This window comes from Spirosoma radiotolerans, from assembly GCF_000974425.1.
In the GTDB taxonomy this organism is placed as follows: Bacteria; Bacteroidota; Bacteroidia; order Cytophagales; family Spirosomataceae; genus Spirosoma; species Spirosoma radiotolerans.
In genome coordinates this window covers 4,560,514-4,618,184 of record NZ_CP010429.1, presented here as the reverse complement: position 1 = coordinate 4,618,184, position 57,671 = coordinate 4,560,514, and the positions used below count along the sequence as shown (strand labels likewise).

Below are 57,671 nucleotides of genomic sequence, written 5' to 3'. Positions count from 1 at the left end.
AAAGTTTGTTTACTCGTACGTTAAACGTTTCGGGGGCAGATGCGTCTAATCGTCAACGTGTTTCAGTACGCGGCAGAAAACGACCAATCGTCATGAGTATCCTGAAAACAATTAACCTGCTTGGCTTGATAGCGGTACTCGCTTTTGAACCATTTTTGCCCCAGCAAGCTACGGCTCAACCGGGGATCAGCGTTCCCGTTCAAACGTTTTATAATGAACTGGCCCCTTATGGACAGTGGGTGCCGAGCCCAGCCTATGGTTCTGTCTGGATACCCAATGTCGGGCAGGATTTTCAGCCTTATGCGACCGACGGACACTGGATTGTAACTGAATTTGGCAATACCTGGGTGTCCGACTACCCCTGGGGATGGGCGCCCTTTCACTATGGTCGCTGGTATTTCGACAATCAGTATGGCTGGGCGTGGGTGCCAGGCAGCGACTGGGGGCCTGCCTGGGTATCATGGCGGTCGGGTGGTGGGTATTATGGTTGGGCGCCATTGGGACCTGGCTTTGATATTAATGTCAACATAAACATTCCCGCTCCCTATTGGACGTTTGTTCCGCAGGTATACATCACCAGCCCTTATCTATATAGCTACCGGGTGGCCCGACCGAACGTGGTAAACATCTACCAGAATACGACCATCATCAATAATATATATCGGTCGAACAACCGGGCTTATGTGTACGGACCGAACCGGGGAGAAATTGAGCGAATAACCCGACGCAGTGTACCCGTATACCGCATTGACCCACTGGATCGTCCCGGGCGTTCGGTAGTTGGTAACGGATCGGTAGGGTTCTATCGGCCGGGCGGTCAGCCGTCGGGATATGGACAAAACTATGGTCGCAATGATCGGTATGACCGTAACGATCGGTTTGACAATTCGCCCCGTCCGAATTACAACAATAACAATGGTTCCAGCCGGGGAACGTATGGAGGCAACAACTCCTACAACGGTAATAACACTACTTCTGGTCGGGATTACAATGGAAACAATGCACCTAGTCGCCCCGATTATGGCAACAACAATGGTAATAACAGCGCACCCAGCCGGGATTACAATGGGGGCTCTAGTCGGGGAAGCTACAACAACAGCGCCCCGGCAGACCGAAGTGGAAGCCTAAGCAGTCCTGTTCCAACTGTAGCCAGCCCAAACCCAACGCCCTCAAACCGCTTTGAGCCTAGCCGTGGTATGCCCTCGTCCGGCAACTTTCAGCCCGGTGGTAATTCGAGAGGTGAAGCGCAGCCTGGTGGGTTTCAACAGCAGCCCAACCGGACGTTCGATCGGGCTGATCGGCCGGGTTCAATAGGCAACTCAGGTTCGCCCAGTATGCCAAGCGCTCCATCGGCTCCTGCTGGCCGTAGTGATGGCGGGAATTTCCAACGGATGCAGGAAAATCGGGGTGGACAAAACCAGTTTCAGCCTCATGGTCAGGAGCAGCCACAACGAGGCAACGGCGGGGGCGAACGCCAGCGCGGGCCCCGCTAAAAGAAAAAGGGCAGGATGAATGCCCGACAGCCCTAAAGAAGCCTGTGCTTCTTTAGGGCTGTCGGGCGTTTGAGCGCATAGAAGGCGAGGGGCCAAGGAACTTCGCGTGTCGGTTATCAGTAACTGGCATTATATTAGCTGGCTGTGCGCTTTGCCAATTCAGTATCCGATCGAAGCGTATTAAGCGGTACTTTTGCCTGATATGCGTTATTTTATTGAATTGTCGTATCGGGGAACGGCTTACCACGGCTGGCAAACACAGGCAAATGGCGTTAGTGTGCAGACCACCCTTGAGTCGGCCCTGACTCAACGACTTGGCAAGCCGATTTACGTGATGGGGAGCGGTCGTACGGATGCGGGCGTTCATGCAAAAGAACAATTTGCTCACTTCGACGTCGATGAGCCGCTTGATTTGACCGAAGCCTTTATTTATTCGATCAATTGCATGCTTCCCGAAGACATTGCCATTCACACCATTTTTCCGGTTCGACCGAAAGATCATGCCCGGTTTTCGGCTAAGTCACGTTATTACCAATACCATGTTACGCGCCAGAAAGATGCTTTTCACAGTAACCTGACGTATCATTTCCGGCCGAAACTGGATATTGACCGGATGAATAAGGCCTGTGAGCTACTTTTGCAACACACAAATTTTCAAAGTTTCAGTAAAGCCCGCGCTAATGTGAATCACTTTCATTGCAAACTCGATTTTGCTTATTGGAAACATACAAATGAGGATTGCCTTACGTTTCATATTAAAGCCGACCGGTTTTTATGGGGTATGGTGCGAACCATTGTGGGTACGATGCTCGAAATAGGGCAGGAGCGCATGAGCCTCGACCAGTTTGAGCAGATCATTCTGGCGCGAGATCGGACCGTGGCGGGCCGGGCAGCCCCCGCCAATGGACTATATTTGGTCGAAGTTGGTTATCCGGTAGCCGTATTGGAAAATAGAACCTGAGAAGCGGTTTCGAGCGTGACTATTTCCGGCTCGGCGCTGATTTTCGGCCTGTTATGCTAAATTTTGTTAAATTCGACCTTTCCCCGGCCGAATCCGTTACTTTTGTCTCCATAACACGAACCCACTAAATGGCTCGTAACAAGAAAACAGTAGGTGCGTATCCCAGCGGCATGATTTTATTTAGTCTGACGCTGGCTTTATTTTTAATTGGTTTCTGCGGTCTGCTGGCTATCCAGTCAAAGAAACTAGTAACATACATTCGTGAAAATTACGAAGTGCGGGCTTTTTTAGATAAAGACCTTAGTCCAAAGAAGAGTACAGCGCTTTATCAGACAATTGCTGAACAGCCTTATATTCTGAAAGTCAATGGTGTACCACAAATTAATCTGGTTACCAAAGACGAAGCGGCCAAAGAATTTATTGCAGAGACGAAAGAAGATTTTTCGAAATTTTTAGGCGAAAACCCACTGCATGACAGCTACCGGATTAAACTCAACGAGGGTTATTTTGAGGAAGCTAAATTGCAGGAAGTAAAACAAAATCTGGAGGAAATCGACGGCGTATTTGAGGTGGTTTATCAGGAAAATCTGGTGGATAACATCAACCGGAACATCACGAAGATTTATGCGGTGATGTCGGCCTTCGCCTTGATTCTGCTGATAATTATTGTTGTGTTGATGAACAATACGATCCGGCTGGCGCTGCACTCACAACGACTGTTGATTCGGAGTATGCAGTTGGTTGGGGCAACGAACGGATTTATAACACGGCCATTTTTAGGGCGAGGAATCTGGCAGGGATTTCTGGCGGGTGTCATTGCCGTAGTCCTGTTGTTAGCTGGCCTACAGATTGCCATTCACAATCTGCCCGAGTTGGGAACGTTGCAGGACACCGAGAAAATGATCGTTCTGATGGCCGGGATTGTGGGACTAGGGATGCTGATCGGTTTTCTGAGTACATTTCAGGCCGTTAACCGGTATCTGGGCCTCACGCTGGATGAGCTGTATTGATTGAATGGCGGCTAAATCCTGTACACTTTAGCCGCAGGAATTGATATAACAAACCTACAAGGCGATTTTAAGGTTACACAAAAAGCATAACTGACGAACGAACATGGCAAAAGATAAACAAGCTGGCGTACCAATCTTGACGCGCGATCAACCAGCCCCCAAAATAGCAGCCACAACAACGTTGCCCCCCAAAGCGGCTCCAACCCGGTCGTCGGTTGTGGAGCCCGTTCGGCGGGATACGGCTGCAGCACTGCCCTTTGGTCGGCAGAATTATACCCTGATGCTCGCGGGTATCGGTATTATTCTGGCTGGGTTCTTTATCATGAGCCTTGATAAAGAGGAATTCGGCTTCGGTTTTCTGGGATTAACCCTTGGCCCCTTAGTGGTGATGGGCGGGTTCGTGCTCGAATTTTTCGCGATCCTCGCCCGTCCCAAGGCGTAAAGTTTGTGGTTTGTGGTTTGTCGTTTCGTGCCACTTGCTATAAGTTTGTCTGTCGTTGATAGACTATCACGACAAACCACAAACTACAACCAGGATTAATGGAGCTGATTCATGCCATTGCGCTGGCCATTATTGAAGGATTGACCGAGTTTCTGCCGGTATCCTCAACGGGCCACATGATTATTTACTCTTCGCTGGCGGGCATTGCCGGGAATGAATTTACCAAGTTATACACCGTCGACGTCCAGTTTGGCTGTATTCTGTCGGTACTGGTACTCTATCACCGTCGCTTTATGACGGATACCCGCACAGGTACTTTTGTGGTACCCAGTTACCTTAAATCGCTGCCGCCCCGTTTGCAGCCTATGGCAGATTTCTACAGCAAAATTCTCATTGCCTTTCTGCCTGCCGCCGTCATTGGCTTCTTACTGAATGATTTTATTGATTCGCTGCTGGAAAGCATTACAACCGTAGCTATTTCGCTCCTGGTAGGTGGTATTGTGCTTGTGTTTATTGACCGCATCATTAATCGGCAACCGAAAGATGGTGATGTAACCGTACCCGATGCCATTCGCATTGGCTTCTTTCAATGCATCGCTATGATTCCGGGTGTATCCCGGTCGGCGGCTACCATTATTGGCGGCATGTTTCAGGGGCTTAGCCGTACCCAAGCCGCTGAATTTTCGTTCTTCCTGGCTGTCCCAACCATGGCTGCCGCATCAGGATACAAGCTGCTTAAAACGTATAAACTTCTTCAGCCTGCTGACTACCAGACGCTGCTGATCGGCAATGTGATTGCCTTTGTGGTTGGTTTGCTGGCCATTCGTGCGTTTGTCGGGTTTCTCAACCGCTATGGTTTTAAAGTGTTTGGCTACTACCGAATTGCCCTCGGGTTATTGCTGCTGGGCCTGATGGCAGCTGGTGTTAAACTGGACGTGCTATAAGTGTGTAGGGTATTCGATTTACGGCGATTCATCACTGTGTAGGCATACACGTTACGTTGTTAATCCACAGAGTCGACCAGTAAATTCCGGCGGGGAACCGCGTGAACCACAAACCGTTAACCTTTAAGTTGAACAAAGAACATACTCCTGACCCCGGTCAGGTTATCTTAATTGATAAGCCGCTTACCTGGACATCGTTCGATGTAGCGAACAAGCTAAAATACGCCTGTAAGTTCAAGAAAATTGGTCATGCCGGCACCCTGGACCCACTGGCAACGGGTTTGCTCATTCTTTGTACAGGTAAAATGACCAAACAAATCGATCAGTATCAGGCGCAGGAAAAAGAATATACGGGTACACTTATTCTGGGTAAAACAACCCCTTCTGTGGATCTCGAAACAGAAATTGATGCTGAGTACGATACGAGTGGAATTACCTCCGAACAGATACAGCAGGCGGCTCAACAGTTAACGGGCGATATTCTGCAAGTTCCGCCCATTTATTCTGCCATTCGGGTAAATGGGGAACGGTTGTACGAAAAGGCACGGCGTGGGGAAACCGCCGACCGGGTTGATGGTGGCATTAAGGCACGTATGGTTACCGTATCGGTTTTTGACGTGAACACAGATCACTTTCCCGAGGTTAATTTTCGTATCGTGTGTTCAAAAGGAACTTATATTCGCAGTCTGGTACGCGATTTGGGCTTATCGCTCAATAATGGTGCTTACATGAGCGGGCTGCGCCGAACGCGCATTGGTAACTTCCGGGTGGAGGATGCCGCCACTATTGAGCAATTCATTGCCACGCATCGTGCTTCGCTACCTGACCCACTTCCAACAAACGAATGATTATTTATAGAGGACTCGATGATATCCAACCTTTGCCGAATGCCGTTGTGACTAGCGGTACATTTGATGGGGTTCACCGTGGACATCAGACCATTTTGGCTCGACTGACAGAAGTAGCCAAGGCCAGTGGGGGAGAGTCTGTTCTGATCACGTATTGGCCCCATCCCCGTACGGTCGTCTCCAACGATAGTCAAAACCTGAAACTGTTGACAACGCTGGACGAGAAAATCGAACTGCTCGATCAGGCGGGTGTCGGCTATCTGGTCGTGATTCCCTTTACACGCTCTTTCTCCGAATTGACTTCTGAAGAGTACATTCGCCAAATTCTGATCGATAAAATCGGTACTAAAAAACTGGTAATTGGATATGATCACCGCTTTGGGCGAGACCGTGAAGGTGGGTTCGATTACATTCAGGCGCACCAGAGTGAATACGGATTCGGGGTGGAAGAGATTCCCCGGCAGGATATAGAGGCAGTAGGGATCAGTTCGTCAAAAATTCGGACGGCCCTCAACGAAGGCAATGTACATACCGCAAACCGGTTTCTGGGTCGACTTTATAGCCTCACCGGAACGGTCGTGAAAGGACGCCAGCTTGGCCGTACGATTGGCTTCCCAACCGCCAACCTGCAGGTCGACGATCCGTCCAAACTTATTCCTGCCAACGGCGTATATGCGGTCGACGTGGACTATGCCGGACAAACCCTGGGCGGTATGCTGAATATTGGCTTTCGCCCTACCGTTGCTGGCACGAATCAGACCATCGAAACCTATATTTTTGACTTTGACAAGGATATATACGGCGAACACATTACGTTGAAATTCAGGGAGTTTTTACGTCCTGAGCAAAAGTTTGATGGATTGCCTGCTTTAGTGGCGCAGTTAAAACGAGACGAAGAATCGGCCCGGTCGATCCTGAATCAATAGCTCAACGGCCAATAGCCAGTCCTGCTACGTAGCCCGTTGTCCAGGCGCTCTGAAAATTAAAGCCACCCGTAATGCCGTCTACGTCCAGCACCTCACCGGCAAAGAACAAGCCAGGCTGGGCTTTGCTTTCGAGCGTTTGTGGATGTAGTCCGTCAAAGGAAATCCCTCCGCAGGTCACAAACTCGTCTTTAAACGTACTTTTCCCCATGACCTTAAACTGGCTGTTGGTGAGCCGTTCCGAGAGTCGATTGAGGGGTTTGGCGGGTAGGTCGGCCCAACGTTGCGTTTCTAAAATGCCCGACTCCTGTATCAATGCCTGCCAAAGACGGGAGGGAAGCCCAAACGGATTTTGAGAAACGACTTGTTTGCGGCCGTTCTGCTGCCTGAAATCCTGGAGCGCCGTTCGTAGCTCGTTTTCATTCAGGGTGGGGATCCAGTTTACGCGTAGCGTGAATTGATAAGTTGCGTCGGCAAGATCGCGGGCGGCCCAGGCTGACAAGCGCAGGATGGCAGGACCACTGAATCCCCAGTGCGTAATCAGCAAAGGACCGCGCTGTTCCTGTTTGGTGCCCACCACCGAAACTTTGGCATCCGGCACCGCCACACCAGCCAATGACAGAAAGGGGCTGTCGGGAACGTTGAACGTAAATAAGGAGGGAACCGGTGCCAGTAGTGGTTCACTTTGTTCGGGTAGCCAGTCGTACCCTTCTACCTTGGGAAAGCCTCCCGTAGCGATCAAAACACGGTCTGCCACCAGAATTTCGTCGGTAAGCAGGTGCAATTGCCACCGCCCCTTTTCGTCGCGCATCATTGAACTTACCCCACAACTGGTACGGATGCCAATGCCCAATCGGCGAGCGGTCTGGAGCAGGCACGTCACGATGGTTTCAGACGTGTTCGTGCTTGGAAACATCCGCCCGTCGGCTTCTGTCTTCAGGGTTACGCCCCGCTTTTCGAACCAGGCAACCGTTGCGGCTGCATCGAACTGATTCATCAATGAGCGCAACGGCTTCTCGCCACGTGGATAATGCTTGACAAACACCCGATTCTCGAAACAGGCGTGGGTAACATTACAGCGTCCTCCGCCCGAAATACGGACTTTATTCAGAACGGTACGGGTTTTCTCAAGAATGGTAATGGTGGCGTCTGGATAAGTTTCAGCGGCTGTTATGGCTCCGAAAAAGCCAGAGGCTCCGCCCCCAATAACCATAATATTCAACGATGACATGAGTTTTTAACAGCAGTTTCAGGCGAACGGTTCATCCGTTTCGCCTTCCTAACGGAGTTCGTCTGATCAACGTATTACCTTAAGATGTTTCTGATCTGGCTGGACGGTTTCATCAGCAAGACAAAAACAACGTAACTTTACTTTCATGTTCTTCAAACCTCGCTTTTCAACCAAAAAATATAGTCGACGGGGCTTTCGCCTACGCGGTAATACGCTTGTGTTACTGTTTATCTTCTTTCTGATCGGCCTGTTTCTGCATTATGGTGGTCGCACCCAGCCTGTGGTGGCTTTCTGGAACGATTTTCGGCAGATGATTGGGCTGGGTCGTTCGAAATCACACCCCGAAGCGGATAACCCATATAAAGCTCCCGAACCAAACGACCCAGATGTTGCAACGAGCAAACGACGCAGGCATAGACCAAATTCCGATGAAAGTGAAGCCAGCGATACAAGGCCTAATGCGCCAACCGGCGGCTCATCGGGAAATCAACGGTTTGATTTTGAAAAGGAGGTTGACTTCATTTTGCCCCTGGTTAAATCCGGTGATGATATTGTCCGGCACGAAGGGTATACGCTTCGGTATCGGGACCAGTACAAAGACGCTGACTGGGTCGCTTATCCATTACTAAACTACGAAACAACGGGTGACGCGGACCGAAAATATGAGCAGTTTAAACCCGATCCGAGCGTAGAGAACGGTACCGCGCTGCCATCCGATTACACGCGTTCGGGCTACGACCGAGGACATCTGGCTCCGGCTGGCGACTTCAAATTTTCGCAGCGAATCATGCGTGAAACGTTCTTTATGAGCAACATTACGCCCCAGGCGCCTGATTTTAACCGGGGCATCTGGAAAGAACTCGAAGAGCAGGTTCGGTCTTGGGCGATTCGGGATAAAGGAATCTATGTGGTAACAGGTGCCGTTCTGAAGCCTGGTTTGCCCACCATTGGCAAAGCCGTTGAAGTGAGTGTTCCGGAAAAGTTTTATAAGGTGATCCTGTACTGCAATAAGCCTAACATTCGCATGATTGGCTTTCTGCTGAATAACGAAGCATCGAATAGCCCCCTGAGCCAATTTGTGGTGCCGGTTGATCGCATCGAACAACTGACAGGCATTGATTTCTTTCCTAAAATCCCCGACGATCTGGAACGTAGACTGGAGAGCAAATCTCAGGAAGAAATGGTGTCGGAGTGGTTTGATAATTGATTTTGTCGGCGACTTTCTCGGTCTGTGTCCTCACAGACCGTTCTGTCCAAGACCATCTGGGTAAGCGGTCTGTGAGGACACAGCCCTTATTGATTCGGTGAAATCAGCATCGGTGTTTTTCCGTCTGTGACAATAATTTTGGTATTGGGGGAAGTGGATAGCTGCCTGAACGCTTCGATTGTTTTGTATTCGATAATTTGTTTGTTCAGGCCTTCGGAAATAATCTTCTGAGAGTCGGCTATGCCTTTGGCCTCAATTACCTTTTGGTCGGCTTCTTTGCGCTCTTTCATCAACACAAACTCCATTTGCTGAGCCTGCTGCTCAGCTTCAAGCTTTTGTTCGATGGATTGTGCCAATCCTTTAGGCAACTGAATACTCTTCATGAGTACACTCTCCACTACAATGCCCCGTTTTTCCAAGACGGTATGCATTTCGGCGGCAATCTCCTTTTCGATTTCTTCCCGCTGACCGGTGTACATATCCTTGGCAAAATACCGGGCGCAGACATCAGCCGCTGCCGACCGAAAGACACTTACAATGACGACGTTCTCGTAGCGATCACCGATGGTCGACAATACTTCGGGTGCTTTTTCGGGCAAAACACGATACAGAACAGCCATTTCTGCTGTTATGTTCAGGCCTTCTTTGGATGGAATATTTTCGAGGGCCAGTGGGAGATTGATCGTACGGGTTGGCACCTTGATGATCGTTGTCGTAAACGGGTTATACGTATGAACGCCCGATCCGCGCACTATAGGATCTAACTTGCCTAACCGACGTTTAACCCCAACCTCGCCTTGGCGGATGGTTGTGCAACTGCTTACTAATAAAAGGAGTATCAGGTACGGATAATAGATGCTATTTGTCATGGTAGTAAGCGAAAACTAAATTGTTCGACTAACTACCAGATTTGCTATTAAAGCCTGATTGAAAATGAGTTAAGTTGTCGTTAAAGTTATGTGAGCGGTCAAAAAAACGACCATTTGCAACTCGGTGCTCTATCCTACATTCTGCTACCCTTAGGTCTTCTGCTTTTTCTTTTTTGCAGCGGGAAAGAGAATATTGTTGAGAATCAGCCGATAACCGGCGGAGTTAGGATGCAAGTTCAAATCGGTTGGCTCTTCGCCGATTTCATGCCGGTAGTCTTCAGGGTCGTGTCCACCGTAGAATGTGAAGAAACCCCGACCATAGGGCGCATGAATGTAACGAGCCTCGCCAGCGGCCCTGTTTTCGGCCATAATGACCACCTCCGGCTTGATGTAATTTTTCTTGAACGCCGTTGTCTGCCCCATAAATCCTTTAATGACGTTGGCGTGATTCTGCGTCAGCATTGTCGGAATAGGATCGTATTTCGCCGAGAATTGAAACAGCGTAAAATAGTCGTTATGTTCGCTCAGGCCGCGCTCCTCAGGTTGGTTATCGATGTTCGAAAACTCGATCAGGTATGGGTTCGTGTATACCTGGAAATTTCGGAAGGCCAGTGTCTGGCTGAAATCCAGCTTGTTGTTGGCATTGGGATCAGCAGGATCGCCGTCGTAGAAGGCGTCAACAATGTCGGTGTTGTGCGACGCCAGGGCAATGTCGTAGGTATCCGTGGCGTTGCACATAGCGAACAGATAACCTCCGCCCAGCACGAAGTCACGAATCTTCTGCGACACGGCCAGCTTCAACTGGGGCACTTTGGTAAAACCGAACTTACGGGTAATGTTTTCGGCTTCCTGTTTTTGAGCAATGTACCACGGCTGATCCTTGAAGTGGAAAAACTTGCCGTATTGCCCCGTAAAATCTTCGTGGTGCAGGTGCAGCCAGTCGTATTCGGGCAATTTCCCATTCATCACTTCTTCATCGAAAACAACGTCGTAGGGAATCTCCGCGTACGTCATGACCATCGTCACGGCATCATCCCAAGGCTGTTTCGTTTTGGGGGAATAGACGGCTACCTTCGGCGGCTTTTGCAGCTTCACCGCATCCATATTGGCATCGGCTGCCGACACTTCTGAGAGTATCTGAGCCGACTGGGCATCCGAAATAACCTCATAGCTGACGCCCCGAATCACCATTTCGTTGATAAACGCCTGACTTTGGGGCATCATAAAGGAGCCTCCCCGGTAGTTCAGCAGCCAGTCGATTTCTGTATCGTGGGTTTTCAGCACCCAATATGCAATACCATAGGCTTTTAGGTGATTCTTCTGGCTATCGTCCATCGGAATCAGTATTTTAGACGCCCACACCTGACCCGTCAGCGTGAGAAATAGGATAAGCGGTAACAGCAGGCGTTTCATTGGCTTCCCCGATAAAAATGCTTGTGGTAGTTTTGTCATAACGAAAGATAGGCAAATATTGTGCGAGAAATTATAGGCGAAATAGCGAAAGAGTTAGAGAGCACAAAAACCACGTCCGTGAATTTACGCATTCCGTGAATAAGTGTCTTAGTTTTCACTCTTTCACCTTGACTAGATGAACTTACTCGAAAATATCCGCGAAGGTCTGCGCTCGATTGCCAGTAACCGGTTGCGTACCATCCTGACTTCTCTCATTATTGCGATCGGGATCACCTCGCTGGTGGGTATCCTGACAGCTATTGAGGGGATACAAAGTTCAGTCGACAGCAGCTTTGCGGGGCTGGGTGCCAATACGTTCAGTATTGTGGCTCGCCAGGATGCCTTCCGGCGGGGTGGACGCGTGCAAAAACAGGATGAACCCATTGATTACTTCGATGCCGTCAACTTCAAACGTCGGTTTCCATATGGGGCAACCATTGCCGTATCAACTGTGGTGTCTGGCGCTGCACAGGCAAAATTTGGCTCTAAAAAAACGAATCCCAACGTACAGCTTATTGGGGGCGATGATGCTTATCTGAACGTAAAAGGGTTTACGATTCAGAGCGGTCGCAATTTTACGCAAAATGATTTGACCCATGCGCTAAACGTAGCCATCATCGGTATTGAAGTGGCGAATACGTTATTTGAAAAGAAGCTTAACCCGCTCAATCAGGTCATTCGGGTGTCGGGGACTCAATACAAGATTATAGGCGTTCTGGATAAAAAAGGCGGTTTCTCGGGTGGTGGCGATGATCGAATGATTCTGATTCCGCTCGATAACGCCCGGGCGCTGGCCGGAACCCAAAAGCTTTCGTTCGATATTACGACCTCCGTGCCAACGGTATCGGACCAGGACGAAGCCGTCGATGAAGCGCGGGGCGTTATGCGGTTGGTTCGGCATGATCAACTTGGCCAGCTGGATTCGTTTGAAATTGAACGGGCCGACGATCTGGCCAAAGAAACGGCCAACATCACGGGTTATTTACGTATCGGAGGCTTCGGCATAGGTTTCATTACCTTATTGGGCGCGTCCATTGCGTTGCTGAATATCATGCTTGTGTCGGTCACCGAACGAACCCGCGAAATAGGCATTCGTAAATCACTTGGCGCAACGCCCAAACGGATTCGGGAGCAGTTTTTAATCGAAGCCATTGTCATCTGCATTCTTGGCGGAATAGGAGGAATACTGCTGGGGCTGGGCGTCGGTAATTTGATTGCGGGCGTGATCAGCCAAGGGAAAGGCAGCTTCATTGTCCCCTGGGGCTGGATGGGTCTGGGCATTGTTGTCTGTGTTACGGTTGGTTTGTTTGCGGGTATTTATCCGGCTGTTAGAGCCTCTAAACTGGATCCTATCGACGCCTTGCGATACGAGTAAACCAGAAGAAGCGCTTCCTAACTTCAGAAAACAGTTTAATTTATCTTTCTTTTGTTTGCATAAGCCGTATCGAAAACCTACTTTTGCAGCCACGTTTGACAAACGCATCACGCTCAGGCGTGACGATTCTGTCGCCGGGATGGCGGAATCGGTAGACGCGATGGTCTCAAACACCATTGTCTGCAAGGACATGCCGGTTCGAGTCCGGCTCCCGGTACCATTTAAATGCTTAACTAACTAGTTTGTAGTTGGTTAAGCATTTTTCTTTTATGTCGTGTACGGAATAACTTGAAAAATGTCTTTTGACGTCGAATGGTATAATTTCTACCCTGAACGTTTATTCGACTATGTAGTGCTTGTAGCTCATTCTTTGTTTCAATATGCATGAACAGGGACGTGTAGCTACTTCGTCCACTACAATCGCCACAGTAATAGTAAGGTGGCAATTAGCCATCGGAGTCTCATTCCTGCTACTCAGCGAATTATTCAATAATAAAAAAATAGCTACCTACTCATGATATTTTGAAATAAAGGCCATTTTTCTGTACGGCGACCCGACAAGAGAGAATGATATGATAACTTGACAAGTTATAAACGCTCATCAGGAACAGTCAATCTATCAATTATGCTAGAGCAACTTAAGGCGGTAATCGTTTCTAGTTTCCCCCAATTGGGCGAGGCTTCGTTTACCCTACTGACCCAGGGATGGGATTCTATCGCTGTGGACGTAGATGACAGGCTGATTTTTAAATTTCCTCGTGACCAAGAAAGTGTTGATGCCTTACGTCGAGAAGCCACTATGCTTGCCGTTGTTCATCAACAGTTGACATTGCCTGTCCCTGATCTGGTGTTTTTTGATACCGCTCAGCCATTTTCAAAACACACGAAGCTTAAAGGTGATCATCTGGTAACGGCGCAATATGAATTGCTGGGTAATCAGGCAAAGCAACGATTAGCTAAAGAGCTAGCGCGATTTTACGGGGAGCTTCACGCCATCCAGCCTTCCTTACTGCAGGCGGCTGGGGCACTGCCCCTCGATCCATGGCCAACGCCTGAGGTTATCCTAGCGGGAATTCAACCGCATTTATCCAATACGCTTCTTATCAAAGCAAAAAAGATACTTGATCAATGGGCCCACCTGCCTGATGATCCGTACGGCATCATCTATGGATTTTTTGATGGTCACGGTTGGAACATGGCCTTTCATCATGACCGTCAACAACTGGTTGGCTTATATGACTTTGGCGATGCTGGCTTTGGAGAATTGCACCAGGAATTCATCTATACCAACTTTATTTCGCCCGACCTAACCGGGCGGGTGATGACTGAATATGAACAGCTCACTGGACGTCAACTTGATCGGGAACGCGTTTCAATCCTGACCAGCGTGCTACTGTTGGTCGAACTGGCTGATATGGGTACCGATTCCGACCATGCCACTCTTGTGTTAGACAATGCAATGAGCTGGCTGGCTGAACACTAAATTATACCTTTGTCAGGTTAGGGAGGTATATCGTTGGAATAGCTCTTTTTCTGTTGGTTATAATCCGTCACTTATGAGCTAGTGTAAGTCTGTTTAAACAGAAAAAGCCCCTATGGGGCTTTTTCTTACAGTACTAAATAAACAAAGATCGCTTTGTTACACGCTTAATCCAGTATCAGTTCGGCGAAAGCCTCCTTACTAAAACCTTTCAGCTCACTGGTTCGGCCTGTTTTTATTTTGGTTACCCAATTGGGATCAGCCAGGATCGGCCTGCCCACAGCTACCAGGTCAAAATCTCCCCGGTCCATTCGTCTATTTAGCTCGTCCAGAGAGGCTGGTTGTGAGCTTTCGCCCGCAAAAGCTCCGAAGAACTCACCTGTAAGGCCCACCGAACCTACCGTGATGGTGGTTTTGCCGGTCAGCTTTTTGGCCCAACCGGCAAAGTTAAGATCTGACCCATCGAATTCAGGTTCCCAGAAACGACGTTGTGAGCAGTGAAGCACATCGACGCCAGCATCCACCAACGGCTCAAGCCAGGCTGCCATTTCCTGCGGTGTTTTAGCCAGCTTATGGGTGTACTCAGCGGGTTTAAACTGTGACAGTCGGATAATAACGGCAAAATCTTCGCCTACCTGTTTTCTAACTTCTCTAATCACATCCGTGGCAAAACGCGTACGCTCAGCCAGGGTTTTACCACCATAGGCGTCAGTACGCAGATTGGTAGCTTCCCAAAAGAACTGGTCGATCAGATAGCCATGTGCCCCATGAAGTTCGATACAGTCAAACCCTGCTTTTTGGGCATCGGCTGCGGCTTTGCCAAAGGCTAGGATCGTGTCGTCAATGTCTTTCTGGGTCATGGTCGAGCCATTCGTGAAGCCTGGCCGGTTGAGCCCCGACGGTCCTTCAAAGGGCACAGGGGGGACCCATCCAGAAGGGTGGTTATCCATAATGCCCATGTGCCATATTTGCGGCCCCATTTGCCCACCAGCAGCATGCACCTGATCAATAACCCGTTGCCAGCCTGCCAGCGCCTGCTGCCCATAGAAATGGGGTATATTGGCATCGTTGGAGGATGAGGGGCGGTCAATGACGGTGCCTTCCGACAAAATCAGCCCTACCTCGCCCTCCGCTCTTTTCTGATAATAAGCGGCTACCTTTTCGGTAGGAATGCCATTGGGTGAAAACGAGCGCGTCATCGGCGCCATCACAATACGGTTTCTTAACTTCAGTGTTTTCAACTGAAACGGCCTGAACAAATTTTGGGTACTCATCTTTTTATGGTTGTATTACAGCGTTGTCAAAATAAGTTTACTTAAGCGCTCAAAGGCCGCTTCGTCACGTTTGTAGTAGGTCCATTGCCCTTTGCGGGTGGCTTTGACAAACCCGGCACGCTGCAGGATTGAGAGGTACTCGGAAACAGTTGACTGGGTGAGGCTGGCCTTCGCCTGGAGCTGGCCAACACATACACCCTGGTCATATCCATATTCTTTCTGGCCCGGAAAATTAATTTCTGGTTCTTTAAGCCATTCCAGCATTTGCAGTCGCGTCTTATTGGACAGCGCTTTGAACACATCAACCTGTTCCATGCGACAAATATATCGACTTTTCCCGATATGTAGAAATGAGCTCAATTATTATAAAAAATGAGATCATGATATTTGCAGGCTGTCATGATCTCAATTAATGGGGCGCTTAAGTAAGAGCGATAGAGTAGGCGTGAATAATAGAATCAGTCCTGCTAGCTGGAGTTTGGTCTTGACGTTTCTACTGCAGTATGGGGTGTGTTGCTAAGCCGGAACAACTCAGTCGATCACAGGCGAAAATAGGCAACCTATAGCAGGCAAAGACGCACTTCTGCCCATTCCCAGGGCGTTAACAGACAAAGGTAAACCGGTTTGCAAACGAACTCAGAACGCATCGTACTGAATTGTCATTGCACGAACCCGACTACTCCCCTGGTCTTTGCCACTCAGGCCGATACCTATACGGGGTGCCCGGTCCCAACGAGGCAGAAAAGCGCCATCTAGCGGAGCATCCGTTATCCGGTTATACGGACCGGATTCAATACGCCAGCCGAACTCATAAAACGAGTCTGCCTTACTCCGTACTTGTAGCGTAACCAACGGGGTACCTTCCGGTATTGGCTGCGACTTTATAAGTTGACGTTTTCCCGCTTTAATCTGCCAGAGTTCAAGTGATCCCGGCCGAATGCCGATGCCCAATTGGTTTTGGGCATCTCCATACAGACACAAACTTTGCAGCAGATCGGCTTGGGGAATAATGTCGGACGACATAGTATAGGTTCCTTTTTTGATAACTAGCCCCAGAAAGGTACCCATCTGGCTTGACCCCTGATTGATGAGCTGCAATTGACCCTGATGAACGCTATAAGCTGGCTTGCGAAGGCTTACATCCCAAACCCAGGGAACATTATTACGGGCCTGGCTAAAATCAACGGTTAGGTTCGGCAGCTGTTTCTGAGTAGCCTGAAGCGGTGAGTCAGCCTGCCTAGGCGTTGAGCGTCCATACCGAAAAGCGGGCCATTGACTTTTGTCATCCCAAATTAACTCACTCAACACGCCCTGGCGGCCGGTCAACGTAAAATCGACGCCGTTGTAAGCATGGTGTAAATAAAAATACCGTTGATCAGGTGTTACTACTATGGTTCCGTGTCCCGGACATTTCCAGGTTTTATCGCTGATTAACAGAGGATTGTTAGGGTATTTTTCCCAGGGCCCTTGTAGGGTCTGGGCCCGGGCTAAACCAACCTGGTAGTTACACTGCGCTCCGCAACAGGTGTTGCCCGAATAGAGCATGTAATAATAGCGACCTCGTTTGAAAATCGTTTGTCCTTCAATTCCTCCCTTTTCCCAATTGGCAGGTTCAGCCTTGATGAGCGGAAACGCTTGCCCCGACACCTTGAGTCCGTCGGCCGACAGTTCAGCTCCCAGAATTTCGATTGGTCTGCCCCGATCCAGGCCATAGGCTTTCCAGGTAATGAATAATTTGCCCTGATCATCAATAACAAAGGGGTCAATCGCTTCTGTCGTCCATTCGAGTAACAAACCATGGTCGGTGAATCCCTTTGTCAGATCGCGCGTGGTAGCCACGCCAATAAACGAGCGCTGGTCTGTTTTCCGCCGAGCGGTATAATACAGATAGTAAGTGCCCTTCCGATAAAAAAGCTCTGGAGCCCAGAAACTGCCCATCGTCCATGGGGGCATTTCGTTGAACACGGGCCCCATGTAGGTCCAATTTACCAGGTCTTTTGAGGTGTAAATAGGAAAGACAGGCCCCCATTCCGAGGATGTACCAACGGCGAAGTAAGTATCGCCAAGCCGAATAATGGAAGGGTCGGCAAAGTCCCCGGCGATAACTGGGTTCGTGTAGGTGATCCCAGGGTTAGGTGAATGAGTTGATTGGGCAAATGCCTGTAAGGCAACAACCAGGGTACTAATAATTGTAAGAAAAAGTTTTCTCATCATAAATTGGACAATTTTAATCGTATAACCGTTGGCCAGACCGATAGTAAAATAATGGTAAAATGGGATGTAATAACCTTCGGCAACTATAATTGGCAAGTGCTTGCTATTGAAGATAACCGCAAGGCGCTGATTATTACCCAAGATATACTAGAACTACGCTGGTATCACAACAAGTTTGCAGACATAACTTGGGCAGATTGCGCTTTAAGACAATACCTTAACCATGAAGTCTACAATACATTCAGCCAAGACGAGAAGGCAAGGATCATTAAGGTTATAAACAAGAATTTTGATAATCCGTGGTTCAACACAACAGGTGGTCAAGACACCACTGACCACCTGTTTTTACTAAGCCTACAGGAGGTTTGCCTGTATTTCGGCGACAGCAGCGCAAAACTGGGAAATAAAAGCGGACAAACCTGGTTTATTGATGACGAAAACAACGGTTCCCGACAAGCCAAATACGCTACTGATTTCCACTGGTGGCGGCTTCGGTCGCCGGGCTATTACGGCCGCACGGTCGCGAGTATAAACAAAAACGGTCATGTTTATGTCCGGGGCAACGGCGTCTTCGGCAAGCCCCGAGATGCTGGCGGTGTTCGTCCCGCTTTATGGTTGTGGCTCGACGATCAATGTTCACCAGGAAATGAACGCTCAAAAGAAAACTAAATACAGGAGACGGCACAGACGAAAACGCCATGATCCTAAGCTCAGAGATGGCAAAGATGGACTAAATGAGCCGTACGGGCAAAATAGTTGAGCCGTAGAAGAAACTAGCACGTGTTTTGCCGGTTGATCTTTGTATCATGAAAAATAGCACAAAAATCCATTTGGGTCAAAATGGCCCGCTCGTTTCCAAACTTGGTTTGGGCTGTATGCGTATGTCTTCTATCTGGGGCGGTCCTACACCTGATGAAACAGAGGGAATAGCTACGATCCACGAAGCCCTGGATCATGGTATCAATTTTTTGAACACCGGGGATTTCTACGGTGCAGGTCATAACGAAATGCTGATCGGCAAAGCCATTAAAGGAAGACGCGATGATGCCTTCATCAGCGTAAAATTCGGCGCCATTTTTCACAACGGCCACCCCATAGGATTGGATCTGCGCCCCATCGCCATCAAGAATTTCATCAACTACTCGCTGACTCGTTTGGGTATCGAAACCATTGACCTTTACCAGCCCTGCCGGATGGACAACAGCGTGCCGGTAGAAGACATCATCGGGACGGTCGCCGATCTGATTAAAGAAGGCAAGGTGCGTTACATTGGCGTATCGGAAATTACGGCTGACCAACTTCGTAAAGCCAACGACGTTTACCCCATCAGCGCGCTGGAAATTGGTTATTCGCTGGCCGATCGCCAAATAGAAAGCGAGCTGCTGCCAACCGCAAAAGAGCTGGGCATCAGTGTGGTAGCTTTCGCCAATACGGCGGAAGGCTTACTGACCGGTGAAATGAAAGCACCGCTCGCAGCAAGCGATTACCAGACTCATTTCTCTCGTTTTCAAGGGGAGAACCTGCTTCATAATCTGGAAAAAGTTGAGGTCTTGAAGCAATTGGCCAGCAATAAAGGGTTTACACCCACACAGGTTGCCATCGCTTGGGTAAATGCCCAGGGCGATCATATTATGCCTTTAGTAAGCATGAGTCGCCGGTCGCGTTTGCCGGAAAATATGGCCGCAATGGATATTGTGTTTACGCCCGAAGAAATGAATACGTTAAACACTACGTTTGCAATAGGCGCTATACTTGGCGGCACTTATTTACAACGCTAAATGACCAGTCCAGCAGAAATCCTCCCAGGCGTAATCTTTTATTCTTACCTCTCTGCTGAGCGGAAAGAGAAAGTATGCTTCTGGAACCACCATACCTTAATATTGCAGGTTTCAGGCCAGTTTACTTTAGAAACCTCGGCGCAAATCATTTCGATGACGGGTGGAGGAATGCTGCTGATTGGCAAAAATCAACTGGGTACACTTACCAAAACACCGCTACCCGGCGGGAACTATGAAACAATCGTGATATCCCTGCAGGAGGATCTGTTACGCAGGATCGTATTAGAAGAAAAGCTCGACGCGGACCGAAAATATATCGGTCCGCCAAACCTCTTAATTCCATCTAACGAATTCCTGCAGGGGTATTTTCAATCCATCGTTCCGTATGCCCGCAACTCGGGAGCTGCCATGACAGACGAAATGGGCATCCTAAAAGTGAAGGAAGGCGTTAAATTATTACTACTGGCCTTGCCAGGACTTCGCAACTTTTTGTTCGACTTTTCAGCGCCTTACAAGATCGATCTGGAAAAGTTCATGCTTAGTAATTTTCATTTTAATGTCCCCGTCGAAAAATTCGCGCAGCTTACTGGGCGCAGCCTGGCAGGCTTCAAACGCGATTTTGTAAAAACATTCGGTGTTCCGCCACGTCAATGGCTGCAGGACAAACGGCTGACTGAAGCAAAGCACCTCATCGAAACCAAACATCAAAGACCCTCGGCCATTTACCTCGACTTGGGGTTTGAAAGCCTGTCACACTTCTCTTATTCCTTCAAGAAGAAGTTCGGCATGGCGCCTACTGCCCTGAATTATGGTCTTTCTCCAAAGTGATTTGCTCGTCCCATAAAACGCCCGCAGGGGCGGCCCTACGTTTTCTAAGGCCATCACATCCTCTCGGACCGGCGTTGCAGTGGCATCTCACTCACTGAATCATCAGTGTCTTTTTATGTTTTAATCTCTTCTCGTTTTGCTAGATTTGTTGAAAAGGGTCTCCGCTGACCAAACAAGAACGCACAAATAAACCGACCGACTTATAGTTAGCCCTAATCACGCTTATGTTAGACTCAGTCATTGATGCTCGCCCTGCTTCGATTGGTAATGGATTCAATGTCAGGCGGATTCTACCTTACCGGCTGCGACGTATGTTGGGGCCGTTTATTTTTATGGATCATGCCGGACCCGTCAGTCTGGGGCCGGGGCAACTGACCAATATGGACGTGTTACCACACCCACATATCGGGTTATCGACGGTGAGTTATCTCTTTGATGGGCAGGTCACTCATCGGGATAGTCTGGGTGTAGAGCAGATTATTCGGCCGGGCGAAGTAAACTGGATGACGGCGGGGCGGGGAATAGCCCACTCAGAGCGGTTCGAAGATCCGGCGATGCTGGCTAATGGCACCCTGGAAATGATTCAAACCTGGGTAGCATTACCCGAAACAGTGGAGGAAAATGCCCCTACATTCGATAACTATTTACCACACGAGCTGCCCATTTTTACTGATACAGGTATATGGCTACGGTTGATTGCGGGTAGGGCGTTTGGGTTACAGAATGACGTCAAAACGCATTCCCCTTTATACTATGCCCACGTTGTGCTGCAAGCTGGTACTCATTTTGGCTTGCCACAGGGCTATAGCGAACGCGGGGCTTATGTGGCCAAAGGAAGTGTCGAAGTAAACGGGCATACTTATGGGGTAGGGCAATTGCTGGTGTTTACCAATGGCGTTGATCCCGTGCTGAAGGCGAACGACATCTGCACCTTACTGCTGCTGGGTGGTGAACCGCTGGGTGAACGCTTCATTTGGTGGAATTTCGTATCGTCCCGTCGCGAACGCATTGAGCAGGCCAAAGCCGACTGGCAAGCGGGCCGTATTCCGTTACCGCCAAACGATAATACCGAGTTTGTCGCTTTGCCTGAGGATCGATCAAAGCCGGCGGGGTCGGGAACAGGAACGCCACCGCCACAGCCACTTTCCTGAAACCGCCCCGCCAGATTAATTCGTAAATAGTACCTTACTCCAATGGTCAACGCAGTAGGGGTGCCACCCGATTGCCCAGTAACTCAATTGTCTGCATAAGCTTGTCATGAGGCAAGGCGGCTACATCCAGTTGAAAGGTCACCCTGGAGATACCGCCCAGTGCCTGGCTATGCCGCTGTATTTTAGCCGCTACTTCTTCGGGGTTCCCGATTAATAAGGCTCCCAGCGGCCCGAGTTGCGCGTTGAACTGAGCCCTTGTTACGGGCGGTCCGCCACGCTCCAGAGAGCGTTTATTAAACGTACGGGCATAGCCAGGATAAACCTCGTCGGCGGCTTTCTGCGACGTTTCGGCTACATGACCTAGTGAGTGCAGACCTACTGGCAACTGCTCAGGTGCATAACCCGCCCGGCGACCTGCTTCACGATATAAATCCACCAATGGTCGAAACCGGTGGGTATCGCCCCCAATAATCGCGACCATAAGCGGCAAGCCCAGCGTACCGGCCCGCACAAAAGAGGCTGGTGTACCCCCCACGCCCAGCCATATAGGAAGGGGATTTTGTATGGGTCTGGGATAAATTCCCTGGCCAGTAAGCGCTGGTCTGAATTTTCCGGACCAGTGCACATGCTCGTTATCCCGAATGGTAAGCAGCAGATCAAGTTTTTCGGCAAACAGCGTATCGTAATCGTTGAGATCGAATCCGAATAGAGGAAATGCTTCAATGGAAGAGCCTCGCCCTACAACCATTTCGGCCCGGCCCTGCGAGATAAGATCGAGTGTGGCAAATTCCTGAAACACCCGCACCGGGTCGGCTGCGCTAAGCACCGTTACTGCGCTGGTTAACCGGATACGTTTAGTACGGGCTGCTGCCGCAGCCAAAATAACGGCCGGCGCTGAATCCAGATATTCCGGACGATGATGCTCCCCAATACCAAATACGTCGAGCCCAAGCCGGTCAGCTAAATCAATTCGGTCAAGCAACTGACTCATAGCCTCATGACCACTTAGTGTTGTACTGATTCCGTTTTCCAGCAGGTTCGACGCGAAACTATCTATCCCAATTTCCATACTCTTTGTCAAGTCTTCTGTGATGGTGATGTTACGTTGAATGACGCTAGGGCTAGTTGACCAGATCGTTCATCCGACACCAGAACCCCAAAAAAGTGATTAGGGTTGCGTGTCTATTAATCAACGGCAGGTTGTCTTGACAACTGTGTAGGTGCTCAACATACAATTTCATTCATAAGCAGGCTAGTGTTATTCAAAAGTACGTTCCGGTAACAATTAGGGCTGATTTATTTCGAATAGCTTGTATTATTACTGCCTGATTTAAAATTATTAATGTAAAATTTATTACTTTTCTAGTACGTAAAATAAAATTTATTCGTAATTCTATTAATAAATGTATAATAATTTGCTTTGGTAAATTTTATGTTACCAAATAGTAAATAAAATTTGTATAACAACGAATATCTGTAATTTTTGTGTGCATTAAACTAGCTGACTTGTATGTTATTAGCCTTTACCGCAATTGACGAATATGGCCACAGCCGGGATTTCTCCTGGTGGTTTACTAGCCTGGAATTTGCTCTGGATGTAATGAGCTCCCTTTCCGCAAAAGGTAAACAGATCGTTAAAGCAGAGCTTATTGATAATGATCGCTCCATACAACTTCCAGTGGATGGCTTCGATGGGAAACTTTTTTCAACGCCCATTAAACAACTGGAAAATGAATGGCAGCAATTATTGAAGGCGCCTGTAAGTCAACGTTATATCCCTGTTGAGCCTGGTGCTGTATCAGCAGGTGATTTTTATTTCCCGCTTTTTGATGAACAGGCCTGGGACATGGCGACGGTGAAATTCGAAGATTAGCCCTTCTGCTCAGTTATAGAATGAAAACTAGTAAGCCTTTGCAAAAACAAGCACCAGACCCTTTTATAAAAGCGAACAGGACAACCAAATTGGCTGATTCTCTCTGAGGATTGGCCAATTTTGTTTTCAGTTGGGTTGGAATTCGCCGGGCGAATGGCGACGTTTGCCAGCGTTTCTTTTCCAATTTGTTCCCTCTACGATGAACACCCAAGGACTTAGCCAACTGTTTCCGACAGAAGATCAGATTCCGGCCGACTACCGTATCGAACCCATCCACCAGCGCGAATACCTGCTCAACGGCGAAATGCGCCCGTGGGATGGCCCTGTTTCCGAAGTTTTTTCGCCCATTTGTATTCCAGGTGCCGATGGTAAACTGGAGCGTAAACTGGTGGGTAGCTTTCCCGTTACGGGACCAGATGAAGCCCTTGAAGCCCTAAACGCGGCTGTAGAGGCCTATGATAATGGACGGGGTGAATGGCCACAAATGTCGGTCGCCGACCGCATTGGCTGCATGGAGACGTTTGTTGGTAAAATGCTTGAGCAAAAGAAGCTGGTCGTTAATCTGATTATGTGGGAGATCGGCAAAAACCTGGCCGACTCGACCAAAGAGTTTGATCGGACCGTAAAATACATTTACGATACCATCGATACGCTGAAAACGATGGACCGAAACTCGTCCCGTTTTCGCATGGAAGAGGGAATTATCGGTCAGATCCGGCGGTCGCCGTTAGGGGTTGTACTGGCAATGGGGCCTTTTAATTACCCGTTAAATGAAACCTATACGACACTGATTCCGGCCATTTTAATGGGGAATACCATTTTGTTTAAAACCCCCAAACATGGTTCGTTGCTGCATTATCCACTGCTCGAAGCGTTTCGTACCAGCTTTCCGAAAGGCGTTGTTAATTCGCTATACGGCCGCGGGGCCAATGTCATTCCGCCTGTTATGCAGTCGGGAAAAGTAAATGTTTTAACCCTGATTGGCTCCAGCCGGGTGGCTGATGAGTTGCAGCGGCAACATCCGAAACTGAACCGGCTGCGGTCGATTATGAGCCTGGATGCCAAGAATGCCGCGATCATTTTGCCCGATGCCGACCTGGATGTAGCGGTTAAAGAATGCTTGTTGGGCGCCCTCTCGTTTAATGGCCAGCGGTGTACGGCTATAAAAATTGTGTGGGTACATCGCTCCGTAGCCGATGAATTTTTAAAACGCTTCAGTGCGGAAGTAAGTAAACTGAAGCCAGGCATGCCCTGGAGCGATGGGGTGCAGATTACGCCACTTCCGGAACCAGGTAAACCCGATTACCTGGCCGATTGTATCCAGGATGCAGAAGCGCATGGCGCATCGATTGTCAACGAGGGCGGGGGTGAGGTTTCCGCATCCTTGTTCAGACCGGCGGTCGTTTATCCGGTTAAAGAGGGTATGAAACTGTATCGGGAAGAGCAGTTCGGCCCAATCATTCCGGTTGTTCCCTTCGATGATGTCGAAGAGTTTATCGACTACCTCATTACGGATGATCATGGCATGCAAGCCAGTATTTTTGGTACGGATACCGAAAAAATTGCCCGACTCATTGACCCGTTAGTAAATCTGGTTAGCCGGGTCAACATCAACGCCCAGTGTCAGCGCGGCCCGGATACGTTCCCCTTCACAGGCCGGAAAGACTCGGCCGAAGGCACCTTGTCTGTGGAAGATGCGCTCCGTTCATTTTCCATTCGGTCGGCGGTGGCCACGAAAGACACGCCAGCCAACAAAGAGATTCTGAATGATATTGTGGGCAATCACAAGTCTGAATTCCTGAGTACAAACTTCATTTTTTAAAGGCTGGTCAAAATTGGTAAGGTCTTCAGGGCCTTACCGATTTACGTATGCTCACTGCTACTAAACTTACTAAAGCCTACGGCGATGTGCCTGCTATCCGGCATGTTACCCTGCACCTTGAACCTGGCCGGATTATGGCACTTGTTGGGGCCAGCGGGTCGGGTAAAAGCACCCTGTTGAGTTTGCTGGCCGGATTGACCAATGCTGATTCTGGCGACGTCAGGCTGAACGGCGAACGGGTGATGGGGCCAGCGGAAGTATTGGTGGCCGGACATAAAGACATTCGACTGGTACACCAGGAGTACCAGCTTATGCCGAATGTATCAGTGCGGGACAATATCAGTTATGCACTTCGGTTCTTTGAAAAAAGCTACCGCGATTTTCGGGTCGACGAACTGCTGAAACTTTGTCGGTTGACGGATGTACAGAGCCGGCTGCCGCGCCAGGTGTCAGGTGGAGAAAAGCAGCGTACGGCCATCGCCCGCGCCATTGCCGACAGGCCCGCCGTTTTGCTTCTGGATGAACCATTCAGCCACCTCGATCTACCCAACCGGCTCATTGTCCGTGACCTGCTGTTCGATATGGTTCGTCAGGATACGACCGGGCCGGACCCGACATCCTGTTTATTGGTGACACATGACGCCACCGATGCCCTATCCATTGCCGACTCGCTGGGTATTATGCGCGACGGTCGATTGATACAGCTGGGTACGCCTGTAGAGGTGTATCAGCAGCCCGCTACCGCCTATGCCGCCCGCATGACTGGTCCGGTCAACGTTCTGAAAGCGAAGCATTTGCCTATGCTCGATTTACCGGAAAAGGATAATCCTAATGAGTTAATTTGCCTGCGGCCAGAACAAATTCAGCTGCATGAAGGAGGGGTTAGCGGCTCTATTCGGGCGTTGTTTTTTAAGGGTAGCCATTACGAGCTGGAGGTCGAGCTGTCGCGTTATGTATGCCTTCGTTTGCTGACTACTCGCACTGATCTACATGTCGGTCAGTCGGTTGGTATTCGAGTAGACGCTGAAGCTGTTTGGGCACTGAAACCTTAAGGCCAATCAAACTTGATGCCTCATTTTGGGTTGTACAGTAAACAAAACCGACAACGCGTTATGGAAAATCAACAACCCAATAAGAAAAACGAAGAAACCTGGGATACCGGACAGCAAGACCTGAAAGAAGGGTACCTGGTCAGTGAAAAGACCGACGATGTAGACGCTTCCGGCGTAGACGATAAATCGACCGGTATGGGCGAAGATGACTTTTTAGGGAAAACCAACCTGAAAGATGAAGATGATTATTAAGTGGGTTTCAACCACTGAATTCTACAGGTAAAAGAATAAGTTCATTAACCACAGAGGCACAGAGAATATAGAGGTGTATAATGATTTAACCTCTGTGCTTTCTGTGCCTCTGGGTTGAACTATAATCTTGTTATTCTAGAGTAGGCGCTTAATCAACTGCTCAACCGATATACCTTCCGCTTCCGCTTTGAAGTTCCGCACCACCCGGTGACGCAGAATAGGCAACGCTACGGCCCGGACGTCTTCGATATCGGGCGAATACTTACCTGATAGCAGGGCATTGCATTTAGCGGCCAGAATCAGCGATTGTGAAGCCCGTGGGCCTGCTCCCCATTCCAGATAAGAGTTAGCATCGGCTGCCGCTTTTTCGGTGTTGGGCCGGGTCTTGTGGACGAGAGAAACGGCGTATTCAATGACATTATCGACCACTGGTACCCGACGTACGAGCTGCTGAAACTCCCTGATTTCTTCGCCGGTGATGACTCGTTGCACATCGTATCGCTTATCCGACGTTGTGTTTTTGACAATGTCTACCTCCGACTGATACGACGGGTAATCCAGGTAAATATTGAACATAAACCGGTCCAACTGCGCTTCAGGTAGGGGATAGGTACCTTCCTGCTCGATTGGGTTTTGAGTAGCCAACACGAAGAAGGGGCGACCTAAGCCATATTTCTGACCCGCAATCGTTACGGAGTATTCCTGCATCGCTTCGAGCAGGGCCGACTGCGTTTTGGGAGGAGTCCGGTTAATTTCATCGGCCAGAATGATATTAGCGAAAATAGGGCCTCTGATAAATTTGAAATTGCGTTCCTGATCCAGCGTTTCAGAACCAAGAATGTCCGATGGCATCAAATCGGGCGTAAACTGAATCCGGTTGAAATCAAGATCGAGCGCGCCAGCGATGGTTTGAATCAACAGCGTTTTGGCCAGCCCCGGCACACCAACCAACAGGCAGTGCCCCTGACAAAAAATGGCAGTTAACAGCAAGCGAACCGTTTCATCCTGACCAATAACAACTTTTGCAATTTCAGTTTTTAATTTCTGATAGGAAACTGTAAGGGCTTCGGCAGCCGCAACATCCGATGAGTAGGGCACAATTTATACAATTAAAAATGATTAATTAAAATGGGGCCGCCCGCGCGGTGATGAATAAACCCAGGTCACTGGGACATAATGAATTATAAATTATAAATGCTACAATTCTTAATTCATCAACCCTAATTCATCATTCATTTCCTCCACCGCTCAGCGTCGCTGCGCTGCCCTGCGTGGTGCCGAATATCCGACAGCCATGGTACTCAGGATCAACAGTGATGTACACGTCGGCGATGGATTTTCTGAACCAGTCGTCGATAGCACGGTTCTTTTTGTTGCTTAACACGATGGCCTGCAATTTCTCGAAATCTTTTGTGAAATCGGCCGTATGCGGGGGGATTTTGCTTTTGAAGTACAATAATCGTACCGCGCTTTTACCATCTTCCGTACGGTAAGGTAGTGGCGCCGAAACGTTACCAACTTTCATGGTATCGAGCATCTGAAACATTGCATATTCCATCGTTCCATCCATCGCCAGCCGACTGCTACCCGACTGAGCATCACGAATCAATCCACCCGCATCGGCGGTATTCTTGTCTTCAGAATACTCTTTGGCAGCTTTATCAAACTTCAGCGAGTCGATTTGAATCAGATTCCGGAGGCTATCCAGGTAATGCGTGGGGCCCGAAACGTCCAGCCGGTTATAATCGGGCCGAAGCAGAATGTGCCGAGCATGGTATTCGGCACCGCGCGTTTCGATCAACTGAATAAGGTGGAGGCCGAAGTCCGACTCGACGACGTCTGAAAGCTGATTTGGCTTTAGTTTGAGGGCGGCTCCTTCAAACGGCGCGACCATCATACCACGCTTGGCAAAGCCGAGGTCGCCCCCATTCTGCGCCGAGCCAACGTCTTCTGAATTTTCTTTGGCCAGCTTGGCAAAGTCTTCGCCTTTTTCAACCCGTTGCTTGAAGTCGAGCAGTTTTTGACGTAATACCTCTTTCTGTTCTTTGGTTGGTTTCGCAAACCGAACAATCTGACCTACTTCTACTTCGGCAGGTATGTAGGGCAGGCTGTCTTTAGGGATGCCATCATAAAATTTACGAACATCGCGCGGAGTTACCTTTACGTCGCTCGTAATTTTCTGTTGCATTTTCTGAACAATCTTCTGGTCTTTCACCTGCGTCCGCAACTCACTTTTCAGCATCTCCAGACTTTTACCGTAGGCTTCCACGATGTTTTTATCGGAGCCGAACTGCTGAATCATGTACTGCATCCGCGAATCGAGTTCGCTGTCGACGATCTTGTCGTCGACCACCACGGAGTCAATTTCGGCTTTGGCCAGCATCATTTTATTGATGACAAGGCTCTCCAGTAACTGACATTTTTGTGGGGGTGTCTGGTTCTGGCCAACGTACGACTGGTAGGCTTCTTCCAGATCGGACTGAAGCACGTAGTAGTTGTCAACTTTAGCGATAATTCTGTTCAGGCTAACGCCCTGGCCTTGCCCAAAGGTGGGTATGGTCAGAAACCAACCGACCAACATCACAAGCGCACTGCTGATTACTTTTTTCATGGAATAAAGATAAGCAGAGAATGGTTGTTACTCTGCGTTTTAAGCAATTTTAAGAGTTAATTTACTTTGCCAGCTTCCGGATTTCATCGTCGTTGACTTTCACCGGATAGGTTTGCCGGAGCTGGGCCAGCCATTGCTTTTCGAGGGTCGCCTGGTATTCATTGATGACAGTCCCCCTTGCTTCGGCAAATGTTTTGACCCGAGCCGGTTCAAGGCGTTCAATAGTCACGGAAATAGCTTTATTGTCGCGATGCAAAGGCGTTGCGCCTACTTTCCAATCGGTAATGCTATCGAGATAGGGATTTTCACCCCGGGCAAATAAGCCCGTTGTAATGATTACGGCCGGACTGTCGGCAGGGCGAGGTGCTCCGGTCGCGGGAAGATTCGATTTGCTGTTTATAACTTTCGCGATGTCATCTTTTGCATTACTGAAATATTGAAAAGATACGTTGCGCTGGGCATCTTTAGTAGCTCCCGGTCGCGCACCCTGAAAGTCTTTTTCCATGATGCGGTTGAGGGAAATGCCATTTTTCTGCAAATAACTAACCACTTGCCTGATGCGCCCGGCCGAAACCGAATCGCGTTCTGTAGGGTCATGCGAACCACTCACTTCGACAAGATAGTCAGGATTGGCGCTCATCACGACCAGAACATCAAACAGGCTTTCGCGCAGAGTGGGCGTTAACGTCGTTTGACTTTTAGCAAACGTGAGCGGAGTCGCCGAACGCCGAAGCTGATAGGGGGGGCGTCCGCTGAGCAGCGTAGTTGCCTGTTTCAGCAGGCTATCGTTCTGGGCAACGACGATAGTCGCCAAGGCCCGTTCAGGAAACCGGTATTTGTCTTTGTTCTGCTCATAATATTGCCGCTGGCCCGTCGAATCGACCATCGAGCGTTCCCATACGTTTTGCTCCATAACCTGCGAAAGCAGTACACCATCTCTAATTTCATTGAGCAACGCCCGGAATTCAGGCGACTTTTTGTCCAGATTCGCTTCTTCCACCGACATTAACTGATCTCCCACAAATCGGTCGAACAGTCGATGCATGGCAATCGCTGGCGAACCCCCAACGGGGCGATCCACTGCCGATGGTGCCGGACTGGTGGCGGCTACTGCCGGATTCCGCGGAGGCTGCTGCTTTTGCCGAACGTAATCAAAAAACTGGTTGACACTGTAGGGCTGCTTATTGATCAATACAAGCGTCTTGTTTTGCAGGGCCGGGTCGAGTGGTTCGCTAAAGCGCCATTGGCCACGCAGTAAGCTGCTGTCGGCTTTAGCCAGCGCACTTTGTAAGACGGTCTGGTCGGGTTGTACGGCATACTCTTTTTGCAGGCGTTGTACGGTTGCCTGTCGGAGAATGTCCGCCCGGCTATCGGTCGTTACGCGTTGCCGCAGAGAAGGGCCCAGCGTCGTGTAGGAGTCCAGTGGTTTGCGTTCGATGAGTTTGATAATGTGCCAGCCGTAATTGGTTCGAACGGGCTTTGAATAATCACCCGGTTTGGTCAGCGCGAAAGCCGCATCTTCAAAAGCGGGTACCCACCGGCCAGGTTCAAACGTGGGTAATATACCACCGTTGGCCCTGGATGTCGCATCGTCGGAAACCTGGCGGCAAACCTGATCGAACGATGCCCCTTTTTGGAGCTGGGCATAAGCGCCATCAATTCGCTCTTTGGCCGCTTTCTGCCCGGCTTCATTAGCCGACGGACTCATTTGAACCAGAATATGCGCCACCCGCACCCGGCCCCGGCTTGGCCGCCGATCGTTTACTTTAACAATGTGATAGCCAAATCGCGTACGGACGGGGGCCGAAACGCTGCCAACGGGTGTAGTAAAGGCGGCTGTTTCTAACGGATAGACAACGCCAAAAGCGGAGATGTAGCCCAGATTGCCGCCGTTTTCGGCCGTTCTTACATCGTTGGAGTTTTCGCGCGCCAGCTTAGCAAAGTCGGCTCCATCCTGTGCCTGTTTGCGCAAGGCGAGGATTGTCTGGTACGCCGTCAGGGTGTCGGCAGGGAGAGCGTATTCAGAAACAGGAATCAGAATGTGCGATGCGTTGACTTCCGTCTGCATCCGCTGATAGGCTTCGGCCGCCAGCGACTCCACCAGCACTTTATCCGTTAAATACGACTGCGCCAACTGCTTTCGGTAGGTACTCATTTCCTCCCGAAACGCTTCGGTCGTGTCGCGGCCACCGGCTTCGGCAGCCAGCACTTTCAGCTTTAGATTGGTGTACAGATCGAAGTAATTTTTTATGTCGGTTCGTTGGGCTGAATCAGACGAGAGCTGATTCTTGGTAAATGACTGAAAAAAATCGCTGGTCGTAAAGGCTTTGTTTCCCAGCGTCAGAATAACGGGTTCTGGTGGTGTTTGCTGAACAACTGGTGCGGCTGTTTTACAGGCTGTTACAAGTAGAGCCAGCAAGAAGCCGCCGGTGAAATGGCGCATAGCGTCTGGAAAAGTAATGTTAACTATGTTAGTAAAACAGATACGGCAGGAAAAACATTCGGTATGAGTAAGCAACGCTATACAAGCGCCCTTATTGGCGCACGGGCCGGATTTTCACTGACTTAAGGCTGATGTCGTACTCAAGCCGGTACTCAAATGAGTCCTTTAGCTTTTGCCCCGTAAAAATAGCGGGTACCCGAATAAATCGCAGATTTTTCTGACGAATGTCCGCTTCCCGCAACTCCACACTGCTCTGCCCCAGCAGGTCGTCATCGTCAAGTTTATCCAGCAGTTGCAGGCCGACGCCAGACGCTACCAGCCCAGCCGATACGTATTTTAACGGAGTCAGCACTTCGGTAGCCGTTAACAGCAAACCTGCCGGTACGGCGATCAGGTTATGGATCTTCTGAATTTTCGCCATCGTCTGTCTCGCCTGGTTGTAATCGTCTACTTCAATGAGTACCAGCGAGGCCACGATGCGCCCATTCCGGGGCAGACTTAAACTTACGGGCTTAGCCGGGTTATGGTCGCCCTGTGGCGAAGTTGCCTGTAAGTCAAGTTGTTGGTCTTTCTGTACGGATTCGACGCCCCAGCCACCATTCACAACGGCCACGGCTTTATTGTTTGCATCGTAGCTGGTGAGCGAGTACGCCATCATCAGCTCGTCACGCCGACTCAGCGTTTCTTCTAAGTTTATCGCCTTTAGAGATCGGGGCGTCAATTCGGCCGTTAGCGCAGGCTGGCGGGTGCAACTACATACAATGAGTGAAAGAGCGATAGAGCGAAAGAATGTTATAAGGAATCGCGAACGAGTATCGAAGCCTATTTTCATGAGTTTGTTAATTCAGGCAGGAACTTCTTCAACAATGGACGACCCCGAAGAACCATCACCACTTGTCCACTGCCATTGTTCGTGCAACCGAATCCGGCCGTCGGGCAGGTATTCGGGGGTAGAGGAACAACGGCCGGTCATCAGTTCGCCCTGCGTATTTACGTGTTCATACCGCATATCCAAAATGCCACCTTCCAGAACGACGGCAATCAGAAAACCCTTCACAATTCCACCGCCTGCATACTCTGCCCAGACAACTTTATCCTGTTGATGGTAGTGAAAAAGTGTCTCGTGACTCACTTCGCCGTTACTGGTGTTCGTGACGGAACGGAAGGTTTTGTTGTCGTACACGTTTTTAAGGATATAGGGTGTATACTATAAGATGTATGCTATGGTTTTTATGGGTAGTCGATATATCATACACCCTACATCATACATCTAAACAGAAGGTTCCTGCTGGCTCAGGCAGTGAAAACTGCCGAGGCCCCACACGATATCGGTTGAGTCAATACCAATGATTTTGCGGTCAGGGAAGCACGAACCGATAATGTCTAAAGCCAGTTGGTCTTTGTCGCATCGGAAAGTCGGCACGATAACCGATTTGTTGGTAATCAGGAAGTTGGCGTAGGAGGCAGGCAAACGCAGTCCGTCGCTGTAAACGGGATCGGGCATGGGTAGTTCGACGATGGTAAGTGGCTTGCCGTTTAGCAGGCGCATCTCCCGAAGCTCGCGGTGAATATCCTGTAAAAACGGATAATTGTCGTCCTGCGGGTTCGCTTCGTAAGCGGCTAGTACGGTATCCTCATTCACAAAACGAACCGTATCATCAATGTGGCCATCGGTGTCATCGCCCACGATGCCCTCTTCAACCCACAACACCTGCTGAACCCCATAGTAATCCCGTAGATACTGCTCGATTTGGGCTTGGGTCAGGTGCGAATTCCGGTTCTGATTGAGCAGACAGGCGCGACTGGTCAATACGGTTCCAGCTCCGTTGAATTCCACTGATCCGCCTTCCATAATGATGCTCCCCGTGGAGGCTGCCGGTGTTACATAATCCAACTGGCGATACTGGGCAATTTCTATTGGAATCCGGTCGTCGCGATCATAAGGAGGGTACTTGTTGCCCCAGGCATTGTAGCCCCAATTCACGATCATCCGCTTTTTTGTTTGGGGATTGATCAGAAAGGCCGGGCCATGATCGCGGCACCACGAATCGTTGGTCGGGTGAGGCAATAAAGTAATGCGGTTCATATCGGCACCGGCAGCCAGCAAGCGTAGGGTAGCGGCCTGCATCACCTCCTCATTGTGCGCATTGATACAGACTTGTTCACTTTCAGCAATGGCTTTGATAAATTCGATGTAAGCCGGAAACATCAATTCCTGCCGCTCCCTGGTCCAGGACGCTTCGGTATGGGGCCAGCTAAGCCAGATTGCTACGTGCGGATGCCATTCGGCAGGAAAGAAAAATCCCTCACGAGCGGGAATGAATGGTTGATTTGGCGTTTCTGCCAAGGGCTGTGTAGTCATGCGAACGTTAGAAACTCAACGACAAAAGTACACAAAATATACAGCTCAAGCGGTAGAGCCAAGGGTGTTCGTGGTTCTGTCGAAAGGCGTTTAGGTATCAAGTAATGCCCTAACGGCAGCAACGCTTAAGTCAGTAAAATCATCGACAATAAGAGAGGCACCCGTATCGGCGAGTTCGTCGTGCGTATGCGTCGTGGCTAATGCAATCACTTTCATGCCTGCCCGGAGGCCCGCTTCGATACCGGCAAAGGCGTCTTCGAACACCACACACTGAGCGGGTTCGACACCGACGCGCTGAGCGGCCGTCAGGTAAATCTCCGGGTCGGGTTTGCCGCGATGAACCATGCTGGCATCTACAACTGTATCGAAGTAAGGTCTTAACGGAAGCTCATCCAGAGTGAATAACACGTTGCTTTCCGGAGCCGACGTGCCAACGGCCAGCTTAACGGACTGAGCACGCAAAGCCGCCAGAAAATCCAGCAAACCCGGTGTGGGCTGACGGTGTGGTCGGTATAATTCGCGATAAATAGCTTCTTTCTCTTCAGTCAGCACAATCAACTCGCCGGGCAAAATGGGGCGCTGGAAGACATAGGTCATCGCGTCGGCAGCCACACGCCCGTTGATATGTTCGACATATTGATCGCGGGTAAGCGGCTGGTTATGTTGCTGAGCAAACTGCAGCCAGGCATTGATATGGAAATCGGTATTAGCGATCAGGACGCCGTCCATGTCAAAAAGAGCGGCCCACGATTGGCCGGCCCAATCGTGGGCGCCAGATGGAGTGTTGGGCATAAAGTGTACTGAAGGATAAAGTTGCTTAACTGTCGGTGTCGGGCGGGGCAGTGGGCAAAACATCACCCGCTAAAATAGCCGCTTCGTGAAGGAGTTCAGTTGACACCAATTCGTCGGTTATATCTTCGATTCGCTCATCGAATGCATCGATCCGTTCGTCGTTCGTCAGCGATGATGCCTTCATTCCCAGCAGCAATCGACCTACATAGAGTAGATTAAGGGAGAAACGTAATTCGGGCAGTGCAGGACTATGACGGGTCTGTGGATCGGTTTGCATACCTATTGAACAACCGATTACGGCGGTTGGGTTCGCTGTAAGACGGACAGGATGCCCGCCTTACAGGACTTTTATTTTCAAATTCCGGAAGTAAATGGGCGCACCGGCATGCTTGCCCTGTAAGCCAATGTAGCCGTGTAAAGGCAAGTCGGCGGGGGCTTTACTGAACCAGGATGGGGCTTCTGAGCCATCAGGATTCACTTTGGCCGAGGTGAATTTCGACAGGTCGATGGTGTTGACCAGTTGATTGTTAAGGACGACGTAAATCATTTTGCCCTGACACGTAATCGTGTATCGGTTCCACTCATCGGGCTTTTTAACAATTTGTTGTTTGGTGGCTGCCTGATGCCCAAAAAAAGCACCACACTGCCAGTTTTTGGGCGATTCGGCCCATTGTTTAGCATAGTCGTCGGCAATCTGAATCTCGACTGAGTTTGGAATCCAGTTCGTTGTATCGCTGGCATGAACAACTACGCCACTATTGGTGCCATCGGCGGTTTTGAAGAGCAAATCAAGTATGAAATCGTCGTAAGGAATGGCTGTCCAGATGGTTTTATCGGCAGTTGCCGTCAAAACGCCCCCGTCGTCCATACTCCACACGCCTTTGGGAAATCCGGCATCCGAAAGGTCGCTGGCAAACAAGGGCTTCCAACCAGATGATGCGGTGTTTGGATGACCTTTGGGTGCCGCACTGGAGGGTGCCGCACTGGAAGGTGCCACACTGGAAGTGGATGATTGGGCAAATACCTGAACAGCAACGGCCATTAGGAGCCCTGTAAGCAGAAATAACTTTTTCATGTGGGAAATTTAGGCAATAAGGCGGTAAACAGGAACTCGCCAGGAATACAAAGAATGGTAAGTCTCTGTTTTCCTGGCGAGTTCTTATTTGAAAATAATAAGACAACCTTCAGGCTACGGTGCTTGCAGCAACCGGTTGGTGCGTTTGCGGATCGCCCTGGCGAAAACTTTTCATAATCCAGCCGCCACCAATTACATCATCGCCGTCGTAGAAAACCGCGGCCTGACCGGGTGCAATGGCCGACACTCCTTCGTGGAAAAGCACCTCAATTTTATCGCCTTCCTGCGAAATGGTGGCTGGCGTACCGGGGTCTTTATAACGCACTTTGGTAACCGTTTCGAGAGGTCCGTTGATGCGGTCGTATTTTTGCAAATTCAGTTTGCTGACGATCATGCCATCCCGGAATAAGTCTTTGTCGACGCCCAGCACGACTTCATTCGTGTCTTTCCGAATTTCGGTAACGAACATAGGCTGGCCAAATGCCATGCCCAACCCTTTGCGTTGACCAATGGTGTAGAATGGGTAGCCCTGGTGTTTGCCGAGCACTTTTCCGGAACCTTCCAGAATGAAATTGCCGCCGGCTACCTCGGCTTCCAGACCCGGCATCCGCCGTTTTAAAAAGCCCCGATAATCGTTATCCGGTACGAAACAGATTTCGTACGATTCTGATTTGGTGACCAGTTCCATGAAGCCTCGCTCTTTGGCCATCTCTCGAATTTCGGACTTACGCAAGTGGCCCAATGGCAATTTGGTCCGACTCAGACTCGCCTGCGAAACGCCCCACAGCACGTAGGATTGATCCTTGAGCGAGTCAATGCCTTTGGAAAGAATAAATCGGTTGTTCTCTTCCCGAATGTGGGCGTAATGGCCCGTGGCAATCGACTCGCAGTCGAGCCGGTCGGCCCGGCGCAGCAGTGCGTCCCACTTGATGTGCGTATTGCACATCACGCAGGGGTTGGGCGTCCGGCCTTCGAGGTACTCACCCGTGAAATGGTCGATTACCGCATCCCCAAACTCTTCCCGAATGTCCAGAATATAATGGGGAAAGCCGAGGTTAACGGCAATGTTGCGGGCGTCGTTGATGCTGTCGAGGCTGCAGCAGCCCGTTTCTTTTTTTGTCCCGCCGGAAGAGGCATAATCCCAGGTTTTCATGGTCATCCCAATGACCTCATAGCCTTCTTCGTGTAGCAGGACGGCTGCTAGTGAAGAGTCGATGCCGCCACTCATGGCGACCAGAATTCGTCCGTGTTTGCTCATATCTGCCGGGGTTCAAAGCCCCGCGATGTTAATGGTTTTGACTAAGTGTGCGCCGTTGATAACGACACACAAAGATACGAACACAATTTGGCGTGTGCTTAGTTTCGGGAGGCTTGGGGGTGAGTGATTTAGTTGGGCAGACGGTCTTCTACACGTCTCGCTTATCTTTTCCTAAAATGCGGGCCCGGTGTTGAATACCCCAGTCGCGCAGAGCCCGAATCACACTGTCTAATGATTGACTATATTCCGTTAGTTCATACTCAACCGTAACGGGCATGGTTGCATACACATGCCTTAGGGCAAATTCATTCATTTCCAGTTCTTTCAGTTCCTTGCTCAGCACCTTGGCCGTAATGCCCGTAACCAGGCGTTGCAACTCCCGAAAGCGCTTCGGCCCATTGCTCAGGGCAATGATGATCGGTAATTTCCACTTTCCATTCAGCACATAAAGCGCGTCCTGTACGGCCTGTAAACTCTGCGTACATGCTTCACCGGAATGCACCGTGCCCACTTTTGGGAAGATTTCATGACTGACTGAACTCATGTGCTAAAGATACAAGACGGGATCAACTTAGTCGGCTGGTATACTGAAAGATACTGGTATCCTTTGGGATACTGATTACAAATAGATAGCTAGTTTATCTACGTTTGTTTCTGTACTACGTAGTCAGTGAAGGCTACACTAACTTATACTGAAAATGAATTCTAAAGTTATGCGTATTATAACCATCGTTGTTACCGTCCTGGCAGCCGGAATGGCTATTCTCAGTGGCGTAATGAAGTTGACTCAGTCTCCCGAAATAGTGGCCACGCTTAGCAAAGCAGGCGTCGGCCAGCATGTTCTGGCGTTGGGAACTATGGAAATCGTTTTTGCTGCTTTATTTATTTACCCCAAAACGATGAAGATTGGCTTCATCTTACTGTCCTGCTACTTCGCGGGGGCCATCGCCACCGAGCTGTCGCATGGCACAGCGCTGAACGCCGTACTGCCCATCGTTTTGATCTGGATTTCGGCTTTTCTGCGGAATAAAACGATTTTCCTGCCCACGTCGGCGGCTTAGTATGAATACATGGCGCAGAGAATGACGTGTATGTTCTCTGCGCCAGAAGCCTTTGCCCATTTATTCAGTGCGTAAACTCTTGACGGGATTCACCAAGGCGGCCCTAATGCTCTGAAAGCTGACCGTCAGCAGGGCAATTCCCGCTGTCAACAGGCCTGTCAGCGCAAATACCCACCACTGAATCTCAACTTTAAATTCGAAATTCTGTAGCCATTGACTCATGGCATACCAGGCGATGGGTGAAGCAATGATGATCGCCAGTAAAACCAACTTTAGAAAATCTTTGGCGAGCAGAATGACGATGCCTGAGACCGACGCGCCCACTACTTTACGCACCCCAATTTCTTTGGTCCGCTGTTCGGCCGTAAACGTTGCCAGACCGAACAGGCCCAGGCAGGCAATCAAAATCGCTAAGAAAGTTGATGCTTCGATGAGCTTCGCCATTCGGGTTTCGGACTGATAGGCCTGCGCCAGCGCCTGGTCCAGGAAGCTATAATCGAATACCTGGTTGGGAAAGGTGGCTGTCCACGCTTTTTCAATGTGCGCCAGCGCTGCCTGCACGGTCCCGGCTGTTGGCTTTTCGCCCTGTAATTTGATGCTTGCCTGATAATAATTGTTCGGTACGACCTGAATCACCGTTGGGTCGATTTTCTGGTGCAGCGAGTTGACATTGAAGTTTTTTGTGACCCCAACAATCGTGGCAAATTCCTGTCCATCTCCGTAATACACGCGCTGCCCAATGGCTTCTCTGGGCCGGCTAATGCCCATCCGGTTGATAAATACTTCATTGGCAATGATTTTAAACGAAGCTGAAGATGTGTCGGTGTCTTTAAGTTTTTCTCCTGCTAATAACTGAATCCCATAGGTAGCCATATAATGCGAATCAGCCATTTTCATCTGCGTTTTGATATCGGTAGTTTCAACTCCTTTCCGATACTGCATTCCCTGCATCCAGTTGCTTTCTGCCGATGCACTATTGAAGGAGAAACTGACGTCCTTAATTTGTGGGGATTCGATAAGTTGATTGCGGAGGGCCTGTAGTTTCTCAGGTTTATTATCAGGAATACTTACGGTGATAAGAGCCGATTTATCGAAGCCTAGATCGGCATTTCGAAAAAAGTCAAGTTGCTGATTGATCAGAAAGGCGCTACTGATAAGAATCAGCGAGACCATGAACTGAACGACTACCAGCCCTTGTCGTAAAGAAAACCACTGCTTGTGCGGGAGTGATACGTTGTTTTTTAAGGCCCAGATTGGGGCCATGCCCGATAGGCGAAGGGCCGGATAAACACCCGCCAGCAAGGTTGTCAACACCAGTAGCCCGCTCGCAAACAGAGCCGTTTGCCAGGTAAATATATCCGAGTAAGTAAGCGGAATCGCTAGTGTTGTAGCAACGGCCGGGAGGCTAATCTGAGCCAACAGGATGGCTGTCAGCGCCCCCAGAAAGGTAAGTAGTCCGGCCTCGGTCAGAAACTGATACACCAGCGACAAGCGAGTGCTGCCAATGGCCTTTCGGATACCCACCTCTCTGGCTCGTTTGAATGCCTGAGCCGTGCTTAAATTGATGAAGTTAAAGCAGGCGATCAGCAGCACTAGCAAGCTAATGAACGACAGTGTCTTGAGTAGAGGTATATTAGCCGATCGGCCTCCCAGATTGCTTCCATAATGGATTTGAGACAACGAGTTCAGGAAAAAGCGTTTGTCGGCAAGGGCTTCTTTCCCCAGGTACTTGACCACTATATGCTGAAATCGCCTGGTGAGTTGAGCGGGATTTATACCGTTTTTTAGTAACACAAACACCTGAAAATTGTCACTCCAGCCATTCCACCGGTTCAAGTCAATATCCGGCTTGGCACTTTTGATTGTGGGAAACGAAACCAGTATGTCGAATGGAAAGCTGGTCGTTGCTGGATAATCTTCCAGTACACCGACTACCAGCAAGTCCTGCTTATTATCGAGCTGAACGGTTTTGCTAAGCACGTCGGTGGTACCAAAATACTTTTCAGCATACGCTCGCGTCAGGACAACGGTGTTCGGTTGGGATAGAGCCGTACGGGAGTCGCCTGTGACCCAGTTATAGTCGAGCAAATGAAACAACTCATTCCCGGCAAATACGAATGTTTCTTTGAAGCGTTTGTCGGAGTTCGGGACGGCGAGTGTGCTGCCTCTAGTCTGAAGAATAGGAACGACCAGTTCCGCTTCGGGCAGATCGGTATGCAAGGCGTTCGTCATGCCCGTATACGTACCTGGATAGGTATGCTTTTCTTTTATGTTTTCGCCCTCAACCCGGTAAATTCGGTTTCCGTTTGTATGGAATCGGTCATAGCTGGTTTCATGCCTGACTACTAAAAATATCAATACCGCACAGGCCATGCCAACGGCCAGCCCTGTGATATTAATAAAGGAGTATCCCTTACTTTTGGTCAGGTTTCGAAAGGCGTTTTTTACATAGTTGCGTATCATAGAAGGACTTAATAAAAAAGGTTTTGGGTACTCCGTGGATGGTTTCGATTTGGCCAGCGGCCGCAATAGTTTCAGGGCACTCAGGCTGTATCGCCAGTCGGCCCGTCGTTTGCCCACCGTTTTGACCCAATAGGGGTAGAGTTCGAGCAGGTCGCCCTGCACTTCTTCGTCCGTATCGGGGTTGCCCCACCAGCGCAGAAGTTGGGTGGCCCAGCGGGGCGGACCGGGTGTTGTTGGGGCTTTCATCCTATTCAGAACGCAGTGATTTCACCGGGTTCATCAGCCCCGCTTTAACACTCTGGAAACTGACCGTTAGGAGCGCAACGCCGAGCACCGACAGGCCGACCAGCCCGAACAGCCACCCACTTAGGTCGATTCGATAAGCAAACGTATCGAGCCAGTAGCGGGCCGCGTACCAGCCAACGGGAGCCGCAATCACAAACGCAAGGGCCACCAGTTTTAAGTAGCTCATCGAGAGCATCCGGGCAATGGTGATTAGATCGGCACCCAGCACTTTTCGAATGCCAATTTCCTTAATCCGCTGCTCGATTGCCAGCGAAACGAGCCCAAACAGGCCCAGTCCGGCAATGAAAATAGCGAGCATGGCTGCATAGGTAATCAGTTGTTTCCAGCGGGCATCGTCCGCGTAGTCAGCCAGGCGATCGTCTTCCATAAAATGAAACGAGAAAGGCTGGTAAGGAATGAGCTTGTTGAACTGACTTTCGATAGTGGCCAGCGCGGCCTTCGTTTGGTGAGGGGTCAGCTTCACATAAAGCTGATTCATTTGTTCGGGCTTCCCCAGTTGCAGCAGAACCGGTTCCGGTTTGTCGCGCAACGATCGGTATTGATAGTCGCGCACCACACCAACCACCGTCAGGTCATGGTTACTGTTGTCATCGCCTTTGCGCTGGACGACCTGCCCGATGGCCGATTGGTTGGCCGTAAAAAACTGTCGGGCAAAGGTTTCATTCACCAGAATATTCGACAAACTATCGGCGGGATTAGCGAGATTGAGCGCCCTGCCTGCCACAACAGGCACATTGACAAACCTAAGATACTGATCGTCGATCCATTCTGTGGCTGTAGTGACGGGCTTATTCCGAATATAGATAGTTCGTTTTTGGTGACCTCCTGACTTCCGGGCGACGGCCTCAATGCCGGGTTCTGGCCGTAGAACCTGTTTCAGCAGTTCTCCCTGCCGCTCTCGTCCCCAAGGAACATAAATCCGGACCCGGTTGGCCCGTTCGTAGCCTACGTTAGCGGTTTGGATGTACTCGAACTGGCTATGCAGCACGACCGTCCCGATCAGCAAGACGGTAGCGATCATAAATTGAAGAATAACCAGTGACTTGCCTAATCCGTTGCGTCCGCCAAGTCGCAAACGACTGTATAAAATTTGCGTTGGGTTGAAACCCGACAGCGCAAACGCGGGGTAAAAACCGGCCAGCAGCGTAACAACCAGGAGCAAGCTGCCGAACAGAAGGAGTGTTTTGGGGGACGCTAAAAAGCCAAGCTGTAAGGCCTTATTTGCCAGAGTTGAGAATTGGGGCAGCAGCATGTAAACAACGAGTACCGCCGGAACGAACGCCAGAAAAGTTAGCAGAAACGCTTCGCCGATGAATTGGCCAATGAGCTGTTGCCGTGTGCTGCCGGTTACTTTCCGAATGCCGATCTCTTTGGTTCGGCGTAACGACCGGGCCAGGGTTAGATTTACAAAATTTATGCCCGCCAATAGCAGGATCAGGCCAGCTATGCCGCTCAGGATATACGAGTAGATCGATGAGGAAGCCTGCACCAGGCCGTTGCTCATGTCGTAGCGGTCATCGAGGTGCATGTCGGTAAAAGGTTGCAAATGATACGTTACGCTGGCGTTTCCGTATTCTCTGCTGAGTTGGTCAAGCTGTGCACGAGCGTGGGTTTCAAACACAGAAGCCATCTTCCGTTCGGTCAAGGCCGGATCTGTCGCCTGTCCTGTGGCCCCATCCTCATCGGTTTGGGCCTGCAAGAGCACGAAGGTATTCAGTGATCCTTCAGCCCATTGGGCGCGTCGGGTCTTGTAGTCTGGAGGTAAGGATGCGACAAACGGGCGTAACACATCAAACTGTATGCTGGAATTTTTAGGTGGCGATTTTACGACACCCGTAATGCGGTAGTTATCGAAACTCCCTCCTGCATCGATGGTTAGCAGGCGGCCAATTACCTGGGTGGTGCCAAAATATTTGCGCGCCATATCGTCCGTAATAACCACACTGCCCGGATCGTTCAGCAGCGTCTGGGGCGTGGTTCCACCGGCCAGTAGTTCGAAGCTAAACAACCGGAAAAAGGACGTATCCACATACATCACCTGCTCGTAAATGCCCTCATTTTGTTTGCGAACGAGCATTTCATAGCCTACCATACGACAGAAGCCAGCCACTTCGGGCAGCTCCTGGTCAAAGGTTGGGCCTTCGGGCGTACCCGTGGAACCGGTTCTGACTTCGCGGCCCTCGGGGGTCGTTGAATTGAGTACGACCCTATAAAGCTGATTCCCATGTTTGTGAAAACGGTCGTACGAAACTTCGTCCTCCACAAAGAGCAGAATAAACATCACAGCCGCCAGGCCCAGGCTCAAGCCGCCGATGTTGATGGCTGAGTAGGTCTTGCTCCGGACCAGATTCCTGAGAGCGATTTTTAGATAGTTGCGGATCATGCCGGGGCTTGGAAAAAAGGTGGTCTTGTACTCAGGTACGTGCTTCGGTTTGGCCATGGGCCGTAATAGCTTCAGGACACTCAGACTGTATCGCCAGTCGGCCCGCCGTTTGCCCACGGTCCCAACCCAATAAGTGTACAGTTCGAGCAGGTCGCCCTGCACTTCTTCGCCCGTGTTGGGATCGCCGAACGTGTTCAGCAACCAGCTAGCCCAGCGCGGTCCTTCGTTACGGGGTGGGTGAGGGTTGTTCGTCATGCTATCTACTCACTTCTCAAACTTTTCACTGGATTGACCAGCGCGGCTTTAATGCTTTGAAAACTCACCGTCAGCAAGGTAATGACCAACGCGCCTGCGCCTGAGACGGCGAAAATCCACCACGGCATCTCCGTATGATATTCGTACTTCTGGAGCCAGCCACTGAGATAGTAATAGGCGATCGGCGTGGCAATACCGAAGGCAATAGCGACCAGTATGACAAAATCTTTCGAGAGCAAACTCCAGAGATTGAGGACTGTTGCGCCTAATACTTTGCGAACACCAATCTCCTTCGTCCGTTGTTCGGCTACGAAGGAAGCCAGCCCAAAAATGCCCAGACAGGAAATGAAAACAGCCAGCATGGCGAAGGTCGAAGCAAGTTTCCCGATCCGCTCCTCGGTAGCAAATTTGAGCTCGTATTGCTGATCAATGAATTTGTAATCGAACGGGCTGCCTGGATTGAATTTACGGAACACGGCTTCGATCTTCGCCAGCGATTCGCCGGCACTTTGCTGTGGGTTTAATTTGATATTGATGACATCGGCCCAGCCATAATTCAGCATGAAAACGGTCTGGTAAACCGGTTCGAACGGTGATCCCATCACCATATCGTTTACAATGCCCACCACCTGAAACGGTCTGCCATTCCATTTGACTGTTTTCCCTACCGGGTCTTTCAAGCCCATGTACCGGGCGGCCGTTTCATTGATGACCATACCGGATGAATCGGTCGAGAAGGCGCGCGAAAAGTCTCGCCCTTGTTTAAACTGCCAGCCAACCGTTTTGCCGAAGTCATGCGTTACGGCGACTGTCCCAAATTGGGCTTTGAAATTCGGGTCTTTCCCTTCCCAGTCGAATCCACCATTCTGTGAATTCAGGTTCGTTGTGGGCGTCGAGGAAGTAGACATGTCGACCACGGCACCGGTCTGCAACAGGTCTTCCCGCAAGGCATTGTAATGACTGTGCAGCTCCGGTGTATTCATAGTGACGGTAATCAGGCCGTTTCGATCATACCCAACCGGCCGATTCTTAGCGTACTGAATCTGGCGAAAAACGATGATCGTTCCGATAATCAGCGTAACCGAAACCGTAAACTGGACAATGACCAACGCCTTCCGTGGAACGGTTGCAAATCGACCAACCCGGAAGGTGCCTTTGAGCACTTTTACCGGCTGGAATGAAGACAGATACAGCGCCGGATAACTCCCTGCAATGAGGCCCGTGAGCAGGCTGAACCCGAGGCCAGCCAGCCAGAAAATCGGGTTGGTCCACAAAATGCCTATGTGCTTATCCGCCACCTCATTGAAGAGCGGGAGAATGAGCAGGACCAGCAACAAGGACAAAACAAACGCGACCGCGACCACCAGCAACGACTCACTGAAAAACTGACTGATCAACTGACTGCGTACGGAACCAACGGCTTTGCGGATGCCCACTTCCTTGGCTCGTTTTTCGGAACGGGCCGTACTCAGGTTCATGAAATTGATGCAGGCCAGCAGCAGCACAAATACGCCGATGATGCCAAATAGCCAGACATACTGAATTCGACCGTCCAGATTTCCCTTTTTGTCCCAGCCCGTGTATAAATGCCACCGGCTCATGGGGTTTAGGAAGACCTCTGCCTTGAAAAGTGCCGTCTCGGGGACATGCTTTACCCGTAATCCTTTAATTTTTGCTGTAACCGCGTCGAAATTCGCGCCGGGAGCAATCTGAGCCAGTATTTGCCAGGAGTTATTGTCCCATTCTGCATTGTCCTGAGCCCGTTTTACCCAATCCGACGATGACACATACAGCATCCAGGGAGCGATAAATTTCAAGTCTCTGAATTCGGTATTGTAGGGCAAATCTTCGTATACGCCCGTTACTTTTACGTCCAGCTTATTATCGAGTTTCATCAATTTGCCCATAGGATCAACGTCCCCAAAAAGAGCTTGAGCTGTCGATTCCGACAGCAGAATAGACGAAGGGTCTTTTAAACCTGCCCGAGTGCCTCTGCGCATCTTCAGCGCGAATAGATCGGGGGCTTCCGGGCTCAGGTAATTTCCCGTTCTGGTAAATTTATTTTCCCCATAGGCCAGAATATGTTCGCGGGTCCAGGACGACATGACGACATAGGTGAAGTCGTCGCGAAAAGCTGTCCGTAGCTCGTTTCCCAACGGCAAGGGCATATAACCGCCGGCACCAAATTCTCCATTGAACGTTCCGCGCTGCATGACCTGCGCAATACGGTCATAGTTCTGGTGGTATTTGTTGTAGGACAGTTCATCCCAAATCCACAAGCCGATCAGCATCGCTATGGCCATACCGACGGCCAGTCCGCCAATGTTGATGGCCGAATAAGCCTTGTTCTTGACCAAGTTTCTGTGGGCAATTTTCAAATAGTTTCGTAGCATGATCGGACTCAGAAAAAAGGTGGTCGTGTACTCAGGTACGTGCTTTGGTTTGGCCATGGGCCGTAACAGTTTCAGAGCACTCAGGCTGTAGCGCCAGTCGGCCCGCCGTTTGCCTTCGGTGCTGACCCAGCAGGCGTAGAGTTCGAGCAGGTCGCCCTGCACTTCCTCTTGCGTGTTGGGATCGCCCCACCCCCGCAGGAGCTGGGTAGCCCAACGGGGTGGCTGGACAGACTTATCCGAAGGTTTGAGGATCTTCATGGCTATTCGCTACGTAAGCTCTTGACGGGGTTCATCAGGGCCGCTTTGATACTCTGAAAACTGACGGTCAGTAGGGCAATGCCTACCGCTAACAACCCTGCCAGGGCGACAATCCACCAGGTTAATTCCTGCCGATACTCAAACGTCTTGAGCCACTTGTCAATGGCCCACCACGCCACAGGTGTCGCTAACACAAGAGCAATCAAGACGAGCCGGAGGAGATCGGCCGATAGTAAGCCGACAATATTCTGGACGCTGGCGCCCAGTACTTTACGGATACCGATTTCTTTGGTCCGCTGTTCGGCCGTAAAGGCAACCAGGCCGAACAGACCCAGACAGGAGATCAAAATGGCCAGCATGCCAAAGTAGTTGACGAGCGAACTGACCTGCTGCTCGCTCCGATATAGCTTCTCGTAGGCTTCGTCCAGGAAGTGGTAGGTAAACGGATAATTTGGGTTAAATCGCTTTGTCAATTCTTCGAGGTCAGCGATGGCCTGATTGGTTTGTCCGGCACGGGTTTTTGCCAAAATATAATGCGCATATTTTGCCCCAAAACACACAACTAAAGGATTGATTGCCTGGTGTAAAGAGTTCAGGTGGAAATCTTTCATCAACCCGATAATCCGGCCTTTGCCCATCGAAAAGTTAATTTCTTTGCCGACCGGATTGTCGATTCCCATCAATTTTGCGGTGGCCTCATTGACGAGGTAATTAGAGGAGTCGGCGAGGCTGCCTGGTCGGAAGTCACGCCCGCTGAGCAGCTTAATGTTCATGGTGCGGGTAAACTCGCCACCAACCAGCATGGCCGATACATTTGTTTCCTGATTGGGGTCCTTGCCCGTCCATGTCAAATTGCCGGCTGTTGTCCAGGTGACATCAATGGGCAGGTCGGACGTCGCCGTGGCTGCAGCAACCGATGGCAAACGCATCACTTCCTGTCGAAATACCTCTACTTTCTCAGGATTGGCCATTTCGCCTTCTATAGGTATGTAAACCACGTTTTCCCGATCAAGCCCGAGGTGTTTCTCCTGTAGGTAATTCATTTGCCGGCTTACCGCCAACATGCCGACGATCAAAAATACGGACAGCGCAAATTGAACGACCACCAAGACTCTGCGGAAGGCTACCGGGCCTGAGCCGAATTGTAGATTTCCTTTAAGAATTCGAACCGCCTGTAACCCTGACAGAAATAGCGCCGGATAGCTGCCCGACAAAAAGCCCGTGAATACGACTAGTCCGATCAGCCCCAGCCAAAGTACAGGCGTCGATAAACTGAGTGCTATCTGTTTGTCAAACAGTTGATTAAATGTTGGCAGCGCTTGCCAAACCAGGCCTACTGCCAGCACAGCCGCCAGCAAGCTTGTCAGCAGGGATTCGCTCAGGAACTGACCGATCAAGGCAGGGCGCATGGCGCCGACAACCTTGCGCACCCCCACCTCCCTGGCACGGGTGGATGACCGGGCCGTGGCTAAATTCATAAAATTGATACAGGCGATCAGCAGAATAAATAGCGCAACCAGGGAGAAGGTGCGGACATACTCGATGCCACCACCCACTACCTTGCCGTCTTTGTATTCTGAGTACAGATGCACATCTGCCATTGGATGCAGAATGGGATATTGTACGGCGTTGAAATCGGCAGGTTGTTTGGCATGACGCACATACATGTCCTTCATGGCCGCTTCGGCCTGCGTGGCGGTGGCGTTTGGTTTTAGGCGGAGGTAGGTCAGAAACGAATTATTGCCCCAGTTATTCATCCACTCCTTCTCCTGCGCTTTCCAATTGACCATCCATTCGAATTGGATCGTTGCGTTAGTTGGGATGTTTTCAATAACGGCCCCCACTTTATAAAATGTAGCATTATCGAGTTGAAGCACCTTCCCCCGTGCCTGTCCCTCCGGAAAGAATTTTTCTGCCAATTTTCGGGTAATAACGATTTGATCCGGTTGCGCCAGGGCCATCTTGGGGTCACCATCTATAGCGGGTAGGTCGAAGACACGGAAGAAGTCGGCTGTTGCATAGCGGCCAAATTCCTTGGTTGCTTTTTCACCCGCTTTAATAAGTGTTTCGCTACCCCAGTTCGTTTTTGTGGCAGCCGCTACCTGAGGTATCTCGCTGCCAATAGCTTCCTGCAACGGCCCCGGCGTTGCATAATTAGTGCCAATTTTGCCTTTGTATTCCGCCTGGACACGCACGAAGTAAACGCGGTCTACATCAGGCAGAAAGCGGTCATAATTTAGTTCTTCGTGTACCCATAGACCAATGAGTAAAGCACAGGCCATGCCCAATGCCAGCCCAAAAACGTTGATACCAGTGTATAGTTTGTGGTTAACCAGATTCCTCCAGGCAATTTTGGCGTAGTTTCGGATCATGTCGGGGCTTAGAAAAAAGGTGGTCGTGTACTCAGGTACGTGCTTTGATTTGGCCATGGGCCGTAACAGCTTCAGGGCACTCAGGCTGTATCGCCAGTCGGCCCGTCGTTTGCCCACCGTTTTGACCCAGTAGGCGTAGAGTTCGAGCAGGTCGCCCTGCACTTCTTCGCCCGTGTTGGGATCGCCCCACCAGGTCAGGAGCTGGGTGGCCCAACGGGGTGGATGAATAGGCTTGCCCGATGGCTTTGGGGTCTTCATCGTTATTCGCTGCGTAAGCTCTTGACGGGGTTCATCAGGGCTGCTTTGATGCTCTGAAAACTGACCGTTAGCAGGGCGATGCTAATGGTCAGCAGACCGGCTAGCGCAAATACCCACCAGGCGATATCAATCTTGTAGGCAAAGTCCTGTAGCCACCGGTTCATAGCGTACCAGGCCAGGGGCGATGCAATGACGATAGCAACCAGTACCAGCTTCACGAAGTCGCGCGACAGTAACGCAACAACACTGGCAACCGACGCGCCTAACACCTTGCGAACGCCAATTTCTTTGGTCCGTTGTTGGGTTGTAAACATCGCCAGACCAAATAGGCCCAGGCAGGAAATGACGACCGTTAGTCCGGCGAAAATACTGAACAACTGCCCGATACGCTGTTCGGCTTTGTAAACGTTGTTGAAGCGTTCGTTCAGGAAGGAATAAGCAAAAGGCGTATTGGTTTGGGCTTTCCAGGTTTGCTCCACCGTTTTCAGCAGACCGGCTATATCGGTCGTCTGGATGCGCAGGGCCATCTGGTAGTTGTCGGACCCATAAAACATGACTAACGGGGCAATGCGCTGATGCATCGACGCGAAATGGAAATCGTTGACGACGCCTACAACCGTATACGTGCGTCTGCTCTCAGGGCTGCCGTTACCGACGGTCATAAGTTGTTGCCCAACAGGATTTTTCCAACCAAACTGTCGGACCGCTGCCTGATTGATAAGCACGGCAGCACTGTCGGTCGGAAAAGCTTTAGAAAAGTTACGGCCCTGAGCGATCCCGATCCCCAGCGTCGGTACGTAGCTCTCGTCAATATAGTAGGACTGCTCCCGGTAGGTAATCGACTCGCCAGCTCCGTTTTTTAATTGAAACCCATCCGTTGCCTGGTTAGAGGCTCCAGCGGGTAAGTAGCCTGCCAGCGTAACGTTACGGATGGAAGAGAGCTTAGCCAGTTCGGCTTTAAACGCATCCGCTTTAGCACCAAGGGAATAGGTGTCGTGGATAATCAGCACTTGATCTTTATCGAATCCGACTTTCTTATTCTGAATAAAATGGAGCTGCTGATACACCACCATAGTGCCGATAATCATGCTGATAGAGACGACAAACTGAGTCGTAACGAGGGTGTTGCGTAGCCAGCCGCTTTTAAAGCCCGCTCGAACCGTTCCTTTCAGGACGCTGATGGGCTTAAAGGCTGAGAGAAAAAAGGCGGGGTAACTACCAGCTAACAAACCAATCAACAGACTGGCCAGTAGCATGCCCGGCATCATCCAGCCATGTATGAGCGAACTGACCGAAAACTGTTTGTCGGCCAGTTGGTTGAAGCTCGGTAAGGCTACAACCACGATAACCAGCGCAACGAACAAGGCGATAAACGTGACCAGTACCGACTCACTCAAAAACTGCCCGACCAGTTGCTGTTTTACGGAACCCAGTACTTTGCGAATGCCTACTTCCTTCGCTCGTCCGGCTGATCCGGCCGTACTCAGGTTCATAAAGTTGATGCAGGCCACCAGCAGGATAAATACGGCAATGGCGGAGAAAATATATATGTATTGAATATCGCTGTTTGGCTCTATTTCATTCTCAAGGTGCGACTGAAGGTGAATGTCAGTAATGGGCTGAAACTGATAACTAAACCGGTCGCCTTTTCTATGGAAATCGACCAGACTTATACCCAGAAGGCTCTGGATTTCCGGCCCCATGTATTTACTGATCAACTCGGGCATTTTAGCCTTCAGGTTATCAATCGAGTAGCCGGGACGCAGAACCACATATGTATACGCTCCACTGGATAGCCACGTTTCGCGCAACTGAACCGAGCGAATAGACGCAAAAATGTCGTAGTGGAAATGCGTATTTAAGGGGACGTCCTGACAGACTCCCGTTACCCGAAAAAGGCCGCGTGTGCCCAGCGTCAGCGTTTTGCCGATAGGGTCCTGATTTCCAAAATATTTATGGGCCATTGTTTCGGTAAGTACCACCGTGTTGGGTTCAAGCAGCACCGTCTTTGCCCGGCCTTTTAGTAGCGGTATCGAGAAGACCTCGAAAAAGTTGGAATCGGGGAAAATGACATGCTCTTCTTTAAAACTTTCGTTCGCATTTTTGACGATAAACGTCCCTTCGTTGTACAGCCGTGTAGTGGCCTCTACCCCCGAATAGTCATGGAACATAGCTGGGCCAACGGGAACGCCAACGGGCGCAAGATTAATCGCTTTACCGCCAACCTGGCCGTCCATCGTTACGCGGAAAAGCCGATCGGCTTTGGCGTGGTAGTTGTCGTAGCTTAGCTCATGCTGGACAAATAACACAATCAACAGGCAGGTAGCCAGACCCATAGCCAGCCCGATAATATTGATGGCGGTGAATGCCTTACGGAGGACCAGGTTCCTAAAAGCGACTTTTAAATAATTTCGGATCATATCGGGGCTCAGAAAAAAGGTGGTCGTGTACTCAGGTACGTGCTTTGATTTGGCCATGGGCCGTAACAGCTTCAGGGCACTCAGGCTGTATCGCCAGTCGGCCCGTCGTTTGCCTACCGTTTTGACCCAGTAGGCGTAGAGTTCGAGCAGGTCGCCCTGCACTTCTTCGCCCGTGTTGGGATCGCCCCACCAGGTCAGGAGCTGGGTGGCCCAACGGGGTGGCTTAGCCGCTGCGTCACCAACGTTTCGGAAATGGTTCGGCATGTCAGTCTGGCGGTTTGGCTTTCCCATGGCTGTTTTAGGATCAATTGCCCATCAGTTGTAATGTTTGGGGAGGTAAGGCGCCCCACAACTCCTCCCGGATTTGCTTGACCTCCTGCAAGGCTCTACGTCCGGTTGCCGTAACGGCAAAAAAACGTTTTCGACGACCACCACGCTCTGCCGTAGCCCCGCCCATGGTCGACGTCAGAAAGCCTTTTTCGGCCAGGCGTTGCAGCGTCGTATGGACCGTACTGAAACCAACGGAGCGCCCCGTTTTTTGCTCAATCTCCTGGGTGATGGTAACGCCGTAAGCACCTTCATCCAGCACCGCAACGGTGAGCAGAACAATTTCTTCAAACTCTCCCAAAAAAGCCCGTTTCATAGCAGGGAATTATTTTATACGATTCTGTCGATCAAATGCGGTGCCAACCTGAGAAAAGCCATCATACCGCACTCTAGACGCATTTTTGCCAAAATAGACAATTGGTCTGGTGTCCAATAGCGGACACAAAACGTACTGAAACGGACAAGGCCACCCGTTTGGATGGCCTTGCTGATTTTACATGCATGAGGTTGTTATTCTGAGCGCAGGCTCTTGACCGGATTTATCAGGGCGGCTTTGATACTCTGGAAGCTCACGGTTAGTAGCGCGATACCCACCGCCAGCAGACCTGCTAACGCAAACATCCACCACGAAAGGTCAATTTTGTACATGAAGCTCTCCAGCCACTGATTCATGGCATACCAGGCCAGGGGAGAGGCAATGACAATGGCGATCAGGACCAGTTTGAGGAAGTCTCTGGAAAGTAGGGCCACTACGCTGGTAACCGATGCGCCGAGCACCTTCCGAACCCCAATCTCTTTGGTCCGCTGTTCAGCCGTGAAGGCCGCTAAGCCAAACAGACCCAGGCACGAAATGAAAATGGCCAGTATGGCAAAGTAAGTAGCCAGTTGACTGACGACCTGTTCGCTTCGGTACAGTTTAGCGTATTCCTGATCCGAGAACTGATAGGTGAAGGGGGTGAGTGGATTCAATTCTTTACATACTTTCTCCAGACTCGCAATGGCTTCCTGGGTCTTGCCCGCTTCGGCGCGGACCAGAATGGTGCCCCACTGTGGACGTCTATCCAGTCGGATAATGAGCGGTTCGATGGCCTGCCGCATCGAATTAAAATGAAAATCTTTCAGGACACCAATGATGTGTCCCTTATTCCCACCCCAATCGAGAGGTTTGCCTATTGGGTTTTTATATCCAATTTTGGCCAGGGCCGTTTCGTTGATGAGGAAGCCGAGGGTATCCGTTCCAAAGTCTTTCGAGAAGTCGCGGCCATCCTTCAAGGTCAACTTCAGTGTCTTGACAAAATCATAACCAACAGCCGTATTGGCGAACGTTGTTCGCAGGTTCGGGTCTTTACCGGTCCATCCGATATCATCAACGTGGTGGCCAAGCGCGGTTGGCGATTCCCGCATCCGGGAAACAGTCAGAATGCCGGGTAAGGCACTGATTTCTTCTTTGAATAAATCGTACTTCTGTGGTAAATCGCCTTCAACCGGGATATAAAGCAGGTTTTCGCGATTATAGCCCAGATTCTTCGTTTGGACGTAGTTCATTTGGCGGTAGATTACAATCGTACCGACAATCAGCATGATCGACAGTCCGAACTGAAAGACGACTAAACCCTGACGGAAAAAGGCCGCTCCGGCGCTAAACCGCAGGCTCCCTTTTAGCACCCGAATCGGGTTTAGCGATGACAGGAAGAGGGCGGGATAACTGCCGGCCACGAAGCCCGTCAGCAGGAGTAAACCCAGTAACGTAGCCCAGAATGCCGGACTAGTAACCGGTAGAACGAGCATTTTGCCGGTCAGGGTGTTGAAGGCTGGCAAAAGTAAGGCCACCAGCACAACCGCAATGATGATGGAAAAGGACGTGAGCAGCATAGCCTCGCCTACAAACTGGCCGATCAAGGCCGAACGAGCCGCGCCAACTACTTTCCGAACGCCCACTTCTTTGGCTCGTTTGGTGGAGCGGGCCGTGGCCAGGTTCATAAAATTGATGCAGGCAATCAGCAGAATAAATACGGCGACGATGCTAAACAGTCGTACATACTCGATCCGGCCCCCGTCGAGATAACCCTCTTTAAAGTTCGAATGCAGGTATTTTTCGGGATAGGGCTGCAGGCCTAATTCTACCAGAAAACCCTTCGTTTTTGGCACATATTTATAAATGAAATCTTTGATTTTGGCATCCACACGGGCCTGGTCAATGGGTTTGCCCATTCGGTCTGTCCGCAACTGTACATACGTCATCGGGTCCGTACTAGTCCAGGTTTTGGCCCAATCATTGTCTTTCTCGAAATCAACCCACGTTCGCAGAAAATCAAACTGCTGCGATGAGTTGGCCGGTAGGTTCTCAAATACGGCTGTCACCAATAAATCGACTTTGTTCTCGGCACGAATCGACTGGCCAATTGCTTTTTCTGCACTCCCGAAGAAGGCTTCGGCCATTTTGCGGGAGATCGCAATGCCGCCCGGACTACGCAGCGCCGTTGCGGCTGTTCCCTGCAAAAAAGGATAACTGAACATGGTAAAGAAATCGGCTCCTGCAAACGTCCCTTCCATTTTAATGATCCTTTCTCCTACCGAAAATGTGGTGGGATAATTGGACTCCATAGCCGTAGCATACTGCACCTCAGGAATAGTCCGTTTGAGTTCGTCGGCCAGCAAGCCCTGAGTAAAGTAACTGGCGTAGACTTTTCCATCGAAATGCTGACGCTCATAGATCTGGTACAGGCTTTTACCATTTGCATGAAAGCTGTCTACGCTACGTTCGTCCTGCACCCATAGCATAATGAGCAGGCTGCATGCCATTCCCAGCGCAAGCCCCAGAAGGTTAATGGCCGAAAAGGCTTTGTTGCGAATCAGGTTGCGCCAGGCAACGGTGAAATAATTGCGTATCATGTCAGGATGAAGAAAGTAAAGGGTCGGGTAATCCGACGTTGCATATTCAGTAGAGGGACGATCAATAATCCAGGGCCGCATCAGGCTAAACACATCGCGCACGTAGCGTCGGCGCGCCTGGTGCAGCCCCACCAATTTGACCCGTTCCTGGAACAGCTCGTCGAGGTCGCCTTCCAGTTCGTCCAGCCGATGGGGAGCGCAGAACCAGTGCAGCAGGCGGGTGGCCCAGCGCGGTGGGAGGGGGGTTGGCTTCATGTTTATTCGCTGCGCAGGCTTTTGACCGGATTCATTAATGCTGCTTTGATACTCTGGAAGCTCACGGTTAGCAGAGCAATACCCAGAGTGAGCAAACCCGACACTGCAAACACCCACCACTCGATGTCAATTTTGTACGCAAAGCTTTGGAGCCACTGGTTCATAGCGTACCAGGCAATGGGCGAAGCAATGGCAATGGATAATAAGACCAGCTTGATAAAGTCCTTTGTTAGTAGAGCAACTACGTTGGTTACAGATGCACCCAGCACTTTCCGAACCCCAATTTCTTTAGTCCGTTGTTGGGCCGCAAAAGCGGCTAAGCCGAGTAAACCAAGGCAGGAAATCAGGATCGAAACAATCGTGAAGGTGTTAACGATCCGGGACGTGCGGGTATCTGACTGGTAGTTTTTCTGAAAGTCTTCGTTCAAAAAACTGTATTCGAACGGCTCATTGGCAACCAGTGTCTTCCATCTATTTTCTAGAAAAGGCAATACATCGCTCATATCTGTTGTTTGGATATGGGCCACCATGTAGTTGAACTGATTGCCAAGACTTAGATGAAATGCGTATGGTTGAATAGACTGATGTAAATCTGCAAAGTGAAAGTCTTTTACAACCCCTACTATTTCGTAAACATTGGTCGTGCCTTGCCAATCGAAATTGAGCTTTTGGCCAATGGCTTTTTTCAGCGGAATGGCAAATTTGCGCAATGTAGCTTCATTGACGACGATCCGGCTGGCGGTGTCGCCGGGGAAATCTCTCGAAAATAACCGCCCGGCCACCAGTGAAAAACGCATCACCTGCATAAATTCGGGTGACACTCGGTTCGTTTTAACGTCCTGAATTTCGTTTACTGACTGGTCGGGCCGGTACAAGCTAAAGTTAGTCTGGTTGGTTATGCCGGGATAGTAGTCTGCTCCAGCAACACCGGCTATTCGGCTGTTTTTTAGCATCTCCTGTTTAATCGCTGAGTAGTTACTTCCGTGCAGAGGCACAACTAGTTGCTGATCTTTGACAAAACCCAGAGGTTGGTCACGGAGAAAGTTCATCTGCTGGCGAATCACAATAGTCGCAACAACTAAGCCAATAGCTACTACGAACTGGAACACGACCAGGCCCCTGCGCAGACCTAAGGATGAAGACTGATTGGTGAATCTGCCTTTGATCACGTCTACGGGTTTGAACACGGATAAATAAAACGCGGGATAGCTCCCGGCTGCCAGTCCGGTGAGCAGAGTGAGTATCAGAAACGCAATAATCGTGAGTGGATTGATCAACTCCGATGTGGCTAATGATTTACCTGTAAGTTGGTTAAATGCTGGTAATGATAGGCTGACTGCCAGACTGGCAATCAGTAAAGAGATGATAGCGAGTAGCATAGACTCGCCCAGAAATTGTCCGACTAATCCTTGCTTCCCGGCTCCCAGCACCTTGCGTACCCCTACTTCAGTAGCCCTCTTCGCCGAACGAGCTGTCGATAGGTTCATGAAATTGATACAAGCAATCAGAAGTGTAAATAGGGCAATAGAGCCCAGAATATATAAATATTTTGCGCTGCTGGTAGCTGTTACAATGTTGGCGAGTTGACTATATAAATGAATGTTTTTTACAGGAACCAGAAAGATACGTTTGTCAAAACCAGCTTTTTTTAAACTTTGCCGAACGTACTTGTTCATAAATGCCGCTAATTTTCGGTTGAACTTTTCTGTATCGGTGCCAGGCTTTAGGCGTACGTACGTATAGTACAGATTGTTTCCTGTGTAGGTGGCAGGTTGTTCCCGGATAAATGCAGCCACCCAACCCACCGACATCGGTACAAAGAAACGGGCGTCGATATGTGACCTCGCCTGTTCGCCTTTGTAGACCCCAGTGATCTTGAAGTTTTCGCCAAATCCCGTCGTACCGCCAACACGAATTGTTTTATTCAGAACTGGCGTGTTGCCAAACAGTTTGTGGGCCAATTCCTCCGACAATACGACTGAGTGAGGATCGTTTAAAGCCGTTTTGGCATCGCCCTCCAGGAATGTGTAGGAAAATACATCGAAAAATGTGGAATCAACTTGATAGCCTTTGGTTTCATAGAAGGAATTAGCCGGTTTTCCGCGTTCATCAACGGTCAATAACGTTCGGTCTTCAATGATATTTACCCAAAGCCGGGTGGCCTCCATAACCTCGGGGTATTCAGCTTTAAGGGCCTGTGCATAGGAGGCCGAAAGTTTGGGGTATACTTCATGACCGCCAGCATTGATTGCTTCGCTGTTGACCAAATACAAATCGTCAGCAAACTCATGATGCCTGTCGAAGGAAAGTTCGCTTCGGATGTATAAAAGCAACAGCATACAGCATGTCATACCTGTTGTTAGCCCAATGATATTAATGGCTGAAAAGGCTTTGTTGCGAACCAGGTTTCGCCAGGCGACCGTGAAATAATTGCGGATCATAGCAGGATGAAGAAAGTAAAGGGTCGGGTAATCCGACGTTGCATATTCAGTAGAGGGACGATCAATAATCCAGGGCCGCATCAGGCTAAACACATCGCGCACGTAGCGTCGGCGCGCCCGGTGCAGCCCCACCGACTTGACCCGCTCCTGGAACAGCTCGTCGAGGTCGCCTTCCAGTTCGTCCAGCCGATGGGGAGCGCAGAACCAGTGCAGCAGGCGGGTGGCCCAGCGCGGTGGGAGGGGAGTGATGAGCTTCTTCATGACCAGGCCGTTCGGGGAATGGCATCCCACATTTGATTACGCACCTGCCGAATCTCTTCCAGCGCCCGTCGGCCGTAAGCGGTCACCGAGTAAAGCCGTTTCCGCCGACCACCCCGCTCCGATGTTACACCCCCCATCTCCGACTTGACCAGCCCTTTTTCCTGAAGTCGGTTCAGGGCCGAGTGGACAGCCCCCAGATTGACCGGCCGATTCATTTGTTGCTCGATCTCGGAGACGACCGCTGCCCCATACGCATCGCCCGACTGAATAGCGACTGCCAGTAAAACGATCTCTTCAAATTCGCCT

The 57,671-nt window shown here is 50.1% G+C and carries 46 protein-coding genes and 1 tRNA gene (1 of these 47 running past the window's edge); 20 read left to right on the top strand and 27 right to left on the bottom strand.

Annotation, left to right across the window (positions count from 1 at the left end; genetic code table 11):
- The first annotated feature begins 92 nt into the window (after nt 1-92).
- The 7 genes from SD10_RS18760 (at nt 93) to SD10_RS18730 (ending at nt 6,624) form a co-directional block, all read left to right on the top strand.
- Complete coding sequence (locus tag SD10_RS18760) at nt 93-1,493, top strand: DUF6600 domain-containing protein (RefSeq protein WP_046575831.1); 1,401 nt, start codon at nt 93-95, stop codon at nt 1,491-1,493.
- 202 nt (nt 1,494-1,695) lie between these two features.
- Nucleotides 1,696-2,454 carry a tRNA pseudouridine(38-40) synthase TruA gene (truA, locus tag SD10_RS18755; RefSeq protein WP_046575830.1) on the top strand — a complete coding sequence of 253 codons (759 nt, stop codon included), beginning with the start codon at nt 1,696-1,698 and terminating at the stop codon, nt 2,452-2,454.
- A gap of 128 nt (nt 2,455-2,582) precedes the next feature.
- Nucleotides 2,583-3,464 carry a cell division protein FtsX gene (locus SD10_RS18750; RefSeq protein ID WP_046575828.1) on the top strand — a complete coding sequence of 294 codons (882 nt, stop codon included), beginning with the start codon at nt 2,583-2,585 and terminating at the stop codon, nt 3,462-3,464.
- Nucleotides 3,465-3,567: 103 nt separating this feature from the next.
- Nucleotides 3,568-3,906 (top strand): DUF3098 domain-containing protein, encoded by a 339-nt coding sequence (locus SD10_RS18745; protein ID WP_046575826.1) that lies wholly within the window; start codon nt 3,568-3,570, stop codon nt 3,904-3,906.
- A 98-nt stretch (nt 3,907-4,004) separates the two neighbouring features.
- A complete protein-coding gene (locus SD10_RS18740) occupies nt 4,005-4,850 on the top strand; it encodes an undecaprenyl-diphosphate phosphatase (RefSeq protein WP_046575824.1) in 846 nt (281 codons plus the stop codon).
- Nucleotides 4,851-4,978: 128 nt separating this feature from the next.
- Nucleotides 4,979-5,698, top strand: a complete 720-nt coding sequence (gene truB / locus SD10_RS18735; protein ID WP_046575823.1) for a tRNA pseudouridine(55) synthase TruB — start codon at nt 4,979-4,981, stop codon at nt 5,696-5,698.
- On the top strand, nt 5,695-6,624 hold the full coding sequence (locus SD10_RS18730) for a bifunctional riboflavin kinase/FAD synthetase (protein ID WP_046575821.1): 930 nt from the start codon (nt 5,695-5,697) through the stop codon (nt 6,622-6,624). The genes truB and SD10_RS18730 overlap by 4 nt, the downstream gene beginning before the upstream one ends.
- A gap of 1 nt (nt 6,625) precedes the next feature.
- Here the strand turns inward: SD10_RS18730 and SD10_RS18725 are convergent, their stop codons facing one another.
- On the bottom strand, nt 6,626-7,852 hold the full coding sequence (locus SD10_RS18725; protein WP_046575820.1) for a BaiN/RdsA family NAD(P)/FAD-dependent oxidoreductase: 1,227 nt from the start codon (nt 7,850-7,852) through the stop codon (nt 6,626-6,628).
- Nucleotides 7,853-7,997: 145 nt separating this feature from the next.
- On the opposite strand from SD10_RS18725, the gene SD10_RS18720 reads away from it, so the two are divergent.
- Nucleotides 7,998-9,059, top strand: coding sequence for a DNA/RNA non-specific endonuclease (locus SD10_RS18720; RefSeq protein ID WP_046575819.1), 1,062 nt, complete (start codon nt 7,998-8,000; stop codon nt 9,057-9,059).
- A gap of 86 nt (nt 9,060-9,145) precedes the next feature.
- Here the strand turns inward: SD10_RS18720 and SD10_RS18715 are convergent, their stop codons facing one another.
- Nucleotides 9,146-9,928: a prohibitin family protein gene (locus SD10_RS18715; RefSeq protein WP_046575817.1), complete on the bottom strand. Its 783-nt coding sequence runs from the start codon at nt 9,926-9,928 to the stop codon at nt 9,146-9,148.
- A 150-nt stretch (nt 9,929-10,078) separates the two neighbouring features.
- Complete coding sequence (locus tag SD10_RS18710) at nt 10,079-11,341, bottom strand: hypothetical protein (protein ID WP_046575816.1); 1,263 nt, start codon at nt 11,339-11,341, stop codon at nt 10,079-10,081.
- Nucleotides 11,342-11,516: 175 nt separating this feature from the next.
- Here SD10_RS18710 and SD10_RS18705 point away from each other — a divergent pair, with 175 nt between their 5' ends.
- The 3 genes from SD10_RS18705 (at nt 11,517) to SD10_RS18695 (ending at nt 14,238) form a co-directional block, all read left to right on the top strand.
- Nucleotides 11,517-12,755, top strand: a complete 1,239-nt coding sequence (locus tag SD10_RS18705; protein WP_046575815.1) for an ABC transporter permease — start codon at nt 11,517-11,519, stop codon at nt 12,753-12,755.
- A gap of 133 nt (nt 12,756-12,888) precedes the next feature.
- Nucleotides 12,889-12,975, top strand: a tRNA-Leu gene (locus SD10_RS18700).
- 405 nt (nt 12,976-13,380) lie between these two features.
- Nucleotides 13,381-14,238, top strand: a complete 858-nt coding sequence (locus SD10_RS18695; protein WP_046575813.1) for a phosphotransferase family protein — start codon at nt 13,381-13,383, stop codon at nt 14,236-14,238.
- A gap of 164 nt (nt 14,239-14,402) precedes the next feature.
- Here the strand turns inward: SD10_RS18695 and SD10_RS18690 are convergent, their stop codons facing one another.
- The 3 genes from SD10_RS18690 to SD10_RS18680 all read right to left on the bottom strand — a co-directional run bounded on the left by SD10_RS18690 (nt 14,403) and on the right by SD10_RS18680 (nt 17,723).
- The gene (locus SD10_RS18690; protein WP_046575812.1) at nt 14,403-15,509 is read right to left on the bottom strand and encodes an NADH:flavin oxidoreductase; all 1,107 of its coding nucleotides are present in this window, start codon (nt 15,507-15,509) and stop codon (nt 14,403-14,405) included.
- A 15-nt stretch (nt 15,510-15,524) separates the two neighbouring features.
- Nucleotides 15,525-15,824, bottom strand: a complete 300-nt coding sequence (locus SD10_RS18685) for an ArsR/SmtB family transcription factor (RefSeq protein WP_046575811.1) — start codon at nt 15,822-15,824, stop codon at nt 15,525-15,527.
- 321 nt (nt 15,825-16,145) lie between these two features.
- The gene (locus tag SD10_RS18680) at nt 16,146-17,723 is read right to left on the bottom strand and encodes a glycoside hydrolase family 43 protein (protein WP_227699017.1); all 1,578 of its coding nucleotides are present in this window, start codon (nt 17,721-17,723) and stop codon (nt 16,146-16,148) included.
- Nucleotides 17,724-17,774: 51 nt separating this feature from the next.
- Between SD10_RS18680 and SD10_RS18675 the strand changes: the two genes are divergently transcribed.
- From SD10_RS18675 to SD10_RS18660, 4 genes are all read left to right on the top strand, one after another.
- Nucleotides 17,775-18,392, top strand: a complete 618-nt coding sequence (locus tag SD10_RS18675) for a DUF6273 domain-containing protein (protein WP_046575810.1) — start codon at nt 17,775-17,777, stop codon at nt 18,390-18,392.
- Nucleotides 18,393-18,529: 137 nt separating this feature from the next.
- The gene (locus tag SD10_RS18670) at nt 18,530-19,501 is read left to right on the top strand and encodes an aldo/keto reductase (protein WP_046575809.1); all 972 of its coding nucleotides are present in this window, start codon (nt 18,530-18,532) and stop codon (nt 19,499-19,501) included.
- Nucleotides 19,502-20,329, top strand: coding sequence for a helix-turn-helix domain-containing protein (locus tag SD10_RS18665; protein ID WP_046575807.1), 828 nt, complete (start codon nt 19,502-19,504; stop codon nt 20,327-20,329).
- A gap of 224 nt (nt 20,330-20,553) precedes the next feature.
- A complete protein-coding gene (locus SD10_RS18660; RefSeq protein WP_046575805.1) occupies nt 20,554-21,480 on the top strand; it encodes a pirin family protein in 927 nt (308 codons plus the stop codon).
- Between the two features lie 46 nt (nt 21,481-21,526).
- Here SD10_RS18660 and SD10_RS18655 read toward each other — a convergent pair whose 3' ends face one another.
- Nucleotides 21,527-22,549 (bottom strand): LLM class flavin-dependent oxidoreductase, encoded by a 1,023-nt coding sequence (locus SD10_RS18655; RefSeq protein ID WP_046575804.1) that lies wholly within the window; start codon nt 22,547-22,549, stop codon nt 21,527-21,529.
- Nucleotides 22,550-22,990: 441 nt separating this feature from the next.
- Between SD10_RS18655 and SD10_RS18650 the strand changes: the two genes are divergently transcribed.
- The 4 genes from SD10_RS18650 to SD10_RS18635 all read left to right on the top strand — a co-directional run bounded on the left by SD10_RS18650 (nt 22,991) and on the right by SD10_RS18635 (nt 26,479).
- Nucleotides 22,991-23,353, top strand: coding sequence for a hypothetical protein (locus tag SD10_RS18650; RefSeq protein ID WP_046575803.1), 363 nt, complete (start codon nt 22,991-22,993; stop codon nt 23,351-23,353).
- A gap of 199 nt (nt 23,354-23,552) precedes the next feature.
- A complete protein-coding gene (locus SD10_RS18645; RefSeq protein ID WP_046575802.1) occupies nt 23,553-25,175 on the top strand; it encodes an NADP-dependent glyceraldehyde-3-phosphate dehydrogenase in 1,623 nt (540 codons plus the stop codon).
- A 47-nt stretch (nt 25,176-25,222) separates the two neighbouring features.
- Nucleotides 25,223-26,227, top strand: a complete 1,005-nt coding sequence (locus SD10_RS18640) for an ABC transporter ATP-binding protein (protein WP_046575801.1) — start codon at nt 25,223-25,225, stop codon at nt 26,225-26,227.
- Nucleotides 26,228-26,287: 60 nt separating this feature from the next.
- Entirely contained in the window at nt 26,288-26,479 is a 192-nt protein-coding gene (locus tag SD10_RS18635; protein ID WP_046575800.1) for a hypothetical protein, read from the top strand.
- Nucleotides 26,480-26,614: 135 nt separating this feature from the next.
- Here the strand turns inward: SD10_RS18635 and SD10_RS18630 are convergent, their stop codons facing one another.
- The 11 genes from SD10_RS18630 to SD10_RS18580 form a co-directional block, all read right to left on the bottom strand.
- Nucleotides 26,615-27,577: an AAA family ATPase gene (locus tag SD10_RS18630; RefSeq protein ID WP_046575798.1), complete on the bottom strand. Its 963-nt coding sequence runs from the start codon at nt 27,575-27,577 to the stop codon at nt 26,615-26,617.
- A 130-nt stretch (nt 27,578-27,707) separates the two neighbouring features.
- A complete protein-coding gene (locus SD10_RS18625) occupies nt 27,708-29,090 on the bottom strand; it encodes a peptidylprolyl isomerase (RefSeq protein WP_046575797.1) in 1,383 nt (460 codons plus the stop codon).
- A gap of 61 nt (nt 29,091-29,151) precedes the next feature.
- Nucleotides 29,152-31,533: a peptidylprolyl isomerase gene (locus SD10_RS18620; protein ID WP_046575796.1), complete on the bottom strand. Its 2,382-nt coding sequence runs from the start codon at nt 31,531-31,533 to the stop codon at nt 29,152-29,154.
- Between the two features lie 91 nt (nt 31,534-31,624).
- Nucleotides 31,625-32,365, bottom strand: a complete 741-nt coding sequence (locus SD10_RS18615; protein ID WP_046575794.1) for a hypothetical protein — start codon at nt 32,363-32,365, stop codon at nt 31,625-31,627.
- Between the two features lie 12 nt (nt 32,366-32,377).
- Nucleotides 32,378-32,716, bottom strand: coding sequence for a hypothetical protein (locus SD10_RS18610; RefSeq protein WP_046575793.1), 339 nt, complete (start codon nt 32,714-32,716; stop codon nt 32,378-32,380).
- Nucleotides 32,717-32,803: 87 nt separating this feature from the next.
- A complete protein-coding gene (locus SD10_RS18605; protein ID WP_046575791.1) occupies nt 32,804-33,895 on the bottom strand; it encodes an agmatine deiminase family protein in 1,092 nt (363 codons plus the stop codon).
- Nucleotides 33,896-33,985: 90 nt separating this feature from the next.
- Nucleotides 33,986-34,687: an HAD family hydrolase gene (locus SD10_RS18600; RefSeq protein ID WP_046575790.1), complete on the bottom strand. Its 702-nt coding sequence runs from the start codon at nt 34,685-34,687 to the stop codon at nt 33,986-33,988.
- A 25-nt stretch (nt 34,688-34,712) separates the two neighbouring features.
- On the bottom strand, nt 34,713-34,964 hold the full coding sequence (locus SD10_RS18595) for a hypothetical protein (protein ID WP_046575788.1): 252 nt from the start codon (nt 34,962-34,964) through the stop codon (nt 34,713-34,715).
- Between the two features lie 60 nt (nt 34,965-35,024).
- Nucleotides 35,025-35,762 (bottom strand): 3-keto-disaccharide hydrolase, encoded by a 738-nt coding sequence (locus SD10_RS18590; RefSeq protein WP_052731221.1) that lies wholly within the window; start codon nt 35,760-35,762, stop codon nt 35,025-35,027.
- A gap of 109 nt (nt 35,763-35,871) precedes the next feature.
- Nucleotides 35,872-37,020, bottom strand: a complete 1,149-nt coding sequence (gene mnmA, locus SD10_RS18585) for a tRNA 2-thiouridine(34) synthase MnmA (RefSeq protein WP_046575786.1) — start codon at nt 37,018-37,020, stop codon at nt 35,872-35,874.
- A 148-nt stretch (nt 37,021-37,168) separates the two neighbouring features.
- Nucleotides 37,169-37,564: a winged helix-turn-helix transcriptional regulator gene (locus SD10_RS18580; protein ID WP_046575785.1), complete on the bottom strand. Its 396-nt coding sequence runs from the start codon at nt 37,562-37,564 to the stop codon at nt 37,169-37,171.
- 154 nt (nt 37,565-37,718) lie between these two features.
- Between SD10_RS18580 and SD10_RS18575 the strand changes: the two genes are divergently transcribed.
- Entirely contained in the window at nt 37,719-38,081 is a 363-nt protein-coding gene (locus SD10_RS18575; RefSeq protein WP_046575784.1) for a DoxX family protein, read from the top strand.
- Between the two features lie 60 nt (nt 38,082-38,141).
- Here SD10_RS18575 and SD10_RS18570 read toward each other — a convergent pair whose 3' ends face one another.
- The 9 genes from SD10_RS18570 to SD10_RS18530 all read right to left on the bottom strand — a co-directional run.
- Nucleotides 38,142-40,790 (bottom strand): ABC transporter permease, encoded by a 2,649-nt coding sequence (locus SD10_RS18570; protein ID WP_052731220.1) that lies wholly within the window; start codon nt 40,788-40,790, stop codon nt 38,142-38,144.
- A 1-nt stretch (nt 40,791) separates the two neighbouring features.
- Nucleotides 40,792-43,488 carry an ABC transporter permease gene (locus SD10_RS18565; protein WP_227699016.1) on the bottom strand — a complete coding sequence of 899 codons (2,697 nt, stop codon included), beginning with the start codon at nt 43,486-43,488 and terminating at the stop codon, nt 40,792-40,794.
- 5 nt (nt 43,489-43,493) lie between these two features.
- Nucleotides 43,494-46,139: an ABC transporter permease gene (locus SD10_RS18560; protein ID WP_227699015.1), complete on the bottom strand. Its 2,646-nt coding sequence runs from the start codon at nt 46,137-46,139 to the stop codon at nt 43,494-43,496.
- A gap of 2 nt (nt 46,140-46,141) precedes the next feature.
- Nucleotides 46,142-48,769 carry an ABC transporter permease gene (locus SD10_RS18555; protein ID WP_227699014.1) on the bottom strand — a complete coding sequence of 876 codons (2,628 nt, stop codon included), beginning with the start codon at nt 48,767-48,769 and terminating at the stop codon, nt 46,142-46,144.
- Nucleotides 48,770-48,771: 2 nt separating this feature from the next.
- Entirely contained in the window at nt 48,772-51,480 is a 2,709-nt protein-coding gene (locus tag SD10_RS18550; protein WP_227699013.1) for an ABC transporter permease, read from the bottom strand.
- A 13-nt stretch (nt 51,481-51,493) separates the two neighbouring features.
- Nucleotides 51,494-51,832: a PadR family transcriptional regulator gene (locus tag SD10_RS18545; protein ID WP_046575782.1), complete on the bottom strand. Its 339-nt coding sequence runs from the start codon at nt 51,830-51,832 to the stop codon at nt 51,494-51,496.
- A 194-nt stretch (nt 51,833-52,026) separates the two neighbouring features.
- Nucleotides 52,027-54,663, bottom strand: a complete 2,637-nt coding sequence (locus SD10_RS18540; protein ID WP_227699012.1) for an ABC transporter permease — start codon at nt 54,661-54,663, stop codon at nt 52,027-52,029.
- 2 nt (nt 54,664-54,665) lie between these two features.
- Nucleotides 54,666-57,365 carry an ABC transporter permease gene (locus SD10_RS18535; protein WP_227699011.1) on the bottom strand — a complete coding sequence of 900 codons (2,700 nt, stop codon included), beginning with the start codon at nt 57,363-57,365 and terminating at the stop codon, nt 54,666-54,668.
- Nucleotides 57,362-57,671: the 3' portion of a PadR family transcriptional regulator gene (locus SD10_RS18530; protein ID WP_046575781.1), read on the bottom strand. Its footprint extends 17 nt past the window's final position; 310 of the gene's 327 nt are visible here — the last part of the coding sequence; its start codon lies beyond the right edge, outside the window; it ends in the stop codon at nt 57,362-57,364. Before SD10_RS18530 ends, SD10_RS18535 begins: the two co-directional genes overlap by 4 nt.

What these genes read in the sequence shown, in the direction of transcription:
- SD10_RS18760 (WP_046575831.1), top strand. Translation starts at nt 93, where the DNA reads ATGAGTATCCTGAAAACAATTAACCTGCTTGGCTTGATAGCGGTACTC.
- truA (WP_046575830.1), top strand. Translation starts at nt 1,696, where the DNA reads ATGCGTTATTTTATTGAATTGTCGTATCGGGGAACGGCTTACCACGGC.
- SD10_RS18750 (WP_046575828.1), top strand. Translation starts at nt 2,583, where the DNA reads ATGGCTCGTAACAAGAAAACAGTAGGTGCGTATCCCAGCGGCATGATT.
- SD10_RS18745 (WP_046575826.1), top strand. Translation starts at nt 3,568, where the DNA reads ATGGCAAAAGATAAACAAGCTGGCGTACCAATCTTGACGCGCGATCAA.
- SD10_RS18740 (WP_046575824.1), top strand. Translation starts at nt 4,005, where the DNA reads ATGGAGCTGATTCATGCCATTGCGCTGGCCATTATTGAAGGATTGACC.
- SD10_RS18730 (WP_046575821.1), top strand. Translation starts at nt 5,695, where the DNA reads ATGATTATTTATAGAGGACTCGATGATATCCAACCTTTGCCGAATGCC.
- SD10_RS18725 (WP_046575820.1), bottom strand. Translation starts at nt 7,852, where the DNA reads ATGTCATCGTTGAATATTATGGTTATTGGGGGCGGAGCCTCTGGCTTT.
- SD10_RS18720 (WP_046575819.1), top strand. Translation starts at nt 7,998, where the DNA reads ATGTTCTTCAAACCTCGCTTTTCAACCAAAAAATATAGTCGACGGGGC.
- SD10_RS18715 (WP_046575817.1), bottom strand. Translation starts at nt 9,928, where the DNA reads ATGACAAATAGCATCTATTATCCGTACCTGATACTCCTTTTATTAGTA.
- SD10_RS18710 (WP_046575816.1), bottom strand. Translation starts at nt 11,341, where the DNA reads ATGAAACGCCTGCTGTTACCGCTTATCCTATTTCTCACGCTGACGGGT.
- SD10_RS18705 (WP_046575815.1), top strand. Translation starts at nt 11,517, where the DNA reads ATGAACTTACTCGAAAATATCCGCGAAGGTCTGCGCTCGATTGCCAGT.
- SD10_RS18695 (WP_046575813.1), top strand. Translation starts at nt 13,381, where the DNA reads ATGCTAGAGCAACTTAAGGCGGTAATCGTTTCTAGTTTCCCCCAATTG.
- SD10_RS18690 (WP_046575812.1), bottom strand. Translation starts at nt 15,509, where the DNA reads ATGAGTACCCAAAATTTGTTCAGGCCGTTTCAGTTGAAAACACTGAAG.
- SD10_RS18685 (WP_046575811.1), bottom strand. Translation starts at nt 15,824, where the DNA reads ATGGAACAGGTTGATGTGTTCAAAGCGCTGTCCAATAAGACGCGACTG.
- SD10_RS18680 (WP_227699017.1), bottom strand. Translation starts at nt 17,723, where the DNA reads ATGATGAGAAAACTTTTTCTTACAATTATTAGTACCCTGGTTGTTGCC.
- SD10_RS18675 (WP_046575810.1), top strand. Translation starts at nt 17,775, where the DNA reads ATGGTAAAATGGGATGTAATAACCTTCGGCAACTATAATTGGCAAGTG.
- SD10_RS18670 (WP_046575809.1), top strand. Translation starts at nt 18,530, where the DNA reads ATGAAAAATAGCACAAAAATCCATTTGGGTCAAAATGGCCCGCTCGTT.
- SD10_RS18665 (WP_046575807.1), top strand. Translation starts at nt 19,502, where the DNA reads ATGACCAGTCCAGCAGAAATCCTCCCAGGCGTAATCTTTTATTCTTAC.
- SD10_RS18660 (WP_046575805.1), top strand. Translation starts at nt 20,554, where the DNA reads ATGTTAGACTCAGTCATTGATGCTCGCCCTGCTTCGATTGGTAATGGA.
- SD10_RS18655 (WP_046575804.1), bottom strand. Translation starts at nt 22,549, where the DNA reads ATGGAAATTGGGATAGATAGTTTCGCGTCGAACCTGCTGGAAAACGGA.
- SD10_RS18650 (WP_046575803.1), top strand. Translation starts at nt 22,991, where the DNA reads ATGTTATTAGCCTTTACCGCAATTGACGAATATGGCCACAGCCGGGAT.
- SD10_RS18645 (WP_046575802.1), top strand. Translation starts at nt 23,553, where the DNA reads ATGAACACCCAAGGACTTAGCCAACTGTTTCCGACAGAAGATCAGATT.
- SD10_RS18640 (WP_046575801.1), top strand. Translation starts at nt 25,223, where the DNA reads ATGCTCACTGCTACTAAACTTACTAAAGCCTACGGCGATGTGCCTGCT.
- SD10_RS18635 (WP_046575800.1), top strand. Translation starts at nt 26,288, where the DNA reads ATGGAAAATCAACAACCCAATAAGAAAAACGAAGAAACCTGGGATACC.
- SD10_RS18625 (WP_046575797.1), bottom strand. Translation starts at nt 29,090, where the DNA reads ATGAAAAAAGTAATCAGCAGTGCGCTTGTGATGTTGGTCGGTTGGTTT.
- SD10_RS18620 (WP_046575796.1), bottom strand. Translation starts at nt 31,533, where the DNA reads ATGCGCCATTTCACCGGCGGCTTCTTGCTGGCTCTACTTGTAACAGCC.
- SD10_RS18615 (WP_046575794.1), bottom strand. Translation starts at nt 32,365, where the DNA reads ATGAAAATAGGCTTCGATACTCGTTCGCGATTCCTTATAACATTCTTT.
- SD10_RS18605 (WP_046575791.1), bottom strand. Translation starts at nt 33,895, where the DNA reads ATGACTACACAGCCCTTGGCAGAAACGCCAAATCAACCATTCATTCCC.
- SD10_RS18600 (WP_046575790.1), bottom strand. Translation starts at nt 34,687, where the DNA reads ATGCCCAACACTCCATCTGGCGCCCACGATTGGGCCGGCCAATCGTGG.
- SD10_RS18595 (WP_046575788.1), bottom strand. Translation starts at nt 34,964, where the DNA reads ATGCAAACCGATCCACAGACCCGTCATAGTCCTGCACTGCCCGAATTA.
- SD10_RS18590 (WP_052731221.1), bottom strand. Translation starts at nt 35,762, where the DNA reads ATGAAAAAGTTATTTCTGCTTACAGGGCTCCTAATGGCCGTTGCTGTT.
- mnmA (WP_046575786.1), bottom strand. Translation starts at nt 37,020, where the DNA reads ATGAGCAAACACGGACGAATTCTGGTCGCCATGAGTGGCGGCATCGAC.
- SD10_RS18580 (WP_046575785.1), bottom strand. Translation starts at nt 37,564, where the DNA reads ATGAGTTCAGTCAGTCATGAAATCTTCCCAAAAGTGGGCACGGTGCAT.
- SD10_RS18575 (WP_046575784.1), top strand. Translation starts at nt 37,719, where the DNA reads ATGAATTCTAAAGTTATGCGTATTATAACCATCGTTGTTACCGTCCTG.
- SD10_RS18570 (WP_052731220.1), bottom strand. Translation starts at nt 40,790, where the DNA reads ATGAAAGCCCCAACAACACCCGGTCCGCCCCGCTGGGCCACCCAACTT.
- SD10_RS18565 (WP_227699016.1), bottom strand. Translation starts at nt 43,488, where the DNA reads ATGACGAACAACCCTCACCCACCCCGTAACGAAGGACCGCGCTGGGCT.
- SD10_RS18560 (WP_227699015.1), bottom strand. Translation starts at nt 46,139, where the DNA reads ATGAAGATCCTCAAACCTTCGGATAAGTCTGTCCAGCCACCCCGTTGG.
- SD10_RS18555 (WP_227699014.1), bottom strand. Translation starts at nt 48,769, where the DNA reads ATGAAGACCCCAAAGCCATCGGGCAAGCCTATTCATCCACCCCGTTGG.
- SD10_RS18550 (WP_227699013.1), bottom strand. Translation starts at nt 51,480, where the DNA reads ATGGGAAAGCCAAACCGCCAGACTGACATGCCGAACCATTTCCGAAAC.
- SD10_RS18545 (WP_046575782.1), bottom strand. Translation starts at nt 51,832, where the DNA reads ATGAAACGGGCTTTTTTGGGAGAGTTTGAAGAAATTGTTCTGCTCACC.
- SD10_RS18540 (WP_227699012.1), bottom strand. Translation starts at nt 54,663, where the DNA reads ATGAAGCCAACCCCCCTCCCACCGCGCTGGGCCACCCGCCTGCTGCAC.
- SD10_RS18535 (WP_227699011.1), bottom strand. Translation starts at nt 57,365, where the DNA reads ATGAAGAAGCTCATCACTCCCCTCCCACCGCGCTGGGCCACCCGCCTG.